The following is a 57,020-nucleotide window of genomic DNA, read 5'->3' as shown; positions in this document are numbered from 1 at the left end:
CCGCACAGCATGCCTATCGTGAGATCGCGCGCCTAACGGGCGGCGCCTATGCGGCGTTCGACGCCACAGCTCCAGGGCGTTTAGCGGAGCTTCTCGCCGCCGCGGCGGCCTACGCGGTAGGGGGTAGACGCGAGTTGGAGCGGCGCGCCGAAGAAGGCGGGGACGCCGCGCGCCTGCTTCTGTCTCAGATCGGTTGAGGATAAACGGATGCCCATTCTGATCGGACTCATCGCCCTGCTCCTGACGATTGTGGCGCTGAACGCCTATACGAAGACGTCGCCGGCGTTATTGGCGGTGATTTTCAAGCGCGGGGGCGGCTTCCTTGCCCTAGCGCTGGGCGCATTGCTCTTGGTGCGGGGACGCCTCGACCTCGGCATGGCGCTCTTGGGCTTTGGCGTTTGGCTCATGGGCCTGGGCGGGGGAGCCCTGCGCGGCTTTCGCAAAGCGGGCGCAGGGGCCGGCGGCATATCGCGGGTTCGATCGGCGATGATCGAAATGGAGCTCGACCACTCCACGGGCGCCATACGGGGCGTGGTTCTGGCCGGTCAGCACGAAGGCGTGCATCTTGATTCGCTGGCGCGGCCTGCGCTCCTCGAACTCTACGGCGTTTGCCGCCGGGACGATCCCGACGGCGCCAGGCTTTTAGAGGCTTATCTGGACCGCCGATTTTCCGGCTGGCGTTCGGCAAGCGATACGCACGCAAACTCGGGGGGTTTTCGTCCGGGAGAGGGCGGCGCGCGTCATGCAGGCGCGATTACGGAAGACGAGGCTTACGAAATTCTCGGCCTCAAGCGCGGCGCGGCGGCGGCGGACATTGCGCGCGCCCACCGTGATCTGATGAAGAAGCTTCATCCAGACCTTGGCGGAACGACTGATCTTGCGGCCCGGGTGAATGAGGCCAAGGACGTCCTGATGCGGCGTCACCAGCACTGACGCGCGTTGCGCGCTGTAGTCGTGGTCCCAAGTCGTTGACATGATCAGTTCTTTGTCGTGAAGCAGGCGAAGCCGGAGCGTTTGAGCGCCTTGCAGGCCGACTGCGCCGTGTCTTCCTCGAGCCCGGCGAAACGCGCGCGATAGAGCGTCTCAGTCCCCCGCTGCACCTTCTCGGTGAAGGCCTTGGCGGTCGCGGGAAAGCCTTGAAGCTGGCTGCGGGCGCGCACGAGCAGCTGATTGGCCTTTTCCTGATCGTCGGTCGCGCCGATCTGAATCATCCAGCCTGGCCGCCCCGGACGCGCGGCGTCCGCCTTTGCGAGCTGTGATTTTGCGGCGCCGCCACGAACGGCTGAAGGCGTCGTGGACACGGGCGTAACTTCGATCTTACGCGCGCCGTTCGTCGTGGAGCCGTCGCGCGCGGCCACTGGCGTAGCGCCCGCGCGGGCCTTGGCGCTCGGTGACGCGCCTTTGCGTTCGGCATCCCTGTCGTCGGCCAATCGCTTCTGGCCGCCGGAAACGAAAGCAGGACGAACCGCTGGCCGCTCAGCGCTCTCCTGCGGCGGAATGGTCGCGGCCGGAATCGGAGCGTTCAGCCGGCGGCCAAATGGTTCGGGCTGCCCGACAGGCTCTTCCTGAGGCTCGGCATAAGCCAGGCGCTCCGCGGCGATCTGTTGGGCGCGCTCGGCGGCGCGCTGCGTGCGCTCATACGCCAACTGCTCCTGCGCCAACTGCTCCTGCGCCTTGGCGGCATGCGGATCTTCGCTCACCGCCGCCGCGGTTCGTACGGAAGAGCCGCCGTCGATGTTTTCCTCGATCAGCCCCGCCATGATGCGATCCCGCGTGTAGGCGGTCTTACCGCCCATCACCACCGCGACAATGTGATGCCCGCGACGGCGCACCGAAGTCAGTAGATTGAAGCCGGACGCGCGCGTGTAGCCGGTCTTGATGCCGTCCATGCCTTCGACCTGGCCGAGGAGATGATTGTGGTTTCGGTGCAGGGCGCCGTTGTAGGCGAAGCTCGGCGTCGAGAAATAACGATAATAGTGCGGGAAGCGCTCCTGGATGGCGCGTCCTAGCAGCGCGAGATCATAGGCGGTCGTCACCTGATTTGGATCGGGGAGCCCCGACGCGTTCTCATAATTGGTGTTGCGCATCCCCAGCGCATGGGCCTTGCGCGTCATCATCTGCGCGAAACTATGCTCGTCGCCCGCGACGTTCTCGGCGATCGCGCAGGCGATGTCATTGGCGGATTTGGTGACGACCGCCTTGATCGCATTGTCGACGCTGATCGTCTGGCCAGGACGCAGGCCAAGCTTGGATGGCGCCTGCGCCGCTGCGTGTTGCGAAATCATCAGCGGCGAGTCCAGGCGCAGCCGCCCTTTTTCGAGCTGTTCGAACAGAAGAAAGAGCGTCATCACCTTTGTAACCGAGGCGGGATGGCGCAACTCGTGCTCGGCGCGGGAATACAGCGCGCGGCCGCTGTTGGCGTCGACGACGATGGCCGAAAAGCCGCGATGCTCGCCGATGACAGGATCGATATTGGCGTTTGCGCGCGCCCGAGCGGCCGAATTGCGGTCGTCAGAAGCGCTGCGGTGATGGAGATAATGTCTGCCGCGCGCCTCCGCAGAGACCGACATTGTGATGAGGATTGTGATCGTGGCAAAGCTTACCGCGAGGGAGTGGGGCCGCGGCAGGCGGTCCGACATACTCGATCTCAGCATAAACGCGCCCCTTCACTTCACTGTTGTTCGCGCAACCGCCCAGCCGCGCCAAAAGTGACGATTTGGCAGACTAAGCGCTTGCAGTTACCCGCGGGTTAAGCGCTAGCCTCGTGCAACGCTTATTGCGCCGCAACATTTTTGTTGACTTTATTTTGTGCAATGCATATAAATAAGTCGTGAGCGGGCGCATAGCGCCGCATAGGGCGCCTTTGCGCCAAAATCATGAGGACGAACCCATGGCAGCTAATTTCGACAGCGTTCAGAAGCTCGGCAAAGAGCAGTTTGAAGCCGTGTCCGCCGCCGCGGCTGCGGTGACCAAGGGCTGGCAGAGCATCGCCGCCGAGACCACCGATTACTCCAAGAAATCCTTCGAAAAGAGCCGCGTTCTGGCGGAAAAGCTGATTACGGTGAAGAAGATCGACGAAGCGTTTCAGCTTCAGACCGATTTCGCCAAGAGCGCCTACGAGGATTTCCTCGCCGAAGCGACCAAGCTCGGCGAGCTCTACGCCTCGATCGCCAAGGAAGCGTTCAAGCCGATCGAATCTGCCGCGAAAGCCTATAGCCCTGCCGAGTAATAGGCGCTAAACAGGTTTGTCCAAAACGCGGCTAGGACACATGAGCCCCGGGGAGGCGGTCGCCTCCGCCGGGCTTTGGACCGAGCGCCGTTCGTGCCGCTTCGTCGAGACCGTGGTCTCTGGCAAGCTCGAACGGCGGTCTTTAGCCTAGGAGTACCAGATGAGTTATGGAAAGCCGGCGGTTTCCGCCGGCGCCTTGTTTGGCGCGATTCTTCTGAGCGCCGCACTGTCTCCCGCGACGGCGCAGGATGTGCGCGTCGGCTGTTCCCTCGTCCAGCAATATGGCGGCGCGGAAGTGAGCGCCATGCTTGAGCAGGTCCGCTCAACCGTTGGCGACAGCGAGGCGAATACGCTTCACGCCAAATATGTCGGCCTCAAGAACGACTGCAGTTCTAATCTGAGCGCGTCTCGTGTGGTTCACCTCTCTCCCGCGATGCACCGGCTCCTCGCCGAAAATGGCGTGAACGTTCACCGCTTCGCCGTTTTGCAGCGATAGTCTGCGCTCTGCCCCAAACGTGAAAACGTTGGGGCGGGCGCCGCTTTTCACGCTATCTGGGGACGGCGGCGCGCGCGGAGTTCCGGGACGCGGCGCGAAACTGTAGACTTCGGCCCGAATTCGTCCGCGTCCTCAAGGCCTGCGACCATGCCTGCCGCCGAAGCCGGCTTTCTGCATCTTCACGTCCATACCGCCTATTCGCTGCGCGAGGGCGCGCTTTCGCTTGGCAAGCTGATTGATCTCGCGGTGCGCGACCTCCAGCCCGCGCTCGCGGTCACCGACACCAATAATCTTTTCGCGGCCCTGGAGTTTTCCGAGAAGGCGGTGAAAGCTGGGCTTCAACCGATCGCGGGCGCACAGCTCCGGGTCGACTTCGGCGACGGCAAGGGCGGCGCAGTTGCGGCGCGAGACGATCGTTTCGCCAACATCGTGCTGCTGGCCAAGACCGAGGCCGGCTATCGCAATTTGATGCGGCTCGCCTCGCGCGCCTTTCTCGATGTCGAGCAGGGCGACGAGCCGCATCTGACGCTCGACGCGCTAGCCGCCGACGCCGAGGAGCTGATCGCGCTGACCGGCGGGCCCGACGGCGCGTTGGACCGCGCCCTGGCGCAGGGCAGGCCGGAGCAGGCGCGCGCGCGCCTCGCAACGCTCGAGCGTCTCTACGGCGACCGGCTCTATATCGAGGTCCAGCGCCACAGTTTGCGTTCTGAACGCGACGTGGAGCCGCAGCTGCTGGACCTAGCCTATCGTCGCGGCTTGCCGCTCGTGGCGACGAATGAGCCCTATTTTGCTCAGCCCGCCGATTTCGAAGCGCATGACGCGTTGCTCTGTATCGCCGAAGGCGCGGTGACCAGCGTCGACGATCGCAGGCGAGTCTCGCCCGAGCACTACTTCAAGACTCGCGCCCAAATCTGCGCGCTTTTCGCCGATCTCCAAGAGGCGACCGCCAACACGCTGGAGATCGCCCGTCGCGTTAGCTTCCGGCCCCAAACGCGCAAGCCGATCATGCCGCGCTTCGTCCAGGAGGCGCGCGATGCGCAGTCTCTCGACGAAATCGAGGCGCAGGAGCTGCGCCGGCAAGCGATCGAGGGGCTGGAGCAGCGCCTCGCCGCGCATGGGCCGGCGCCGGGCCGAACGCGGGAGGAATACGCCGCGCGACTCGATTTCGAACTTTCCGTCATCGAGAAGATGCGCTTCCCGGGCTATTTCCTTATCGTCTCCGACTTCATCAAATTCGCTAAATCCCAGGGAATTCCGGTCGGACCGGGACGCGGCTCCGGCGCGGGTTCGCTCGTCGCCTATGCGCTGACCATCACCGATCTGGATCCGGTTCGCTTCGGACTCTTCTTCGAACGCTTCCTCAACCCTGAGCGCAATTCGATGCCGGACTTCGACATCGACTTCTGCCAGACGCGGCGCGGCGAGGTGATCGACTACGTCAGACGCCGCTATGGCACCGACCGAGTGGCGCAAATCATCACCTTCGGCTCCTTCCTGGCGCGCGGCGTTTTGCGCAGCGTCGGTCGCGTGCTCGAAATGCCGCTCGGACAGGTCGACAAGCTCGCCAAGCTCGTGCCGCAGAATCCGGCGAAGCCCGTCACGCTCGCCGAGGCGCTGGCGAGCGAGCAGAAGTTGCGCGAGGCCGTGGAGGAGGACGAGCGCGTCAGGCGGCTCTTTAAAATCGCCGGCTCGCTCGAAGGGCTTTTTTCCAACGCCTCCACCCACGCCGCCGGCGTCGTCATCGGCGACCGCCCGCTGCACGAGGTGACGCCGCTTTACCGCGATCCAAAGTCCGACATGCCGGCGACCCAGTTCAATATGAAGTGGGTCGAGCCGGCGGGATTGATCAAATTCGACTTTCTCGGTCTGAAGACGCTCACCGTGCTCGCAACGGCGAGCGGTCTGGCGCGCCGCCGCGACCCTGGCTTCGACCTCGCCAAGGTTCCGCTCGATGATCCGGCGACCTATGCGCTGCTCGGCCGCGGCGAGACGGTCGGCATATTCCAGCTGGAAAGCGCCGGCATGCGCAAGGCGCTGGTCGAAATGCACGCGGATCGCTTTGAGGACATCATCGCGCTCGTGGCGCTGTATCGCCCGGGACCGATGGCCAATATCCCCACCTATTGCGCGGTGAAGCTCGGCGATGAGGAGGCGGATTATTACCATCCCAAGATCGAGCCCATTCTGAAGGAGACCTTCGGCGTCATCATCTACCAGGAGCAGGTGATGCAGATCGCGCAGGTGCTCTCCGGCTACACGCTGGGCGAAGCCGATATGCTCCGCCGCGCCATGGGCAAAAAAATCAAGTCTGAGATGGACGCCCAGCGCGAGCGCTTCGTCAAAGGCGCTATCGCGGGCGAGGTAAAGGCGGACCTCGCCAATTTTATTTTCGACCTCTTGGCGAAATTCGCCGATTATGGCTTCAACAAGAGCCATGCGGCGGCCTATGCGCTGATCGCCTATCAGACCGCCTGGTTCAAGACGCATTATCCGGCGGAATTCCTCGCCGCCTCGATGACCTTCGACAAGAGCCAGACCGACAAGCTCGCCGAGTTCCGCGACGAGGCGCGGCGCATGGGCATCGCTGTCGAACCGCCGTCGATCAATGAGTCGGGCGTCGACTTCGACGTCGCGCCGGGCGCCGAAGGCAGGCTCGCGATCCGCTACGCATTTTCGGCCATCAAGGGCGTCGGCGAAGCGCAGGCCGAATCTCTCGTGCGCTCCCGCGGGGCACGCCAATTTGCCAGTCTCGCCGACGTCGCGAGACGGCTGAACCCCCGCGAAGTGAACAAGAAGACGCTGGAGAGCCTTACAGCCTGCGGCGCCTTCGACCAAATCGAGCCCAATCGCGCCAGGGCTTTCGCCGCGATCGAGGCGATGCTCGCCGCGGCGAACAGGCACGCCGAGGACCGCAAGGCCGGACAAAACGCGCTCTTTGGCGAAGCCGAGGCTGCGGACCTCGCGGTTCCAAAGACGCCGCCCTGGCCAGCGGCCGAGACGCTGCGACGCGAATATGAAGCCGCCGGCTTTTTCCTCTCGGGCCATCCGCTCGACGCTTACGCCGGCCTCTTGCCGAAAATCCGCGTGTCGCGCTGGAGCGAATTCGCCGCCTCGGTCAAGCGCGGCGCCACCGCCGGCCGGCTCGCCGCCGTGGTTCTGGACAGGACCGAAAGGCGCACCAAGTCCGGGTCCAAGATGGGGATCTTGCAGCTCTCGGACGTCAGCGGACACTATGAGGCGATCCTCTTCCAGGAGGGCCTGACCCAATATCGCGATCTTCTGGAGAAGGGCGCGGCGGTGCTCGTGACCCTCTCCGCGGCGGTCGAGGGCGAGGACGTCCGGGCGCGCATCGTTGCCGTCGAACCTTTGGCCGCGGCGGCGGCGCGCGCGCAAAAGGGACTGCGCGTCGTCGTCGGCGACGAGGGGCCGCTCGACGGGATCAAGACGCGGCTCGCCGGACGTGGCGACGGCGAGGTGTCGATTCTTCTCAAGCGCGATGCGGGACGGGAGGAAATCGAAATCCGTCTGCCCGGAAGCTATCCGATCACTCCGGAAGTGGCCGGCGCGCTGCGCGCCATTCCGGGCGTTTTGGAGGTCGAATATCTGTAGGAAGCCTCTTAAACTTAAACTATAGCTTTAATAATTAAGTGTTTGATTTAACTAAATTCAGATATATTTGCTATGAAGCAGCTGCGCGATCGAGAAACTCGGCGCCCCGCGTGGGCGCAATCTTTCCAGCAGACGCTGGGAACAAAAGCTCATCGAGATCGTTAATGGGCCGTTAGCTCTAGCCGCCACACCTTTCCTCGCCCCGCCGGGAGGCCCTCATGGACGCGTTGCTCTCCGCCGCAGCCGCGAACGTTGGCGCGCCCAACGCGCAATTCCTCGCCCTTCTGATCATCGGCGGACTTGTCGGCTGGAGCGCGACAAAGCTCTGGCATGTTCTGCACGTCGACGTTCGAGCAGGGGCTTTGCTGCTCTCAGCGGTCACGGGGGCATGGCTGGCGGCCGAACTCGCCGTTCGGGCAGGCGTGGGCCAGCGCTGCGCAGACGCCGTCTTGATCGCCGGCGCGGTCGGCGCGGCGCTGTTCTGCGTCGCGTGCCGGGCGCTGCCTCACGCCAATAGATCTTCCGAGGACATTGCCGTCCGACATTGATATGCCTAGCTTGGTGAGAGAGGAGACTCTCCGCCCTTGACCGTGCTTGATCTCTTGAACGACGACCCCCGGAAAAAGCGGGGGGAGCCGCCGCTGCGTCATCCCGAAAAGGCGAGCCGGCCTGACGCGCCCATTCTGCGCAAGCCGCCGTGGATCCGCGTCAAAGCGCCCGGTTCGAAGGCCTGGGCGGAAACCAGCGGCCTCTTGAAGGACGCCGGACTCGCGACCGTGTGCCAGGAAGCTTCCTGTCCCAACATCGGCGAATGCTGGGAGAAAAAACACGCCACCTTCATGATCATGGGCGAGATCTGCACGCGCGCCTGCGCGTTCTGCAATGTCGCCACCGGCCTGCCGACGCGGCTCGACCCGACCGAGCCGGGCAGGGTCGCCAAAGCCACGCGCGCTCTCGGCCTGTCGCATGTCGTGGTGACGTCCGTCGATCGCGACGATCTCGATGACGGCGGCGCCGGTCATTTCGCCGAGACCATCGCCGCCATTCGGTCGGCGTGTCCCGAAACGACGATCGAAGTGCTCACGCCGGACTTCCTCAGAAAGCCCGGCGCGCTGGAGCGCGTAGTGGCGGCGGGCCCGGATGTCTTCAATCACAATCTCGAGACCGTGCCGTCGCTCTATGTCACCGTGCGGCCGGGCGCGCGCTATTTCCACTCGCTGCGATTGCTTCAGCGCGCCAAGGAGCTGAATCCCTCGCTTTTCACCAAGTCCGGAATCATGGTGGGGCTCGGCGAGAGTCGTATAGAGGTGATGCAGGTGATGGACGACATGCGCTCGGCGGACATCGATTTCATCACCATCGGCCAATATCTGCAGCCCTCCCGCAAGCACCATCCGATCGCGCGCTTCGTGACGCCGGAGGAGTTTGAGTCCTATAAGACGCTCGCCTATGCGAAGGGCTTTCTCTACGTCGCCGCCTCGCCGCTCACCCGCTCGTCGCATCATGCCGGCGAGGATTTCGCGAAATTGCGCGCGGCGCGCTCTCAGCAGGCCTTGGCGAACTCACGCGGGAGATGAGGCCCGGATCTGGAAAGATAACCATTCAGCCTCTCACATGCGGACAGCCGCTCCGACTAACTGAAAGCCCTTCGCCAGTATGCCAAAAATTGTCGCTTCCGGCGGGACCGAGCAGGCTCGGTCCGCCTTCGCCCCAGCCGAACTCGCGATCGTGCGGCGCGCCTATGCGGCTCAGATGCTCGCGGTTGTGGGCGTCGCCAACCCAGCCGTCGAAGCCGCATACGCCGCCGTGCCGCGCGAGCGTTTTCTGGGCGAGCCACCATGGACCATCGCTTCGCCCTTCGGCGGGCTGCGGACGCTGCCTCGTCCAGATCCGGCGCTCCTTTACCAGGACGTGCTTTTCGCGCTGGATCCCGCGCGCGGAGTCAATAATGGCAGCCCCTCGTTGCACGCCAAGCTCCTCGACACCTTGGCTCCGCGAGAAGGCGCGCGCATCGCACATATCGGCGCGGGGACGGGCTATTACACTGCGATACTCGCTGAACTCGTCGGTCCCTCCGGTCATATCGTCGCTGTTGAATTCGATCCCGTCCTCGCCGGCAAGACGGCGGACTTTCTTGCCGATCGCTCAAATGTCTCTGTGGTCGTGGGCGATGGGGCGGAGTGGCCGCAAGACTCCGCTGATGGCGTTTATGTGAATTTCGCTGTCGCCCGTCCGGCTGACCGCTGGATTGAATGTCTTGCGCCTGGGGGCCGGCTGGTCTTTCCCCTGGGTGTAATTGGAGAGAAACGCCGTCTGCTCGGCGGACGTCACAGCGATCGCGGCGCGGCGTTCTGCGTCCAACGCTTTCCTGAAGGTTATGGAGCGAATTTTTTGGGACCGGCTTCTTTCGTATATGCCGAAGGCCCGCTCGGCGCTGTGGACGCCAAGGAGAGCGCGCGCCTTCGTCAAAACTTGGAGGACGGAGCCCCAAAAGCAGTACGTAGCCTCATTTGGAAAAAGTCGGCCGAAGAGAAAAATTGCTGGCACGTTGGTAACGGATGGGCGCTCAGTTTTGATGAGATCACCGCTTGACCTCCGAGCCAAGTCGGCGAGCAGTGCCCCGCGGTATTTTGAATCATCATTTGGCAAACTTAGGAATCTGATCTTATCAAAAAGACCTAAGGCGCAAAGGATCAGGCCTTCTTCGCATTGGCGAAGAAGGCCGAGAACATACTTACGCGCCAAGCGCCGTCGAAATCTCCGCCAGCGTCGCGCGTTCGGCGTCGCTGACTTTCACGCCGCCAAAGCCCAGAAAACCGCCCTCGACGCCCGCTTCCGCCACCAGATTGGCGATATGGTTGAGCCAGTCCTTGAACGCCTTCGACTCATTGGGCGCCTTTGAATCGAGGATGGCGGCGGTGCGGCGCAACTCGACGAGCGCCCGATCTTTGAACTCGTCCACCTTGGCGCCGTCAACCACGCCCTTCACCCCTTCGCGGGCCGCGGCGCGTCCGTCGGGCGTGAGCAGGTCGTCGACAACCGCCTTGATCAGCGCGTCGGCGTTCGGATCGGATTTTGCCGTGGCCAAAGCCTTGGCGCTCGCGAAACCCTCCTGCAAGGTGCCGATAAAGCCGCTCGGATCGCCCGCGCTAACGGCGAATCCCGCGAGCAGCGGCGATTCAAGCAGTTTTTTCCATTCTTCAGCTGTGAAATCGGATTTGTTCGCCATTATTCCCTCCGTGGAATATCTCAGGAGCCAGCGAGAACTCGTCGATAGAACTGCATCATGACGCAAATGTTCCAGCCGCGTGAAGGCGGCGTCTTTTGCCGCTCTCGTCAATGAACTAGAAGCTTTGGCGCATGAAGAGTTTTCGCAACCGTCGTTACGTGCCGCACAGCGCAGGAGAAATGTTTGCGCTGGTGCGCGACGTTGAATCCTATCCGCAATTCGTGCCCCTCTGCGAGGCGGTTCGCATCCGCCGACGATCGGAGATCTCGCCTGGGGTCGAGGTGTCGCTGATCGAGATGCAGGTCGGCTTCAAAGCGATCTGCGAGCGCTATGTGAGCCGCGTGTGCTGCGACTCCAGCAAACTGGACATCCGAGTCGAATGCGCCGAGGGGCCGTTTCGAAAACTCGACAATCGCTGGACGTTCCGCGACGAGCCGGCGGCGAGCGGCGGCGCGCCCCGGTCGATGGTCGAGTTCTTCATCGCCTATGAATTCAAGAGCCCGGCGCTTGGCTTTGTGATGGGCGCGATGTTTGATCGCGCGTTCCACAAATATGCGGACGCCTTCGCCGCACGCGCCGACGAGGTTTACGGCCGCCGCTGAGCCGCATCGACGGCGTCCATCATCATATCCAGCGCTTGCATGACGGCGGCGGCGCGGATCTCGGCGCGTGACAGGGGTCCATAGCGCCGCTCGACATGGTCGACGCCGCCGTCGCGCCGGGCGCAGGCGAAATGAACCAGCCCCACAGGCTTGTCAGGCGAGCCGCCGCCGGGTCCGGCGACGCCCGTCACCGCGACAGCGACATCGGCCAGCGAGTGTTGGATGGCGCCCCGCGCCATGGCGCGCGCCACCTCGGCGCTGACGGCGCCATGCGCTTTGAGCAATGCGTCCGCGACGCCGAGCATGTCGCACTTGGCGGCGTTGGAATAGGTGACGAAGCCGCGGTCAAAGACATCCGAAGCGCCGGCAATGTCGGTCAGCGCCGCGGCGACGAGTCCGCCGGTGCAGGATTCGGCCGTTGCAAGACGCAAGGCTTTGGCGCGGGCTTTGTCGAGAAGCGTGTTAGCCTTTATGTAAGTCGTATGTTCATGCATTACGTATCTCGTAAATCTTGATTACGTATGTCATAAATTCTCATTACGCATCTCATAACTCATGCGTCGGCTTGCCGCGCAGCGCCTTCACGTCGCCGCGCTGCTTCTTACCGTCGAGACGCCTCAGCTTCGAGCCGAGCGTCGGCCGGGTTTTCTTTCGCGGCGGGGGCGGCGGAGCCGCCGCGATGCGGATGAGGTCGATGAGACGCTCGAGCGCATCCGCCCGATTGCGCTCCTGCGTGCGATGGCGCCGCGCTTCGATGAGGATGACGCCGTCCTTCGTCAGACGCCGGCCGGCGAGGCGCGCCAGCCGCGCCTTCACATCATCCGCGAGGCTGGGCGAATTGCGGATGTCGAAGCGCAGCCGCACGGCGGTTTCGACCTTCTGCACATTTTGCCCACCGGGCCCCGACGCGCGCGCGAATTCCTCCACGATTTCCCATTCGTGGAGCGCGATTCTATCGGTCACGCGGATCATGGCGGGCCTCGGCGCTGCAAAGCTGGTTTATAGCAGGTCATGCGAGGCGGTCGTCATTGCGCCCGCAGCGCAGCGGGTCGCAACCGCGACTTGGAGCAGAAGCAGGTTGGGTCAGACTCTCACGGCAGTCGCACCGTCGCGATCGCCAGCGCCGCCATGCCTTCGCCTCTGCCGGTAAAGCCGAGTCTCTCCGTCGTCGTCGCCTTGATCGCGACGCGGCCGATCTCGACGCCCATCGTCGCCGCGAGGCTTTCGCGAATCCGCTCCCGGTGCGGACCGATCTTTGGCGCTTCGCAAATGATCGTGGCGTCGACATTGGCGATCGCGCCGCCGCGCGCGCGTACGAGTTCGCAGGCGCGCGCCAGAAAGATCGACGACGCCGCGCCCTTCCATTGCGGATCGGATGGCGGGAAATGCGCGCCGATATCGCCCTCGGCGATGGCGCCAAGAATGGCGTCGGTGATGGCGTGGGACAAAACATCGGCGTCCGAATGGCCGGCGAGACCATGCGTATGCGGGACCGCGACGCCGCCGAGCCAGACGGAATCGCCGGGCCCAAAGGCGTGGACGTCATAGCCCTGACCCATGCGGATGTCGGGCAGATCGGCGAATGCGGCTTGCTTCAACTGCTCCATGGCGCGGGCGAAGTCCTGTTGCGTCGTGAGTTTGAAATTGGCGGCGTCGCCTTCAAAAATATGCACCTTCACGCCGGCTGCTTCGGCGACCATAGCGTCGTCGGTATAGTCTCGGCCGCCCGCGGCCGCAGCGCGATGGGCGGTCATGATGAGATCGAAGCGAAACGACTGCGGCGTCTGCACGGCGCGGAGCCGCGCGCGGTCGGGCGTCGCGACGACGACGCCGGCGCCGTCGATCTGCTTTATCGTATCGGCGAGCGGCACGCCGGGGGCGGCGGCGCCATGGATCGCGGCCGCCTCGATCGCGCGCGCGATGAGCGCAGCGTCCGCGAAAGGACGCGCGGCGTCATGAATCAGCACGATATCCGGCGCGCCCTCGGCCGCGAGCGCCTCGAGGCCGTTCCGGACGCTTTCCTGCCGGCTCGCGCCGCCGAAAGCTGGCGGAAGAAGCCGCGCCCGATCGGAAGGGCAAAGCTCCGCGACGCTCGCGGCATAATGGTCGAGGTCGTCTTTATGGATGACGACCTTGAGCGCGGCCTGGGGCATGGCCATATGCAGCCCATGCAGCGTTCGGGCGAGCAGCGTCATGCCGGCGATCGGTCGATATTGTTTTGGCGAGCCGCCGCCCGCCCGCGCGCCGCGCCCGCCGGCGACGACTAGGATGGCGATGGAAGGAGTGTGGTGAGCGGCGCCCATGGCCGCTCTCTGTCGGTTTTCGCCAACGCCGTCAAATGCCGACGGGCCGGAGAAATGCTATATTGCAAGTGCGAAGGGAACTGCTTATGATGTGGGCACGATGGCTACTGCCAAAAAACTAGGCGTTGGCTTTGCCCCTTCGCCTCTGAGCATTGGCGGGATCACGCTGACGGGTCGCGCGTTGCTCGCGCCGATGGCCGGCGTGACCGACCCGACCATGCGCCGCATCGCGTCGCGTCTGGGGGCGTCGGCGACGGTGAGCGAGATGGTGACGGCCGCGGGCGTCGCCCGCGGCGATCGCGAGACGGCGATGCGGCTGGAGTGCGCCGGCGTCGGGCCGCGGGTCATTCAGATCGCCGCGCGCGAGCCGGCGGAAATGGCGGCCGCCGCGAAAAGCGCCGAATCCTCTGGAGCTGACTGGATCGACATCAACATGGGCTGTCCTTGCAAGCGTGTCACCGGAGGCCTCGCGGGCGCCGCGCTGATGCGCGATCTCGATCAAGCGGCGCGGCTGATCTCTGCGGCTCGCGAGGCAATATGCGTGCCGCTGAGCGTCAAGATGCGGTTGGGATGGGATGATGCGACCCGAAACGTCGCGGAGCTGGCGCGCCGCGCGGAAGCCGAAGGCGCCGCGATGATCACCGTGCATGGGCGCACGCGGCAGCAGTTTTACGCAGGCCGCGCCGATTGGCGCGCCATCGCGGCGGCGAAAGCGGCCGTGCGAATTCCGGTGGTCGCCAATGGCGACTGCACGGGCGAAGACGACGCCTTGGAAATGCTCGAACATTCGCGCGCCGACGGGGTCATGGTCGGACGGGCGGCCATGGGGCAGCCCTGGATCGTCGGCGATATCGCGCATTTTCTGCAGACCGGCGAGCGGCGCGCGCCGCCGACGCTGGCGCAGCGAGCTGAAATCGCGCGCGAACACCTCGAAGGTCTGCTGGCGTCGATGGGCGCGTCGGCCGGGTTGAGGCACGCGCGCAAACATCTCGCCGCCTATATCGATCGCTTGGTCGATGGCATGGTCGATGGCTCGGCGGGACATGCGGCGGCCGACGCGCGTCACGCGCTGGTCACGACACAGTCGCCTGACGAGGCGGCGCGGCTGATTGAGCTGATTTTTCTGAAGGCGCAGCCTGCAGAGCAGGGGATCGCGGCATGAGCGTTTTCGACCGCCCCCGACGCAACGGCGCGCATTGCGGCAGCTATGAGCCGCTCAAGGTCATCAATGACGCCGGCCGATCGTGCATGCTTGAGGCCTTGCCGAACGCGATCCTGACCGTCGCCCGCGATGGCGTCATCGAGGACGCCAACGCCGCCGCGGAGGCCTTCTTTGAACTCGGCAAGCCTCTACTCATCGGTCAGTCGCTCGATCGGCTGCTGCCGTTCGGATCGCCACTCACCGCGCTCATCGGGCAGGTTCGCGAACGTGGCGCGACAATCAATGAATACAAGGTCGATCTCGGCCGGCCCGGCCAGGAAGCCGACCGACGCGTCGACGTTCATTGCGCGCCGCTGCCCGAGGGCGACGGGCTCGTGCTTGTGATGCTGCAGGAGCGAACAATTGCCGATAAAATAGACAGGCAACTGACGCATCGCGGCGCTGTTCGCTCGGTTTCGGGGCTGGCCTCGATGTTGGCGCATGAAATCAAGAATCCGCTGTCCGGCATTCGCGGCGCCGCACAACTGCTCGAATCGGCGCTCGGCGATCAGGACCGCGCGCTGACGCGGCTGATTTGCGACGAGACTGATCGGATTGTGCGTCTTGTCGATCGGATGGAGGTTTTTTCCGACGCGCGTCCATTGCAGCGCGAGCAGGTGAACATCCATTCGGTGCTGGATCACGTGAAGCGCGTCGCGCAGAGCGGATTCGCCCGCAATGTTCGCTTCGTCGAGAATTACGATCCGTCGCTGCCGCCGGTTTACGCCAACCGCGATCAACTGGTGCAGGCGTTCCTCAATCTCGTGAAGAACGCGGCGGAAGCCGTCGGCGAAGCCGTCGATGGGGAGATCGAACTCTCGACCGCTTTCCGGCCCGGCGTCAGTCTGCGCGCGCTTGGCGAGAAAAGCCCGATCGGCCTGCCGCTCGAATTTTGCGTGCGCGACAATGGCCCCGGCGTTCCGGAGGACATCGCCGCGCATCTCTTTGATCCCTTTGTCACCACCAAGTCGACAGGAACTGGCCTCGGACTTGCACTGGTTGCGAAGATCGTCAACGACCACGGCGGCATCGTGGAGTGCGAGTCCCTCCCGAGGCGCACGACCTTCCGGGTGCTGATGCCAATGTACAGGCCAAAACGGGCCGAGCAACGCGAGGAACGGCGTGCATGACATCTCGCAGAGGCGGGAGAACGAAGTAATGACGCGAGGAGAAATTCTGGTCGCTGACGACGATGCTTCCATACGCACGGTCGTCGCGCAGGCGCTTTCGCGTGCGGGCTATGAAGTGCGCACCACCGGCGCGGCCGCGACCTTGTGGCGATGGGTGCAGTCGGGCGAGGGCGATCTCGTCGTCACCGACGTCGTCATGCCCGACGAGAACGCTTTCGAGCTTTTGCCGCGCATCAAAAAGCTGCGTCCCGAACTCCCGATCATCGTCATGAGCGCGCAAAACACGTTCATGACCGCTATTCGGGCGTCGGAGCGGGGCGCATACGACTATCTGCCCAAACCTTTCGATCTCAAGGAACTCGTCGGCATCGTCGGCCGCGCCATGGCCGAGCCCCGCAAACGGCCCGAAGATGACCGCCACGATGAGATCGAGGGCATGCCGCTCGTCGGCCGCTCCCCAGCGATGCAGGAAATCTATCGTTCGCTCGCGCGACTGATGCAGACCGACCTGACGGTGATGATCAATGGCGAGTCGGGAACCGGCAAGGAGCTCGTCGCCCGCGCCCTGCACGACTATGGAAAGCGCAAGAAGGGCCCCTTCGTCGCCGTCAATATGGCGGCGATCCCGCGCGATCTGATCGAAAGCGAACTCTTCGGCCATGAGAAGGGCGCCTTCACCGGCGCCAATCAGCGATCGGCCGGCCGCTTCGAGCAGGCCGAGGGCGGCACGCTGTTTCTCGACGAGATCGGCGACATGCCGATGGAGGCGCAGACCAGGCTGCTTCGCGTGCTGCAGCAGGGCGAATACACGACCGTGGGCGGGCGCACGCCGATCAAGACCAATGTCCGGATCATCGCCGCCACCAACAAGGATCTGCGGATCCTCATCCAGCAGGGCCTGTTCCGCGAGGATCTTTACTTCCGCCTCAACGTCGTGCCGCTTCGGCTGCCGCCGCTGCGCGAGCGCGCCGAGGACATTCCCGACCTCGTGCATCACTTCTTCAAAGTGGCGGCGAGCGAGGGACTGCCGCAGAAATACATCGATCAGGCCGCGCTCGACCGGATGAAGAAATACCGCTGGCCGGGCAACATCCGCGAACTCGAAAACCTCATCCGCCGGCTCGCCGCGCTGCACCCGCAGGAAGTCATTTCCGACCAGCTCGTCGAGACCGAACTCGAACATGAGATTCGACAGGCTGACCCGGGCGGCGACAAAGGCTCAGCCGCAGCCGCGCCGTCGCAGGAATTGGCTGACGGACAAACGCTGTCGAGCTCCGTCGAGCTTCATCTCGCCAAGCTCTTCCGCGACTATGGGGATCAGTTGCCGCCGCCCGGTCTCTATCACCGGATCATCCGCGAGATCGAAATTCCGCTTGTCTCCGCGGCGCTCGCGGCGACGCGCGGCAATCAGATCAAGGCGGCGGAATTGCTCGGACTGAACCGCAACACGCTGCGCAAAAAAGTGAACGATCTCGACATCCGGCTGATGCGTTCACCGCGATAGCGACTCTTATGGCCGTTCAATTGCAACCGGCGCGGGCGGAGCCTATACAGGCGCCATGGCCCTGACCGGAGACTCGGCTTCTCCGCTAAAGGCGAAAGGCAGATCGCCGTTTCGCAGCTGGTTCGGCCCGATCATCGTGATCGGCGCCGTCGGCTGTGCTTTGGCTACGTTCCTGGTCGTGGCCGAATTCGGCGCGCTATCGCCGACGGACGACCGCTTATTGCCGTTGCTCATCATCAACGGCGTCTTTGTCGCCGTTCTGCTCGCGATGGTGATCGTCAAGGCCTGGGGCCTCTACCGCGTCTGGCGGCGCGGCGAGGCGGCGGCGCGCCTTCACGTGCGCACGGTCGGCTTTTTCTCGGTCATTGCTTTGATCCCGGCGATTCTGCTTGCCGTCGCGGGCTCGCTGACGCTGGAGCGCGTGCTCAATCCCGCCTTCATGTCGAGCGTCAAGGTCTTCGTCCATAACACGGCGGAAGCCGCGGCCGTGTTCCGCGAGAGTCAGTGCCGGGCGCTGCTGCAGGAGGCGCAGCTCACGGCCTCGGACCTCGATCGCGCGAGCATCCTTTACAATTCCGACCGACCCTATTTTCACCAGATATTTCAGTCGCGGGCGTATTTCCTGGGCTTCTCCGTCGCGGCCCTGGTGAAATCCAACGGCGAAATTCTCGACCGCGTCGACGTGGCGCAGAACGCCGCCTCGATCATCATCGCCCCGCCGCAATCCGAGTTCGACGACGCGCGGCGCGGGGAGCCGCTGTGCCTCGTTATCGATGACGGCAAGAGCTTCGTCGCTTTGCGCGCGCTCAACGCCTTTCAGGATACTTTCCTTTACGTCACCCGGCCCATCGACCCGATCGCGGTGGAGTTTCCCAAACAGGCTCAAAGCCTGATCAGCAGCTACGACGCCTTCGACGCCTATCGCGCGGCTGTGCAGCGGGCCTTCGTGCTGATGTACGCCTTCCTGACGACGATCATGCTGCTGTCGTCCATCTGGTTCGGATTGGATTTCGCCGACCGGCTGGTGACGCCGATCCGCGACCTGATCGCCGCAACCGACGAGGTGTCGGCCGGCAATCTCGACGTTCGCGTCAACGTCGACAAACAGCATGGCGAATTGGCGCGCCTCGGCGACGTCTTCAATAATATGACGACCGAACTCAATCTTCAGCAAAACCGGCTGATCGAGGCCAATCGGATCAATGACGAACGTCGCGAATTCACCGAGGCCGTGCTTTCCGGCGTGCCGGTCGCGGTTATGGGCGTGGACTCGGAAAGCGTCGTCACCATCCTCAATCGCTCAGCCGAGGAACTGTCGCTCGCAGACCCGACGGGGCAGGCGACCGTCGGCGCCTCGGTGGCGTCGGTCTTGCCGGAGATCGTCCCCATCCTGAAGGACGCGGCGGAAGTATTTCCGCGCGCCGTTCAAAGCCAGATCATCATCAAGCGCGGCGTCGCCGAGCGCACCTTGAATGTGCGAGTCACTTCGGCGCGCGCCGATGCGGGACAACACAACTACGTGGTGACGCTCGACGACATCACCGACCTGGTGATGGCGCAGCGCACCTCCGCCTGGGCGGACGTCGCGCGGCGCATCGCTCACGAGATTAAGAATCCGCTAACGCCCATTCAGCTTTCGGCCGAAAGGCTGCGCCGCAAATACGGCAAGGTCATCCAGGAGGATCGAGACGTTTTCGACCAATGCACGGATACGATCGTGCGCCAAGTCGACGACATCAAGCGTATGGTCGACGAGTTTTCGTCCTTTGCGCGTATGCCGAAGGCGCGCCCGGCGCGCGACGATCTCAACGAATGCATTCGGCAGGTCGCATTCCTCATGCGCGTCGGCAACGCCGATCTCGACATCGTCGAAGACTTGCCCGAAACGCCCGTCATCGCGCAGTTCGATCGCCGCTTGCTGTCGCAGGCGCTCACCAATATCGTGAAGAACGCCGTCGAAGGCATCGCCGCACGCGAAGAAAAAGACGCTCTGGAAAAGGGACGAGTCGAAATCAAGTTGGATGTGCGCGATCGCATGGCGGAAATCGACGTGATCGATAATGGTAAGGGCTTCCCGGCGATGAACCGGCAGCGCTTGCTCGAGCCTTACATGACGACGCGATCGGACGGCACCGGACTGGGCCTGCCGATTGTCGCCAAGATTGTCGAGGATCACGGAGGCCGGCTGGAGCTGCTGGACGCGCCGTCGGGTCGGGGGGCCTGCGTCAGGCTCATCGTGCCCCTCGCCGCGGAGACGCCCTCGAAAGAGGAGCCGCGCGCGGCGGGCGCACATGCGGAAAAAGCGCCGGCGCATGTAAGTGAGCCGGGACAGAGCGGGGTATGATGGCAAGCGATATTTTGATTGTCGACGATGAAGAGGACATCAGAGAGCTTGTCGCCGGAATTCTGAGCGACGAAGGGCACGGGGTCCGCACGGCCAAAGACTCCGACGAAGCGCTCGCGGCGATCGCGAGCCGGCGTCCGCATCTGGTTTTTCTCGACATCTGGCTGCAAGGGTCTCGGCTCGACGGCCTCCAGGTGCTCGAGCTCGCGCAGAAGCAGCACAAGGGCTTGCCCGTCGTCATGATCTCGGGCCACGGCAATATCGAAACCGCGGTCAGCGCGATCAAGATCGGCGCATACGACTTTATTGAAAAGCCGTTTAAGGCGGATCGGCTGGTGCTCGTCGCCGAACGGGCGCTCGAGGCCTATCAGCTGCGGCGTGAACTTTCCGCGCTGCGCCAACGGGCAGGAGCCTTCGACCGCATCGTCGGCGATTCCCCGGCGGCGCATCAGCTGCAGCAGCTCATTGGCCGCGTCGCCCCTGTGAATTCGCGCGTGCTGATCACCGGCGCCCCTGGGACAGGCAAGGAACTCGCCGCCCGCTGCATCCACGAGGCGTCGAGCCGCGCCGGCGGGCCGTTCGTCGTCATCAATTCGGCCACGATCACGCCGGAGAACATGGAAATCGAGCTGTTCGGCCGCGAAGGCGCCGACGGCGAACGCAAGATCGGCGCGCTCGAGGAGGCGCATGGCGGGACGCTGTTCCTTGACGAAATCGCCGACATGCCGAAGGATTCGCAGGCGAAAATCCTGCGCGTCCTGGTCGATCAGACGTTTCAGCGGGTCGGCGGATCGAACAAGGTCGAGGTCGACGTGCGCATCATCTCGTCCTCGGCGCGCGATCTCGCGTCGGCGATCGAAGAGGGCACGCTGCGCGAGGATCTGTTTCATCGCCTCGCGGTGGTGCCGATCCGGATTCCCTCGCTGGCGGAACGGCGAGAGGATATCCCGGCGCTCATCGACTATTTCATGGAGAATATGTCGCTCGCGTCCGGCATGCCGCGCCGACGGATTTCGGAAGACGCTCTCGCGGTCCTGCAGTTGCACGACTGGCCCGGCAACATCCGCCAGTTGAGAAATAATGTCGAGCGCTTGATGATCCTCACGTCTGGCGATTCCAGCGGAACGATCACGGCCGAAATGCTTCCGGCCGACGTCGGCGAACTCGTTCCGGCGACTCCCGCCGGCGTGCGCGGCGAGAAACTGATGAGCCTGCCACTTAGAGAGGCGCGGGAAGTTTTCGAGCGCGAATACCTTGTCGCTCAGCTCAATCGCTTCTCCGGGAATATCTCCCGAACGGCGGAGTTCATCGGCATGGAGCGCTCGGCCTTACACCGAAAACTGAAGTCGCTGTCGGTAGAGTCATAGAAACATTAACTTACATGAGCTAGTTAAAGCGCTGCGTTATGTTTGCGGCAAGAACTGGCGCGGAGTCAAAGCCGGACGCCTCCCATAAACTGGCGGCGGAAAGCGCTCGACTTGCGCCTTGCGCTTCGCCATTTGAAAGGTTCTAATGACCACGGCGGCGAAAAAAGAAGAACGATCCCCTGGGGGCGGCGTCATTCCGCTCGGCTCAAAAAACAGAACAGGACAGCCGATGTCGTCAGAGCGTTCGCAGAATCTGCAAGATACATTTTTGAATTTCGTCAGGAAGAATAAAGTCCCGCTCACGATCTTCCTCGTCAATGGCGTCAAGCTCCAGGGAATCGTCACCTGGTTCGATAATTTTTGCCTCTTGCTTCGACGAGACGGGCATTCTCAGCTCGTCTACAAGCACGCCATCTCGACGATCATGCCCGGACACCCCATACAAATGTTTGAGCCGGGCGACGACGAGGGCCAGGCCGACAAGCAGCGGTAGGCGATTGAAGGCTGACAGCGGAGCAGATAACGGGACGACGCCAAACGGCGCCGGCGCCCGCGCATTGGTCATTGGACCCTATTTGGCCCAAGGCGCGGCGCTTTCGCGCGACACGGCCGCGCGTCTCATGGAGGCGGTGGGACTCGCCGAGGCGATCGACCTCGATGTCGTTGGTCAAATTCCCATATCGCTGAACGAGGTTCGACCGGCGACGTATCTGGGGAAGGGCAAGGTCGAGGAGATCGGCGAACTCGTCAAGTCGAAGGACGCCGCGCTCGTGAGCATGGACTGCCAGCTCTCGCCCGTGCAGCAGCGCAATCTCGAAAGGGCGTGGGATGCCAAGGTCATCGACAGGACCGGGCTCATTCTCGAAATCTTCGGCGAGCGCGCCCGAACCAAGGAAGGCGCGCTGCAGGTGGAGCTCGCGCATCTGGCCTATCAGAAGTCGCGGCTGGTCCGCTCCTGGACCCACCTTGAACGCCAGCGCGGCGGTTTCGGCTTTCTTGGCGGCCCGGGTGAAACGCAGATCGAGACGGACCGGCGCCTGATCGAGGAGCGGATGCGGCGCATCGAGCACGATCTTGACAAGGTGAAGCGCACGCGCGCGCTGCATCGCAAGACGCGGCGCGACGTCCCCTATCCGGTGGTCGCGCTCGTCGGCTACACGAACGCCGGAAAGTCCACGCTTTTCAACCGTCTGACCAAGGCCGAGGTGCTCGCGCAGGACATGCTGTTCGCGACCCTCGATCCAACGCTGCGCCAGATCAAACTGCCGCATGGCGCGCGCATCCTGCTCTCCGACACGGTGGGATTCATCTCCGATCTGCCCACCATGCTTGTCTCGGCCTTCCGAGCGACGCTCGAAGAAGTGACGCTCGCCGACGTGGTTCTGCATGTGCGCGACGTCGCGCACGAAGATTGGGAAGCGCAGGCGAAGGACGTCGAGGCGATCCTGAGCGAACTCGGTCTGAAAGGCGAAGCCGAAGGGCGGATTTTGGAAGTTTGGAACAAGATCGACGCGCTCGATCCGGAACGGCTTTCGGCGCTTCAGCTCGCCGTGAGCGGGATCGAGCCTCCACGCCGGCCGACGCTCGTATCCGCCTTGACCGGGCAGGGGCTCGATGAGTTGCTGGCAAGGATCGAGTCCACGCTGGCGGCGGGACGCGTTCGTTTTGAAATGGACCTCGACGTCGCCGACGGCGAGGGGCTCGCCTGGCTTCACGCCCATACCGAAGTGCTCGAACGCGAAGCGCTGCCGGAGGGCGGCGTCCATCTCGTCGTGCGTATCGATCCTGAACGTTCCGAGGGCCTCGCGAGGCGCTTTCCGCAGGCCGAAATCATCCGCGAAGCCGGCGCGGGGCGCTAGATCACGCTGCATTTGGGCGGAATCGCCCAAATGCAGATAACGTGAACGATTTCAAAGTTTAGAGCGCGCTCTATGCGAAAAACCGGTTCCCACTTTTTCGCAGCGCGCTCTAACGGACGGCGCGTAATTTTCAGACGTTAGAGAGTCACCAGCGCGGCTTGCGCTCAGCGCCTTTCGCCTCGACCCACAGCGCCTCCATCTCGTCGAGAGACGCTGCTTCAGGCGAACCGCCCATCTCTGCGAGGCGGCGCTCGATATGGTGGAACCGCCGCTCGAATTTCGTATTAGCGCTACGAAGCGCCTGTTCGGGATCGACCTTGGCGTGGCGCGCAAGATTGGCGACGACGAACAGCAGATCGCCGATCTCCTCTTCAAGCGCCGGCGAAGCCTCGGCGCCGGGACGCCCGAGTTCCGCGGCCACTTCCTCGGTTTCCTCGCGAATCTTGCCGAGAACGTGCAGTGCGTCGTCCCAATCGAAGCCGACCTCGGACGCCTTTTGTTGCAGCTTGAGGGCGCGCGTCAGCGCGGGCAGGGCGAGCGGCACGCCGTCAAGCAAACTGGCCGGCGGCGCGCCCTGCTTGCCCGCTTTTTCGCGCGCTTTGATTGCGCTCCACTGGGTGGTCACGCCGTCGGCGTCGAGAGACTGGGCCTCGCCGAAAACATGCGGGTGCCGGCGAATGAGCTTGTCGCAGATCGCGTCGACGACGTCCTTGAAGGCGAAAGCGTCCTGCTCCTGCGCCATTCGGGCATGAAACACGACCTGCAAGAGGAGATCGCCTAACTCGTCTTTGAGGTCGGTAAGATCGCCGCGCTCAATGGCGTCAGCGACTTCATAGGCTTCCTCGATCGTGTAGGGCGCGATCGAGCGGAAATCCTGCTCGAGATCCCAGGGACAACCGCTGCCGGGCGTGCGCAGCGCCGCCATGATTTCGATCAGTCTGGCGACATCGCCGTGCGGTCGTCCGGACATGAGGTTTCCCCAAAATAAAAGCGCCGCGGCCCTCAAGGAGGATCGCGGCGCGCGGATCTAGGAGCGAGGCTCAATCCAGGATGATCGACAGCGCTTCTCTGCCTTTCGCCGTATCGACGACCTGCATCGTGACCGGCTGCCCCTCGGCGAGCCGGTTCACGCCGGATGGACTCAGAATCGAAATATGGACGAACACGTCCTTGCCGCCGTCGTTCGACTGCACGAAGCCGAAGCCCTTTGTCTCGTCGAACCATTTGACCTTGCCGGAGACCGGAACGGCGGTGGACGGATCGGGCGCCTGGCGACGGGGCCGGGGGCTGTCAAAACCGCCCCCTGCGCGCGGCGGCGGCGGCGGCGCCCGCTCAGCGGCGCCAGCCAAGTCTACTTCGAGAATGCGCGCCACTTGCTGGCCCTTCACCGAGCTCGTGACTTGCACCTGCAACTTCGCGCCGGGCGGCAGCGTGTCGTAACCGGCCGCCTGAACGGCGCCGATATGAAGGAAGGCGTCGCCGGTGCCATTGGCAAGCTCTACGAAGCCGAAGCCCTTGTCAGTTTTAAACCACTTCACAATGGCGTCGACTGCTGGCTCATTCGACATCGGAGGCGGCGCATCTGGAAATCCGCCGCCAAAGGGTGATCGCGGCGCACGGCTCGTTCGCTGCGAATCATAGCTATACGGAGCGTCGTCATCAAATCCGCGCTTGCGGGGGCCCCGAAAATCTCTACCTTTGCTCATGTCTACCTGCTCGTCTCCGCCAAAAACGGCAAGACCGCTATGCCAACCTTGTGCGCCCAACCGCTCCAGTCGGCGCGTCTCAAAAAACGCGCCTGCCCGGAAACGACGATGATGTGCCTCTTGAATGCCATATAGTCCCGCGCAGCGAGCCTTTTACCAGAGTTTCGCCCCCGAAGGCCAGAGAATTCCGTGGGGCGATCCAAAAATCCAAACAGTCGCCATAGTTTGACAACTGACGTCCAAATGCTGCGCCGGTAGGAATGTTTGCGTTTGCAGGAGTTTAGATGAGCCGCGCGGTTGGAATTGACGCGCCATGCGCTGCGCCCGCGCCGCATTGTCACCATAAAGCGTCATCCGAGGACGCCGGCGCTGCGTTCCGTCCGATAAGACCTCGGCGCGAAATCTCAGGTTAGCGAGAGGCAAGAGCGGACGGCGCCGGCCGGATCCCGCATCCGCGATTCGCATAATCGATATTATGGAACCTAAATGTATCGCTTTTGGCGATGGCCGCGACGTCAGACTTCGAGCGCCATTCCGTCGAATGCCGGCGTGACATTTTCCGGCAGCGTTGCGGCCAGCGCGTCGTAATCCAAATCGACGTGCAGATCCGTCAGAACGGCGCGCTTCGGTTTGAAACGCGCGATGAAGTCGAGCGCCTGTGCGACCGAGAGATGCGTGCCGTGCCGCTGATGGCGTAGCGCGTCGATGATCCAGAGATCCAGCCCTTCGAGATATTGCGCGCTCTCCGGCGGAATGGCGTGAAGATCCGGCGTGTAGGCCACATCGTCGAAGCGAAAGCCGAGGGCGTCCATGTCGCCATGGTCCAGGCGAAAAGGCGTGGCGACGATCGCGCCGCCGGGCCCGTCGACCGTCTCGGCGCGCCCCAGATGCAGCCGATGTTCGGTCATCAGCGGCGGATAAAAGCTGCCCGCCGGCGTCTTGAAGATGTAGTCGAACTTCGTGGCGAAGGCCCGCGACGTCGGCTCGTCCATATAGGCCGGGATACGCCGTCCGCTCAGAATGACCAAGCCGCGCACATCGTCGACGCCGTGCGTGTGGTCGGCGTGGGGATGGGTATAGAAGACCGCGTCGAGCCGCTTGACGTCGGCGTCGATGAGCTGCTCGCGCAGATCTGGCCCTGTGTCCACGAGCACTTGCGTCGCTGCGTCGGCGGGGCCGCGCGCGACGAGAATCGAGCAGCGCCGGCGCCGATTTTTCGGATTGTCCGGATCGCACTTTCCCCAGCCCTGCCCGACTCGCGGCACGCCGCCGGACGAACCACACCCAAGGATCCTGATTCTCAGGCTCACGCGGCGGCGTCCAGAGGCGGCATTTTGGAAAACAGCCGCAACGCATTTTCGGTTGTGGCGATTGCAAGTTCGGCGGCGCTGATTCCCTTGATCTCGGCGAGCGTGCGCGCGGTGTCGACGACGAAGGCCGGCTCGTTGCGCTTGCCGCGATGGGGCGTGGGCGCAAGGAAGGGCGCGTCGGTTTCGACCAGCATGCGCTCCAGCGGCACGTCGCGGGCGATCTCGCGCAGATATTCGGCGTTCTTGAAGGTCACGACGCCGGAAAAGGAAATATAGAGGCCGAGCTGCAGCGCCGTTTCGGCGAGCGCGCGGCCGCTGGTGAAGCAATGGAGCAGGGCGGGGAAAGCCCCCTTCCCCATTTCGTCTTTAAGAATGGCGGCGCAGTCTTCGTCGGCGTCGCGGGTATGGATGACGAGCGGCAGGCCGGTTTCGCGGGCGGCTTGGACGTGAATGCGGAAGATGCGCTGCGCCACCTCGCGCGGCGCATGATCGTAGTGATAATCGAGTCCGGCTTCGCCCAATCCGACGCATTTTGGATGCCGCGAGAGATTCACCAGCGCCTCGACGGTCGGCTCGGCCTCTTCGTGCGAATGGTGCGGATGCGTCCCCACCGTGCAAAAGACCTCCGGATAGGTTTCAGCAACCGCCTTCACGCGATCGAATCGCGACAGATGCGTCGAGATCGTGATCATTCTGGCGACGCCGCGCGCCTTTGCGCGGGCGATCGTCTCCGCGAGCTCTGGCGCGAAATCGGGAAAGTCGAGGTGACAATGGGTATCGATGAGCATCAGACTCTGTCAGGAAAGAGCAATATGGCATGGCCTGGGGGCGCTCGTCCTCGGCCGCTGCCGGGAGTTTGATGACGCGCTTGGGCCAATGCGGCAATATGGCTCGGGCGGCGGAAAACACAAATATTTAGCCTCGGGCTCCTTCGCGGGTAGGACGCTCGGCGCTATATTTTCTTGGCTATGCAACTCTCTTTTCGCATCGCCGGCATCATTCGACGCCGTCACGGATCAGGCTCGGGCGGGACGTTGCAAGCGCGAGGAGCAAAAACTTGACGCAATCTTCCGCGCCGGACGGCGACGGCCGCCCGCTGGCGACGATCAAGGACGTGACGGACGTTCTCGGCGATATCGACGATGCGACGCTGTCGGCGATCATGGACCTGCGGCCGACGATCGCTGACGTCGAGGAGGCGGCCATGTGGATGTCCGGCGATCAGGACGTCTTCGGCGCGGGCGCGCCGCTCAAGGACGTGGCGGGAGAAATCGTCTCACTTGTCGCTGGCGACGACGAGGAGAATTTTCCGCCGACCATATGAGCGTCGCCGCGCCGCCGCCGAGCAAACTGGCGCCAGCCGTGCGGCTTTTCCTGTGCGGCGATGTGATGATCGGACGGGGCGTCGATCAGATCCTTCCCTCGCCCTGCCCGCCCAAGCTCTATGAGGAATATGTTTCCTCGGCCGAAGACTATGTTCGTTTGGCCGAAGCGGCGGCGGGGCCGATTTCGCGGCCCGTCGATTATTCCTATGTCTGGGGCGTCGCGCTCGCCGAGCTTGAAGCGCACGCGCCCGACGCCCGCATCGTCAATCTCGAAACGAGCGTGACGCGCAGCGAGACGGCCGAACACAAGGCGATCAATTACCGCGTCAGTCCGCAGAACGCGGAATGTCTGCGCGCCGCCGGAGTCGATTGCTGCGCGCTGGCGAACAATCATGTGCTCGATTGGGGACGGCCTGGCCTCTTTCAAACGCTCGACACGCTTGAGCGTCTGGGCGTCGCTTTCGCCGGCGCGGGACGCACGATCGACGAAGCGCAGCGGCCAGCGATCCTGGACATCCCTCGAAAGGGACGGGTCGTCGTCCTGTCCTTCGCCCTGCCCGACAGCGGAACGCCCTTGGAGTGGGCGGCGACGCCGTCGTCGCCCGGCGTCAATCTTCTGCGCGACCTTTCTCACGCAAGCGTTGACGTCGCCTGCGATCTGGCGCGGAGCGCGGCGCAGAGCGGAGATATTCTGGTGAGTTCGATCCACTGGGGCTCGAACTGGGGCTATGGCGTTTCGACGGCCCAAAGACAATTCGCGCATCGGCTGATCGAAGACGCCGGCGCGTCCGTCATCCACGGACATTCGTCACATCACGCGAAGGGATTCGAGGTCCATCGCAACCGCTTGGTTCTTTACGGCTGCGGCGATTTCCTGAACGACTATGAGGGCATCAGCGGCTATGAAAGCTATCGCGGCGATCTGTCGCTGATGTATTTCGCGGACATCGACGCCGCGAGCGGCGATCTCCTGCAACTTCGATTGGTTCCGCTGCATATGCGGCGCTTGCGCCTTGAACGGGCGTCGACCGCCGACGCCGAATGGCTTGCGCAAAAGCTCGATCGCGAAAGCGCGCGTTTCGGCGTTCGCGTCCGGCGCCAACCAGATGGCGCGCTGTCAGCTTCTTGGTCCGGCGGCGAATGAGCCGCGACGCTCGTGACGGGGAGGCCACGACTCCCCATCTGAAATTCGTCGGCACAAAGGCGGAGCTTGATCGATGGCCATCATTCTCAATCACACCATCGTGCCGGCGCGCGACAATGAGGCCGCGGCGCGCTGGTTCGCACGGATTTTCGGTCTGCGTTACGACGGCGCCAAGGGCCATTTCGCGCCGGTGAAGGTCAATAGCGAGCTCACCCTGCTGTTCGACAAGGATGACGCCTTTGGGTCCAGCCATTACGCCTTCCACGTCAGCGAAGATGAGTTCGACGAGATCTTCGGGCGCGTGAAGGACGAAGGCGTCGCCTTTGGCAGCGCGCCGGGTCGATTCACCGACGGCCAGCTCAACGACTGGAACGGCGGCCGCGGCGTCTATTTCAAAAGCCCCGACGGCCATGTGCTCGAGCTGATGACCATGCCCCAGTAGCCCGCGGCACCGTCCTACGCCGCCCTGGCTTCATAGAAAATCGCCTGCATCGGCAGGCGCATGGGGTTCTCGCCGAGTTCTTGCGCCAGCCGCTCGGCCAGCGCTTCGACAAGCGATTCGGGGCGCACGCCGCCGCGCTCGCGGAGCTGTTCGAAGAGCGGACTGCCGAAGACGAATCCTCTCGCAAAAGACGCCGGGTCTGTGACCTCCCCGACGCGCGACCTTACGGAAATGGTGATGTCCGTGAAGCCGGCGTCGATCAGCGATTCTTTGATGGGATCGATCTCGGCGCAGGAAAAAGCAAGAAACTGCGGGGGATCGCCGGGAAAAAATCGTTCGATCACCTCGAGCCCCAGGCGAGGGAAAGGATTGTAGCGTGGCGCATCCCAGACGCTAAAGAGATATCGGCCGCCCGGCCGCAGAGTCCGTCGCGCCTCACGATGCGCGCGGTCCTTATCGGGAAAGAACATCAGTCCGAATTGGCAGACGATCGCGTCGAAGGCGCCGTCGCCAAAAGGCAGGGCCGTCGCGTCGGCCGAACGGAAAATCACTTGCTCGGCGGCGCCAAACTTCGTCTTCGCCACTTCGAGCATCGGCTCATTGAGGTCGGTTGCGGTTAGCTTCGCTTGTGGATCGAGAGAGTCGCGCAGCTTGCGCGTGACGATTCCCGTGCCTGCCGCCATTTCGAGCACGTCAATTGGAGCGCTCGCGGCCGTCCGATCGGCGATATCGGCGGCGTAATCCTCAAAGAGCACCGGGCCGAGGCCGCGGTCGTAAAAAATGGGAATGTCGCCGACGAAGCGCGCTGTTTCGCGGGTCACGGCGACATTCCTTCAACGAGCAGAGACAGGCCCCTGCCGCGCGATCCGCCCCCGCTCGTAAGCTGAAACAGGGGCGGGATCACGGGGCAACTGGCGCTTTACTGCGCAGGCTGGTCAGCCGGCTCCTCGACCGGAGCTGCGGGCTTCGGCTTGGGTTTAGCCTTGGGCTTGGGCTTGGGCTTCGGCTTGACCGGCTGCTCGACCACTGCCTCTGGGGCCGGAGCCGCCTCCGGCATCGCCATGGGCGCGGGTTGAGGCGGCGGCGGCGCTTCGGTCAACGGCGCCGGAGCGGGAGCCGGCTCCGGCGCGCTCTCCATTGGCGCTTCTACGACCGCCGGCTGCTCAGCCGGGGGCGTTTCGGGCGCCGGCGCGGCGGCCGAGGCGTCGGGTTCGGCTGTCGCCTCGGGCTCGGCTGCAGTCGCCGGGGTTTCGCCCGGAGCGGCTTCCTCCGCTGGGGGCGCAGGTTTAAACCGGCCCTCGATCGCGGCTTTCAGATTGGCGACGCCTTCGGTCGGCGCAGCATAGATGCCGAGGCCAAAACCGATCGCGCCGAAGATAACCGCCGTCAGAATAGTTGAAATGCCACGCGCCATTCCATGGTTTCCTCTGTAAGATAAAGAGCCGTCCGAGATACGACACAACGAAGGCGGATGTTGTTGCGCGAACGCTCAATCGAGCGGCGCGAGTTCCTTTACAAGGAGCCCGGGCGTTCATACTTGCACGCCCGCGCTTTGGCCGACAAGCCCGCAAAGACGAAGGTCAATTGCACGCCGCTGCGCCGCCGCCATTTGAAACGGCTGATTATGGTCAGCGCATGGCGAGCACGAGCGGCGGCCCGCGTCAAGGCCGACCGTCGAAGCCGGCGATCGGCTCCCGGCGCCCGCTGCAGCGGGACTAACGCGCCTCCTCCTCCAGAAACCTCGGAAACACCGGCGTCGGCGGCGGCAGCGGCGCGCCCTCCTGCAGGGCGTTCGCCGCGTCGGCGTGCGCGAAGTCCCGCTCGTCCGGACCGACGTCCAGGAGATCGAGAAGCTTGCCGGCGGACTCGGGCATAAACGGCTGCAGGGGAATCGCCAGCCGGCGCAGCGTTTCGGCGGTGACGTAAAGAACGGTCTCCATCCGCGCGGGGTCGCTCTTCTTCTTCGCCCAGGGCTCTTCACCGGCGAAATAGCGATTGGCCTCGGCGACGATGCGGAAAATTTCCGCCAGCGCGTGGTGCGGCGCGTAATCCTCCATGGCGGCGCGGGCTTTCGCCAGGACGTCGGCCGCTTGCGCGAGAATGTCTTTGTCGGCGTCCGTAAGGGCGTGTTTACGTGGTACGGCGCCCATACAATTCTTGGCGATCATCGACAGCGAGCGCTGCGCGAGATTGCCGAGGTCATTGGCGAGATCGGCGTTGATGCGGTTGACGATCGCCTCGTGCGAATAGTTGCCGTCCTGACCGAAGGGGATCTCGCGCAAGAAGAAGTAGCGCAGCTGGTCGACGCCATAGCGCTCGGCCAAATCGATCGGATCGACGACATTGCCAACCGACTTCGACATCTTCTCGCCTTTGGAAAACAGGAAGCCGTGCACGACGACCTGCTTGGGCAAAGGCGCGCCTGCGGACATCAGGAACGCCGGCCAGTAGATGGCGTGAAAGCGGGTGATGTCCTTGCCGATGACATGCGCGTCGGCCGGCCAGAAGCGCGCTTTATTTCCGCCTTCCGTAAGATATCCTGTAGCTGTTACGTAATTCGTAAGTGCGTCGACCCAGACATACATCACATGCTTCGCGGCGGTGTGCGCGCTCGGCGGAATTTCAATGCCCCAGTCGAAGGTCGTGCGCGACACCGAGAGGTCCGTCAGCCCGCGTTTCACAAAGGCGACGATCTCGTTCTTATAGTGTTCGGGCGTGATGAAGCGCGGATGCGCCGCGTAATGGGCGAGCAATTTCTCCGCATAGGCCGACAATTTGAAGAACCAGCTCTCCTCCTCCACCCACTCGACCGGCGTGCCCGTCGGCGCGAATTTCTTGCCGTCCCGCTCGGTGAGCTCGTCCTCGTCGTAATAGGCCTCGTCGCGCACCGAATACCAGCCGGCGTATTTGGACAGATAGAGGTCGCCGTTCGCCTCCATGCGCCGCCACATTTCGAGCACGGTCTGTTTGTGGCGCGCCTGCGTCGTGCGCACGATGTCGTCGGCGCGGGCGTTCAGCGCCTCGCCCATCCGGGCGAATTGCGCGGCGGTGCGGTCGGCGAGCGCCCACGGCGTCAGCCCTTCCTTCTCGGCCGTGCGCTGCATCTTCTGCCCGTGCTCGTCCATGCCGGTGACAAACAGCACGTCATAGCCGTCAAGCCTCTTCCATCGGGCGAAGGCGTCGGTGGCGATGCGCTCATAGGCGTGGCCGATATGCGGCGCGCCATTGGCATAGGGAATGGCCGTCGAGATCATGTAAGGGGGACGTTCAGGCATGGCTCGGGTCTAGCGCGGTTTGGGGGCGCGGGGAAGCGCCCGAAAGTTATTCGAGAAATGGAGCGAGTGCGGATCGCCATTTTTCCTGCTTTTGGGCGAATGTCAGCGTAGCATGCGCGGGACTCGTCGAGGGCAGTCGGCGTGAAGCGATCGCCGCGGCGCAAACTGACAGTCTGGGTAGAACCAGCCGTTGATAGAGGCTGGCCGCTGTAGCGCCATTGAAGCAAATCAGCGCGATATCTGGATGCATCTCGAAAAAGCGCTCAAAATCATTGGCTCGCACAGTCGAGAATTCGATCCGCTGGTCGAGGCTGCCAGGCCGATGGGCGCTTGCGCAGACGTCCCAGAGGGCGACGCCGCGCGTATTCAGGCTCTGCAGACGATCGACGTAACAAGCGCCCGCATCGAAGCCAAACAGGCTGCCCATCAGCGTCCAAAACGCGTTGCGCGGCTGCGCGTAATACTGCTGGCGCTCAAGAGAACGCTGGCCGGGAAGTGAACCAAGAATCAAGAGCTTGCGTCGCGTGTCGCCGCAGGCGGGAAGCCGACTGAAGAGGTCTTCGTGATCTGCGACTCCCCTTCCCGCCTCCGATGCGCTAAATTGATCGCTCGGAGCATGAGTATGAGCGTAACCAAAAACGCGCCGAGGGATCTTGCGAGGCGCTTCGCCGAGAAGCGGAGCGGTCACACAAATGGCTGGCGGCGCGAGACCTTCTCGCTGGAGCGCCTTGAGGCGCGCGCGAAGGCGCGCGAGCTGTTTGAGCGTTTCCCCAAGGCCGCCTATATGACCGAGATCGAGTTCTGGCGCGAGCTGGAGGATGGGCGGATCGAGTTCACGATGCGCCGCCTTCCGAGCGCCGACTAGCGCCAGCCCAAGCCTATTCCGGCCCGACGTCCGGCGTGCGCCAGCCCAGATGCTGGCCGCTGTCGACGGCGATCATCTGCCCCGTCACGCTTTTCGCCCGGCTGAGATAAACGACGGCGTCGACGACGCCGGAGACATCGGCGGCCCGCTGCAGCGGCACGCCGCGGGCTTCCATCTCGAATTCCCGCTCGCCGAGCGCGGCATTAGCAAAGACCGGCCCCGGCCCCACGGCATTGACGCGAATGCGCGGCGCGTAGGCCTGCGCCATGGTGCGCGTCGCCGCCCACAGCGCCGACTTCGACAGCGTGTAGGAGAAGTAGCGTGGCGTTAGACGCAAAACGCGCTGATCGAGGATATTGACGATGGCGCCATCGACGCTTGCCGGCAGCGCCGCCGCAAAGTCGCGCGACAGCAGCAGCGGCGCGCGCAGATTGACCTGCATCTGCCGCTCATAAAACTCGAGCGAAAAGTCCTGCGCCGCGTCGATTTCAAAAATCGAGGCGTTGTTGACGAGGAGCCGCAGCGGTCCGAAGGCTTCGCTGGCCTGCTCAATGAGGCGCTGCGTCGACTCCGCGTCGGCAAGATCGGCGATCGCCGTCGCCGCGCGCCCGCCGCGTCGCCGGATCGCGTGCGCTGCAAGCTCCGCCTCCTCGGCCGAACGCGGAGAGGCGTGCAGCACGAGGGGCCGCCCCCCGCGCGCGAAGCGCTCGGCGATGGCGAGGCCGATGCGACGCGGCGCGCCGGTGACCAGCACGGGGCCGTCTGCGTCGTCGCCGCCCTCGCTCATGCGCCTACCCTATCCTAGAGCGCCCAAATTAGGCTTCGGGATCCTCGCCTTCGCCGACATCGCCGATATGCTCGACGGAAACGACGCGCTCGTCTTCGGCCGTGTCGAAGACAATGACGCCCTGAGCGCCGCGCCCGGCGATGCGGATGCCGTCGACGGAGCAGCGGATCAGCTGGCCGCCGTCCGTCACCAGCATGATTTCGTCGCCATGGCCGACAGGGAAGGAGGCGACGAGCTTGCCGTTTCTGGCGTTCACCGCCATCGCGACGATGCCTTTGCCGCCACGACCTGTCGTACGATATTCGTAAGAGCTCGTACGCTTTCCGTAACCGTTCTCGGACACGGTCAGAATGATCTGCTCGGCCGCCTGCATCTCGTAGAAGCGCGTATCCGACAGCTCCACGGCGATCGCCGCCTCCTCGGCCTCGGTCCCCGCTTCGGGCGACACATCTTCGCCCATGCGCCGGCGCAGCGCGTTGGCGCGTTTCAGATAGGCGGCCCGTTCCTCGCCAGCGGCGTCGAAATGATTGAGGATCGACAGCGAGATCACCCGATCGTCACGCCCCAGCGCGACGCCGCGCACGCCCATCGAGGTGCGGCCCTGGAAGACGCGGACCTCCGGCACGGCGAAGCGGATGCATTGGCCATCGCGCGTGGTCAGCAGCACGTCGTCGCGCTCCGTCGCGGTCGCGACGTCGACGATGGCTTCGCCGTCGTCGAGCTTCATGGCGATAAGGCCATTGCGGCGCACGTCGACGAAATCTGAAAGTTTGTTGCGCCTTACGGTGCCGCTTGTCGTCGCGAAGATAACGTCGAGCGTCGCCCAGCTCGCTTCGTCTTCAGGCAACGGCATGATCGAGGTGATGCGCTCGTTTTGTTCGAGCGGCAGCAGATTGACGAGCGCCTTGCCGCGCGCCTGCGGCGCCGAGAGCGGCAATCTCCAGACCTTTTCCTTATAGGCCTTGCCGAGCGAGGAAAAGAACAGCACCGGCGTATGCGTATTGGCGACAAACAGACGGTGGACGAAATCCTCCTCCTTCGTCTGCATGCCGGAACGGCCTTTGCCGCCGCGCCTTTGCGCGCGATAGGTCGAGAGCGGAACGCGCTTGATATAGCCGGCGTGCGAGACGGTGACGACCATGTCTTCGCGGGCGATCAGGTCCTCATCCTCGACCTCGCCGTCGGCTTCGACGATCTGCGTACGGCGCGGCGTGGCGTGGGCGTCCTTCACCGCCAGCAGTTCGTCCTTGACGATGCCGAACAGGCGTTCGCGCGAGCGCAGAATGTCGAGGTAATCGGCGATCTCGACGGCGAGCTTGTTCAAAGCTTCGGAGATTTCTTCGCGTCCGAGCGCCGTAAGCCGTTGCAGACGCAAATCCAGAATGGCGCGCGCCTGCGCCTCCGAAAGCCGGATGGCGCCATCATCGCTGAGTCTGTGCCGCGGGTCGGCGATCAGCTCGACGAGCGGCGCCATGTCCTTGGCCGGCCAGTCACGCGCCATCAGCGCTTCGCGCGCCGCGGTGGCGTCGGGCGACGTGCGGATGAGACGAATGACCTCGTCGATATTCGCAACGGCAATGGCGAGGCCGACCTGCAGATGGGCGCTGTCGCGCGCCTTGTTGAGGCGGAATTTGGTGCGGCGGGTGACGACCGTCTCGCGGAAATCGACGAAGGCGCGCAGCACGTCATGGAGCGTCATCAGCTCCGGGCGGCCGCCGTTCAACGCGATCATATTGACGGGAAAGCTTGTCTGCAGCGTCGTATGACGCCAAAGCTGGTTGAGAACGACGTCGGCGACAGCGTCGCGCTTCAGTTCGACGACGATGCGCATGCCGTCGCGATCGGATTCATCGCGCAGATCGGCGACGCCTTCGATCTTCTTTTCCCGCACCAGATCGGCGATGCGCTCGATCAGCGTCGCCTTGTTCACCTGATAGGGAATTTCGGTAAAGATGATCGCCTCGCGATCCTTGCGCAGGGTCTCGATCTCTGACTTGGCGCGCATGATGATCGAACCGCGGCCGGTCGCGAAGGCGTTACGAATGCCGCCACGCCCGAGGATGCTCGCCGCGGTCGGAAAGTCCGGTCCCGGCACGATGTCCATCAGCTCGGCGATGGTGATGTCGGGCCGATCGATCATGGCGATGCAGGCGTCGATAACCTCGCCGAGATTATGCGGCGGAATGTTCGTCGCCATGCCGACGGCGATGCCGCCGGCGCCGTTGACCAGCAGATTGGGGAAACGCGCCGGCAGAACCGTCGGCTCGTGCTCCTTGCCGTCGTAATTGGCCTGGAAGTCGACGGTGCCTTCGTCAAGATCTTCGAGCAGCGCGAGCGCTGGCTTTGCGAGCCGGGACTCGGTGTAGCGCATCGCCGCCGGCGGATCGTTGTCGACCGATCCGAAATTGCCCTGCCCGTCGATGAGCGGCAGCCGCATCGAAAAGGGCTGCGCCATACGCACAAGCGCGTCGTAGATCGCCGCGTCGCCGTGCGGATGGTATTTGCCCATCACGTCGCCGACGATGCGCGCCGACTTCACATATGATTTATCTGGCGTGTGGCCGTTCTCGTGCATGGAGAACAGAATGCGCCGATGCACGGGCTTCAGGCCGTCACGCACGTCCGGCAGCGCACGCGACACGATCACGCTCATCGCGTAATCGAGATAGCTGCGCTTCATCTCGTCGGCGATCGAAACCGGCCTTATGTCGGAGCCGGGCTTGTCGGAATCGTTTTTCTTGGAGTCGTCGTCGGCCAAGTGAGCGCCAGTTCAAGGATAGCGTCGAGTTCACATGTCTATAGGCGATTCGAGCGGGCGACGCCAGCACGAGCGCCTTATGAAGATCAATGAATTTCAAATGCTTATTGTCTTGTTAGCAGTCTTTTTCAGTGGAATTGGACGCCTTGCGCCTCCCCGCGGCCGGAATCTGCCTTTTCGGGCCTGCCCGGCGCGCGGCTTCAACCGCTGACTTGGCCCACCGAACCAGCTCGTCGGCGTCCTCGAACGCTTGGTCCGGGAGACTCCAATAGGAGATCGTGATCGGTCGATCCTTGCCTTGGTAGACGAAAGGCCGGGAGCCCGCCTCTTGAAACCGCGCGGCGCTGTGCCGATCGGCCTTCAGGTAGATTTCGCCGCCGGCTTCGATGGCGAAGAAGAAGCCATCGACGTAAACGCCGTGGCCGCCGAACATGCGCTTGACGGACACGGCGGCAAAGGGCGCGAAAAGCTCCTCGATACGCGCGCGGTCCACGGCGGCCTCGACGAGATCAGGAACTCCCCATCTGCGACGCGGCGCCGACCTTTTCCGGGTCGGCCGGCTTCAGCTCGACGCTCTCTCCGCAACCGCAGGCCGAGGTCTGATTGGGGTTTTCGAACACGAAGGTCGAGGCGAACTGCGTCGTTTTCACGTCCATCGTCGTGCCGAGCAGGTAGAGCACCGCCGCGGCGTCGACGATCACGCGACCGCCCTCGATGTCGATGACTTCGTCGCCCCGCTTCGGTTCGGCGATCTCCATCTTGTAGGACATGCCGGCGCAGCCGCCCTTCTCCACCGAGACGCGCAGCCCCTTCCCGTCCGCGCCGGTCGCAAGCAGGCTGCGGACCCGCTCCGCCGCAGCGGGGCTGACGTTCATCACGCTCATCTTCTGCATGGAAGTCATCGCAAAACCATTCCTCTGGAGCGTGTCCCGCTCACCACATGTCGAGCGCGACGCGCGCTTCGTCCGACATGCGGCTTTGATCCCAAGGCGGATCGAACACCATGTTCACCTTCACCTCGCTGACGCCAGGCACAGCGCTCACCGCATTCTTGACCCACACCGGCATTTCGCCGGCGACGGGGCAGCCCGGCGCCGTCAGCGTCATGTCGATCTCCACGAAGCCTTCCTCGGCGATGTCGACCCGGTAAATGAGGCCAAGCTCATAAATGTCGGCGGGAATTTCAGGATCATAGACGGTCTTGAGCGCCTTAACGATGTCGTTCGTCAGCCGTTCATTTTCAATGGCCTGAGACGTCTGGTCCGGCGTCGCGGAGCGTTGGGCTTCGCTCGTATTGGGAGCATCGTTCATGAACACGAAATTCTCCTCAGGCGAAAAGAGAGCGGGCCTTTTCGAGCGCTTCCGCCAGCCGGTCGATCTCCTCGCGCGTGTTGTAGAGCGCGAAGGATGCGCGACAGGTGGAGGTGACGCCCAAACGCGAAAGCAGCGGCATGGCGCAATGCGTCCCGGCGCGCACCGCTATGCCGGAACGATCGATCACCGTAGCGATGTCGTGCGCATGCGCCGCCGCCATGTCGAAGGAAAGGATCGGCCCCTTATCCGGCGCCCGCCCATAAATTCTCAGCCCCTCGATCTGCGACAGTCTCTGGTGCGCATAAGCGGTCAGCCCTGCTTCATACTCGCGGATCGCGTCGCGACCGATACGCTCCATATAGTCGAGCGCCGCGCCGAGCCCCACCGCCTGAGCGATGGGCGGCGTGCCCGCTTCGAAACGGTGCGGCGGGGCGTTATAGGTGACGCCCTCAAGCGTCACCGTTTCGATCATCTCGCCGCCGCCACAGAACGGCGGCAACGCCTCCAGCCATTTACGTTTGCCGTAAAGCGCGCCGATGCCGGTCGGGGCATAAAGTTTGTGGCCGGTCACCACATAAAAGTCGACGTCGAGCGCACGCACATCGACATCGAGATGCACAGCGCCCTGCGAGCCGTCGACGACCAGCGGCACGCCATGTGCGTGAGCAATGCGCGCGACCTCGGCGATCGGGGTCGGCGCGCCGAGCACATTCGACATATGCGTGAGCGCTACGATCTTGGTGCGCTTGGTGAACAGCTTCTCGAACGCTTCGAGGTCGAAGCGGCCGTCGTTATCGACCTCCAGCCATTTCAACACGGCGCCTTTGCGCTCGCGCAGAAAATGCCAGGGAACGATGTTGGAGTGGTGCTCCATCATCGAGAGAATAATCTCGTCGCCTTCGCCGATATGCGCCTGGCCGAACGAGGCCGCGACCAGATTCAAGGCTTCGGTCGCGCCGCGGGTGAAAATGATCTCGTCCGTCGATTCGGCGTTGAGGAAGCGGCGCAGCGTCTCGCGCGCGCCCTCATAGCCTTCGGTTGCGGCATTGGCGAGATAATGCAGTCCGCGATGCACATTGGCGTATTCATGCTCGTAGAACTGCGTCAGCCGATCGATCACGGCGCGCGGCTTTTGTGCGGAGGCGGCGTTGTCGAGATAGGCAAGCGGCTTCCCATAGGGACGTTCGGAAAGAATCGGGAAATCCGCCCGAACCGCTTCGATGTCATAAGCCGTCTGAATGCGCGTAATCTCGTTCATCGGCTGATCCTTCTAGAAAGCCACACGCTGACGCGATCGCTGAGAAACGCCTTCAACTGCTCATCCTCGATTGCGTCCATCGCCTCATTGGCGAAACCCTCGATGAGCAAGGCTTCGGCCTCGCGGCGCGGCAGTCCGCGCGCGGTGAGATAGAACAACTGATCCTTGTCGAGCCTGCCGCAGGTCGCGCCATGGCCGCATTGCACGTCGTCGGCGAAGATTTCGAGCTCCGGCTTGTTGTTCATCGCCGCCTGCTCGGAGAGCAGAAGCGCCTTCGACTGCATGACGCCGTCCGTCTTCTGCGCGCCCGGGCGGACGATGACCTTGCCCTGAAACACGCCGACGCTCTGGTCATCGAGGATATTACGAAAAACTTCCCGGCTTTCGCCGCATGGCTTTGCGTGATCGATGATGAGGGTTGTGTCGGCGTGCAAGCGGCCGCGTCCCAATGTCGCGCCGTTAAAGACCGCTCTCGCTTTCTCGCCGTCGAGGCGCGCGAAGATCTGCCTTCGATTCAACCCTTCGCCCTCGATCAGCGCGAAGGAATTGATCATGGCGCCCGCATCGAGATGCGCGAGCAGCGACGCGACGCGGATCGACTGATCGACGCCGCCCGAGAGATGGGTGACGAGGTCGAGGCGCGCGCCCGGCGCCAAACGAAGCACGAGGGCGCTATTGTCCTGCGCCGGCGCCGACGAAAGCGCTCCAAGAGTTTCGATCACTGTCGCTCGAGCGCCCGCGCCAAGCATGACGAGCGCCCGCGTATAGGTCGACTGCGCGGCTTCCGCGGACGCCAATGTCGCGAGTTCGATCGCGCGGTCGATCGCGGCGCTCGGCGCGATCTGAATGACGACGCCGTCCTGCATCAGCGCCGCATTGAGCGCGAGGATTGGGTCCTGCGCGCCAATATCGGCGCTGGCGAGCGCTGACATGACATGCAGCTCTCCCTGCCCCAGCGCATCACGCAGCGATTGGACGACGACGCCATCGGGAAGCCGCGCGATATCCGAGAGATCGGGCCGGAAAACGCCATCGAGCGTGACGAGCCGTAGAGAATCATGCGCGCGCGGCAGCGACAATGCGGCGCGGGAGGCGGTGGCGAGCGGCGCCGGCCGGCCCATCGCCGTTTTCAGGTCGGTGTAATGCCATGACTCCACGCGCCGGTTCGGCACGCCAGACTCGGAGAATGACGCCCAGCCGGCCGCGCGCAGGCGCGGCGCGCCCTTGTCGCGCATCTCTTCGTAAAAGGAGGAAAGCGTCGCTTCCGCTTCGCTCGCCAGCTTGATCATCGCCTATGCCGCCTCTTGCGCGATGTAATCCTGATAGCCGCGCTCTTCGAGTTCCAGAGCAAGTTCCGGACCGCCCGACCGCATGATGCGTCCCTGCGCCATCACATGCACTGAATCTGGCCTGATATATTCGAGCAGGCGCTGATAATGGGTAATGACGATGAAGGCGCGCTCGGGCGCGCGCAGGGCGTTGACGCCGTCCGCGACGACGCGCAGCGCGTCGATGTCGAGCCCCGAGTCCGTTTCATCAAGGATAGCAAGACGCGGCTGCAGAAGCGCCATCTGCAAGATTTCCATCCGTTTCTTCTCGCCGCCCGAAAAACCGGCGTTGAGCGGCCGGCGCAGCATGTCCGGCGCGATGCCGAGCGACGCCGCGGCCTCCTTGACGCGCTTCATGAATTCCGGCGTCTGCAATTCCGGCGCGCCGCGGGCGCGCCGCTGCGCGTTGAGCGCCGCCTTCAAAAAGGTCATCGTCGCGACGCCGGGAATTTCGACGGGATATTGAAAGGCGAGAAAGACGCCCTTGGCGGCGCGTTCCGCCGGGTCGAGGTCGAGAATGTTCTCACCATTGAGCCGCACGTCGCCCGTCGTCGCCTCATAGCCTTCGCGGCCGGCGATGACGTAGGAGAGAGTCGATTTGCCCGTCCCATTCGGCCCCATGATCGCCGCGACTTCTCCGGCCTTGACGCTGAGCGTCAGGCCCTTGAGGATTTCCCGCTCGCCGACGGAGACGTGCAGATCCTTGATTTCGAGCATCAATTCAGTCCCTCGAGCCGTCGCCTCATATGCACGTAGCGAACCACTTCCACACGGTCCTCGAGCAACTGGTACAGGATGAGATAGGCGCCGCTTATCGCGCTTCTCACGCCTTTCCCAATGTCCGGTCGCTCTCGTCCGATTTGCGGATGTAAGCCCAACAATCTCGTTTTCCTTTCCGGCGCATCCAACGTCCGATCCGCAGCGGTCTCATTCTCTTTTGCGATATAAGACCAGATCTCGATTAGATCCTCTTCAGCGCGCGCCGTTCGAACCACGCGCATAGAGAATTAGCTCTGTGAATGACGACGGCGCGCCTCGGCTTTGATTTCATCGATCGCGCCGAAACGCCCGGAGCCGCTTTCGACTCCTTCGCGCCATAGTCTTCGCAATTCATCCACGCTCATCCGCTCTACAAGTCGCTCCGTGCGCCATTGTGCGACTGCGGCGCGAATGGCGTCATTCTCGGACTCGAACTCGCCGGAATCGACCGCAGCAGCAAGCTCGGACTCCAATTCCTCTGGAAGAGAAATGTGTAACGTACGCATCACCCCACGCTTCCTTCGAGCGAAATCGAGATCAGCTTCTGCGCCTCGACCGCGAACTCCATCGGCAGTTGCTGCAGCACGTCGCGCACGAAGCCGTTGACGATCAGCGCCGTCGCCTCTTCCGCCGAAAGCCCGCGCTGCATGGCGTAGAACAGCTGGTCCTCGGAAATCTTCGACGTGGTCGCTTCATGCTCGAACTGCGCGCTCGGGTTCTTGGACTCGATGTAGGGAACCGTATGCGCGCCGCAGTTATGTCCGATCAGCAGGCTGTCGCACTGCGTGAAATTGCGCGCGCCATCGGCCTTGCGATGCGCGGAAACCTGGCCCCGATAGGTGTTCTGCGAACGTCCGGCCGAGATGCCCTTTGAGATGATGCGGCTCTTGGTGTTCTTGCCGAGATGCAGCATCTTGGTGCCGCTGTCGACCTGCTGATAGCCGTTTGACACCGCGATCGAGTAGAACTCGCCTTGCGAGCCGTCGCCGCGCAGGATGCAGGAGGGATATTTCCAGGTGATCGCCGAGCCCGTCTCGACCTGCGTCCAGGAGATATGCGAATTGCGGCCGCGGCAATCGCCGCGCTTGGTGACGAAATTGTAAATTCCGCCCCTGCCCTCGCTGTCGCCGGGATACCAGTTCTGCACGGTCGAATATTTGATTTCGGCGTCGTCGAGCGCGACGAGCTCCACGACCGCCGCATGAAGCTGGTTTTCGTCGCGCTTGGGCGCCGTGCAGCCTTCGAGGTAGCTCACATAGGAGCCTTCGTCGGCGATGATCAGCGTGCGCTCGAACTGTCCCGTATTCTGCTCATTGATGCGGAAGTAGGTCGAAAGCTCCATGGGGCAGCGCACGCCCTTCGGGACATAGACGAAGGAGCCGTCGGAGAAGACCGCGCTGTTCAGCGTCGCGTAGAAATTGTCGGTCGCCGGCACGACCGAGCCGAGATATTTCCGCACCAGCTCCGGGTGCGTGTGCACCGCCTCGGAAATCGGGCAGAAGATCACGCCGGCTTTGGCCAGTTCCGCCTTGAAGGTCGTCGCGACCGACACGCTGTCGAAAACCGCGTCGACGGCGACGCGGCGGGTCTCGACGCCGGCGAGAATCTCTTGCTCGCGCAGCGGAATGCCAAGCTTCTCATATGTGCGCAGCAGCTCGGGATCGACCTCGTCGAGCGACTTCGGGCCCGGCGTGGATTTCGGGGCCGAGTAATAATAGAGATCCTGAAAATCGATGCGCGGATAGTGTACGCGCGCCCAGCGCGGCTCAGGCATCGTCAGCCAGCGCCGGTAGGCCTCGAGGCGCCAGTCGGTGAGCCACTGCGGCTCGTTCTTTTTGGCCGAGATAAAACGAACGATGTCTTCATTCAGGCCCTTGGGGGCCTTTTCCGATTCGATATCGGTCGAAAACCCGTACTTATAGGCGTCGACGTCGATGGACTCGACGCGCGCAACGGTCTCCTGACGAGCCGCCATCTGTCTTTCTCCTCGTCACGACGGGTTCAAGGCCCGCCGGCCGATCGTTCCGCCTCAGCCTAGCACCTTTTGGCGTCGACTAGGCGGCGGAATGCCGGGACCTGATGCGATCCACGACACGTGCAAGAACCTTTCCAAACTCTTCTACATCCTCTTGCGTCGAAGACCAACCGAAACTGGCCCTCAGCGCCTCCCTTTCAGCCGCGCCCATCGCCGCAAGCACGTGTGATTCCGTCATTTTGCCTGATGAACAGGCTGAGCCTGCTGAAAGCGCGACATTCTCAAGGTCAAGCGCCATCAGCATTATGCGCGGGGCGAGGCCAGGGATTGAGAAAGCGCTGGCGTTTGGCGCGCGCGGCGCCCTTGATCCGTAGAATCGGGCGTCGGGCGCGACTTTCAAGACGCGCCGCTCCAGCGCGTCGCGCAAATCGGCGAGTCGAGACGCCTCTCCCGCCAAATCTGCGGTCGCCGCCGTCAGCGCCGCCGCGAAGCCGGCGATTCCGGGAACATTCTCGGTGCCCGCGCGGCGTCCGAATTCCTGGCCGCCGCCGCGCAGCACCGGCGCCTCCAGATGCAGGCCCTCGTCACGAAAGGCGAGCGCGCCGACGCCCATGGGGCCGCCCAGCTTATGTGAGGAAAAGAACATTACATCCGCGCCGGTCGTCGCGAATGTCGTCTTCAGCCGGCCGACGGATTGCACGGCGTCGCAGACAAGAACGCCGTTCGCCGCGTGGATCAACGCCGCCGCCTCGGCGACCGGCTGGATGACGCCGGTTTCATTGTTGACGGCCTGCAGCGCGAGCATCGCGCGGCCGCCGGAGCGCCGCGCCAGCGCCTCTTCCAGAGCGGCGAGGGAGATGACGCCTTCGCAGGTCAGCGGAAGGCTTTCAACTGCGTCGGGCGGAAAGCGATGGCCTTGCAGGACGCAATGGTGTTCGCCGGCGCCGATCAGCAAGACCTCGACGCGCGCTTCGTCGCCGTCTCGGCGAAGCGCCGGCGTAAGCGCGAGGCTTGCCGCCTCTGTCGCGCCGCTCAAAAAGACGACGCCCCGGCGCTCCGCGCCAATCGCTTGCGCGATCGCGGCGCGCGCGTCTTCGAGCAGCGCCTTGGCCGCCCTGCCCTCGGCATGGACGGAAGAAGGATTGCCGAGCGTCTCCAGCGCGTCGAGCATCGCCGCGCGCGCCTGCGGGCGCAGCGGCGATGTCGCATTGTGGTCGAGATAGACGCGTGCGGACATGCGTGCGGACATGGGCCTCGGTTTCGGTCGCCGCCATTCTAGCAGAGCGCGGCGACGCAGGCGCGTTCTTGTGCCTGCGTCGCTCCTCGCGAAAGCGTTGCGCGCCGCTTACGGCCGCGCCGACTTGGCCAGCCGCGCCAGATTGACGAATTCCGCGCGGTAGCCGAATGGATCGTCGCCCTTGGCGCTCTGCGCCAGCGCGATCACATCGTCATAGCCGTAATCGCCGAGATAGGGCGCGCCTTTCAGCAGCTGAGCGAAGGCCGCGACGGCGATGGAGAAGCGCACGTCCTGCGGCGCCTGCGCCAGGCTTTCCACGCTTTGCTGGTCGGCGATCGGCTGCGTGATGAGCCGTGAGGCCTCCTCCTTCGGCAGCTTGTAGCGCAGCTTGAGGAAGCCGAGTTCGTTTTCCGCACGCGCCTGCGCCGCCGGCGTCTTCTTGCCGTAGCGCAAATCGTCGACCAGCTTCTTCTCTGATCCTACCGGCGTGATCTCGTAAATCGCGGTGACGCGGTGACCGGAGCCGACATCGCCTGCGTCCACCTTGTCGTTGTTGAAATCCTCGCGGCGCAGCGCGCGGGTTTCATAACCGATCAGGCGATATTCGGAGACGCGGGCCGGATTCCACTCCACCTGGATTTTGACGTCCTTGGCGATAGGAAAGAGCGTCGAAGAGGATTCCTCGACGAGCGCTTTGCGCGCTTCATTTAGAGTGTCGACATAGACCGCCGCGCCATTGCCGTTCTGCGCCATCGCCTGCATCAGCGCGTCGTTGTAATTGCCCTGGCCGACGCCGAGTATCGACAGGAAAACGCCCTTCTCGCGCTTTCTTTCGATCAGCCCTTTCAATTCGCTCTGATCGGTGACGCCGACATTGAAATCGCCGTCGGTGGCGAGGATCACGCGATTGACCGCCGATTTGTCAAAATTGCTTTCGGCCAGGCGGTAGGCGTCCTGAATGCCTTGCGCGCCGGCGGTCGAGCCGCCCGCGCCGAGCGCGTCGATCGCCGCCAGAATTTTGGCCTTGTCGGCAATTTTCGTCGGCTCCAGCGCGACGCCGGAGCCCGAAGCGTAGGTGACGACCGCGACCGTGTCTTCAGGCTTCAACTCGTCGACAAGCATCCGCAGCGCGTTCTTGACGAGCGGCAGCCGATCCTGCGGCGACATCGAACCTGAAACGTCGATGAGAAAAACCAGATTGGCGCGCGGGCGCTCGGCGCTTTGCAGCGCATAGCCCTGTATCGCCACATGCACGAGTCGATTGCCGGCGCTCCACGGGCTGGGCGTCACCGTGAGCGTCGGCTTGAACGGCGCCTGCGCGCTTTCGGGCTTCGGATAGTCGTAGGGAAAGTAATTGACGAACTCCTCGACCCGCACCGAATCTTTCGGCGGCAGGCGGCCGGCGTTGAGCGCGCGGCGCGCGAAGGCGTAGGAGGCGGCATCGACGTCAATCGAGAAGGTCGAGACGGGCTCGGTCGCCGCTGACTTGACGGGGTTGATGTCTTTTGACTCGAACCTGTCGCGAAACTCGCTTTCCGGCGCGACATTCGTGTCGATCGGCGGCGACGACCGAGCGCTTTCCGCGCTCATCGCGGCGACGGGTCTCGCGGGCTGAAAAGATCGCGACAGTCGCTGCTCGGCATCCTTTCGGATCGAACCGGCGAGGCGCGGAGGCGGCGCGGCGACGCCATCCGCTCGGCCGCCAAGCGCGCCCGCCGTCTTCGCTCTCTCTTCGCGCGCCGTGGGCGCCGAGGGCGCGGGAGCTGGCGGGACCGCTTCCGGCGCCTCCATGCGCGGCGCTACGGCGACCTCGGCCGGCGGCGAGATGGGGCCGACCGGATTGGATATGCTCCCGCCGCCCGGCGGATAGTTGCGCGAGAGCATGAAGGCGGCGGGCGCGCCGATTATCAGCGCGGCGATCGAGGCCGCGAGCGCGCGATTGAAATGCAACGTCTGACGCATCTTTCTTTTCCCTTCCAATGGAGAGGATGCGTAACTGAGACGTTGCGGCGCGGCCGATCCTTGGGCCTCGGCCGCGCTTTTTTCAAAAGCGGCCATCGCCACCGCGAGCGCTATGCGCTTCGCCTCGCCATCGGGCGGCGGGACGGGCTCTTTAAGGCGCGTGAGATCCGGTTCGATCATCGCGCGGGCTCCAACTGGTTCTTCAAACGCTTGCGCGCCTCATGCAGATGCCACGACACGGTCTTCTCCGAACAACCCATCAGCGCCGCCGCCTCGCCATGCGACAGGTCCTGCGCATAAACGAGCAGCACGGCGTCGCGTTGCTGATCCGGCAGGGCGCGCACCACGCGCCAAAGGTCCTGCCCCATCATCTCATCCTCTGGGGTGTCGCCGTCGGCGCCGTCCACGAGCGCCGACATTCGCGCCGGTTCGAGCGCCACAATTTTGCGCCGCGCCCGGATGTGGTCGACCGCGGTCGTATAAGCGATGCGATAGGCCCAGGTCGTAAAGGCGCAGTCATTGCGAAAGGCGCCCATCGCCGTCGCCATCTTCACCATTGCGTCCTGAGCGACGTCCTGCGCCTCTGCGCGCGCGCCGCACCAGCGCCAGGCGAGCGCATAGACGCGGTCGTAATGGCGCTCGGCCAGCACGGCGAAGGCGGCGGCCTCGCCGGCGGCCGCCCGTCGCGCCAGTTCGCCGTCGGTGTCTTCGCCCGCCAAGTCGTCCCCTCTATTTGATCCCGTCGAGACTATTGACGGCCGTAAGCGCCAATTCCTTGGGTCGGAGCGGCGAAATTTCGCCGTGGCCCGGGAGCTGCCGAATTTCCTTGCATTTTACAGTAGCCCGCGTGGTAGAAGGCGCGCCTGCCCGTTTCGCAAGGGAATCCGAATGCCCGAGGTTATTTTTACCGGTCCGGCCGGCAGGCTCGAGGGCCGGTTCCATCAGTCCGCCACGCGCGGCGCGCCGATCGCGATCATTCTGCATCCGCATCCGCAGTTCGGCGGCACGATGAACAATCAGATCGTTTATCACCTTTACTACGCCTTCGCGGAGCGTGGTTTTTCCGTGCTGCGCTTCAATTTCCGCGGCGTCGGCCGTTCGCAGGGATCCTTCGACCATGGCTCGGGCGAGCTTTCCGACGCGGCGGCCGCGCTCGACTGGGCGCAGGCGGTCAATCCGGAAGCGCGCGCCTGCTGGATCGCGGGCGTCTCTTTCGGCTCCTGGATCGGCATGCAGCTGCTGATGCGCCGTCCTGAGATCGAGGGGTTCATCTCGATCGCGCCGCCGGCAAACCGTTTCGACTTCTCCTTCCTCGCGCCCTGCCCCTCTTCGGGCCTCTTCATTCACGGCGACCAGGACCGCGTCGCGCCGCTCAAGGAAGTGACCGGGCTGATCGAGAAGCTCAAGACGCAAAAGGGCATTCTCATCGAACATGCCGTGGTCGAGGGCGCGAACCATTTCTTCGAAAACAGGATCGAGCCGCTGATCGCGCATGTCGACGCCTATCTCGACAGGCGTCTTGGCAATCCGCCGAGGATCGCCATCCCCGCGCGGGGGGATTGAGGCCGCATTGTCATTCCCGACGCGCGCAACGCGCGATCGGGAATCCCAGAGCAAAGCAAGCATTACTGGATTTGCCGTGGAGTCCCGGTCAGGCCTCCGGCCTGCCGAGAATGACACGCAGCCTATGACCTTTAGGCGGTCGCTCGCGCCAGCACGCCGCCGCACATGGCTTCGGGCGCGCCGGTCGTCGTCGGAAAGGTGATCGGCAGCCCTTCCAGCAGGCGCGCGGCAAGATAGGCGAAGGCCTGCGCCTCCATCGAATCCGCCGACCATCCGACCGCATTGGCCGTCGTCACCTTGCACGGCAGGCGCATGACGAGTTCGCGCACAAGGATCGGATTGCGCGCGCCGCCGCCGCAGACGATCAGCAGTTGCGGCTGAGTCGGCAGATGCGGAAAAAGCCGCAGCACCGAAGACGCCGTAAAGGCGGTCAGCGTCGCGGCGGCGTCCTCGGTCGAGAGCTTGGCGACCGCATCGAGCGCGAAGGCGTTGCGGTCGAGCGATTTCGGCGGCGGCTGATCGAAGAACGGATGCGCCAGCATCTTGAGCAGCGTCGCTTCATTGACGCGGCCGCGCGCCGCCATATGGCCGTGCCGGTCGATCGGCGCGCCGGTGCGCTGAAGCATCAGATCGTCGATGAGCGCATTGCCGGGGCCCGTGTCGCAGGCGATCGGCTCTTCGCCGTCCGCGACATAAGTGACGTTGGCGACGCCGCCGATATTGAGCAGCGCCACCTCGCCCTTCATGCCGCCGGCGAGGACAAGCGCGCGATGGAACACCGGCACGATCGGCGCGCCCTCGCCGCCGGCGGCGATGTCGGCGGCGCGAAAATCATAAGCGACGTCGATGCCGAGGCGCGATGCGAGCGCCGGCCCGTCGCCAATCTGGATCGTGAGTCTTTGCTTGGGACGGTGCAGCACCGTCTGGCCATGAAAGCCGACGATATTGACGCTCGCCGGGTCGATCTCATTGTCCCGCAACAGCGCCTCGACCGCCTCGGCGTGGCGGTCGGTCACCATCCGCTCGGCGAAAGCGAGAACGCCGGGCCGCGCGTCTCGATCTTGCAGCGTCGCGGCTTCGGCGAGCGCATTGCGCAGCAGCGCGCGGTCGGCGTCGCTATAGGGGTAGTGCCCCGTCGGCCCGAAAACGACAGTGGCGTCGCCATCGGTTTCGATCAGCGCGACGTCGACGCCGTCCATGGACGTGCCGGACATGAGACCGATTGAGCGGTAGGTGGGCAAGGCGAATCTCTCGTTGGGAAGCAGGAGAGTATCAGGATTTCACCAACGCCCTACCTCCCCTTGCGGGGAGGTCGCTCGCCGAAGGCGAGCGGGTGGAATACTTTCAATCCGCTACGCTCAAGTGCAATTAGGAACGCTCGTTTGTAGGACGCATCACGGCGTTCCAATCAATCTCATATCCGACGGCTTGAAGTTCCCGGGCAAGGGTCTGCTTCCAACCGCCCCCACTATCGAACTTCTCATAGACAACACCACCGAAATCCGATGGCAGTTCCATATCGCCTTTCTTAAGAGCGCAGACGTTTTCCCGCCCTAACCGACCGATAAAGTATCCAAGTTCTAGCAAAACGTTCTGGCGTGGTCGTGGGCTAGATTGCTCTCCGTTGGCTCCGCCAAAATCGTCGGGCGTCAAGAGCACTACAGCGAAAGGTAATTCGCCATGTGCAACAACCTTTTCGATGACTGTGCGACCGCGATTGGCCTGCTCATGAAGAATGATCGGCTCTATGCCAATGCTTTCCAGAAAGCGAGCAACCGCTTCGCGCGGACCTTCATCACGGCCATGCACGATGAAAACTTTGCGCTCGAAGGGAAGAGGGTTCACGAAAGTCGATTTGGACGCATGGTTTTCGGGCAATTCCTCGAGACGTTCCTTAAGAGCCGTAATCGCTTGCGTTAGCAAGGCAATGGAGCGTGCTTTGGATCGGGCTAGCGATTGCTGAACTGACGTTATTGGTACTGGGAAGGCGTAATTATGGGGACCGTTATCAAAATTTGAAGCACCAGAATAACGTCTATAATCAGCGGTATCGGATCCAAAGGTGCGCGTAAGAGCTTCATCGATCGCGACACCTAGCGCGTCAATTTCCGGGATGTTGTATTGTTCACTAACTTGGGATGGATTGAATTTCTCAACTTCATGGCGCCGACGTTCTAACCGATCAATCCCTTGTCGGATTGAGTCAGCGTTCATTACCGCGGGCAATTGCGTAGAGCGAGATTGAGATGGACGACTAACCATCGACAGCTATCCAAAATGCACCTCAACAAATGTGAATGGGGTATTATCCCTATTTCTTTATGCTTGCCCGTTCAACAAATTACGCACGCCTACCGCCGGCCTTCCCAGCCCCACGCCGCCACCACAACGCCGACCAGCGCCAGCATCGCCCATAGACCCAAACCAAGCGGCGCGATTTCGACGCCGACGAGCGTCGAGGCGCCGGTCTGTCTGATGCCGATCCAGTCAGAGCCGCCATAGCGGTTGGCGTCGCGCAATTCGACGACGCGCGGCATCGAAACGGTGTCGGCTCCGCCGTTCGATAGGCGCCGCGCCGTTCCGCCGGTCGCCTCCATCAGCGGTTGCAGCTTCTCCGTCGTCGAGGCCACTTCGCGAAACTCGCGCGGATTGGGCGGGCCGACGTTCACCAGCGCGGTGAGGCCTTCGCTCTCGAAGCGCCACAGGCCCATTTCCTTGGCGTCGAAACGCGCGCGCCACAGTCCCGGCTCGCCTTGCGCGACGGCGATTTCGTCGCGCGCGCCGGAAGGGGCCGTCGCCATCACCGGCGCCGGTCGCTCCTTCATTGTCTGGCGCTCGACGCTGACCTCGCGGCCATGCGCGGAAGCGCGCAGCGCTTCCTCTTCGAGATCGGGCTCCTTCATCAGCCAATGCGCCAGGCGGCGCGTCAGATCGACATGCGGACCGCCGCCTTCGAAGCCCCGCGCCCAGAGCCAAATCTGGTCAGAGAGCAGCAGCGCCACCCTGCCCTTGCCTTCGTGCGAGAGCACCAGCAGCGGCTTGTCGCGCACGCCGGACATGATCGAGTCGCCCTTCACCACATTGGCGTCGACCTGCCTGAACCATTCGCCCCAATTCGGCGGCTCGGATTTGGCGCCGGCGAGGCCGCGCGTCACCGGATGCTTCTCGCCGTCCTTGCTGACGCGGGCGCGAAACGCCTGTTCAATGAGCGCGCCGTCAGGCCGGGCCGGCAGGATATTTTCGAGCGGCGAATAATAGAGGCCGCGCAGCGTCGCGTAATCCGGGCCGACAGCCGCGAGAAAGGCGCCGCCATTCTCGACGTAATTGGCGATGTTCTCGAAATAGATCGAGGGCAGCGTCGTCTGGCTCGAATAGCGATCGAAGATGATGAGATCGAATTCGTTGATTTTCTTCCCGAAGAGATCGGCGGTCGGAAAGGCGATCAGCGACAATTCGCTCGCCGGCGTGATGTCGAGCTTCTCCGGCGGCCGCAATATGGTGAAATGCACCAGTTCGACATTGGCGTCGGCGCGCAAGAGATTGCGCCAGTTTCGCTCGCCCGGATGCGGCTCGCCCGACACAAGCAACACCTTGAGCCGGTCGCGCACGCCTTCGATCGACAGCACGGCCTTATTGTCGAGCGGCGTCAGCTCGCCGGGCGCGGACGGAATTTCGAGTTCGACGACGTTTTGTCCGCCATGTTCGATGCGCACCGGAATGCTGACGATGTCGCCCGGCACAGGGCTGAACGTCGGCAGCGCTTCGCCGTCGCGACGCACTGAAATCGCTATGCGGGCGCCATCGCCGCCAAGATCGACGACGCGCGCGCGGATGATCTGATCCTTGCCGACGATTCCAAAGCGCGGCGCTTCGACAAGCTCGATGCGGCGGTCGCGCTCGCCCTTATGCCCGGTCACGAGCGCTTGAACGGGCGCCTTGAAGCCGAGCGCTTCGGCCTTGGCGGGAATATCGTGAACGACGCCGTCGGTCAGAAGAATAGCCCCGCCGACGCGCTCCGAGGGAACGTCCTTCAATATTTCGGCGAGCGCGCCGAACAGCTTGGTGCCGTCATTGCCCGAAGCGTCGTTGGCGACTGTGATCGTGCGCGTCTCGACGTCGCCGAATTTTGCAAGCGCCGAGTCGAGCGCGTTGCGCGCCTCCTCCGTTTGCGCATTTCTCGCGCCGAAGTTCTGGCTGTCGCTCTTGTCGACAACCACCGCGACGACGCTCTTTTGCGGATCGCGTTTTTCGCGCACGAGCGACGGGTCGGCGAGCGCGGCAATCAGCAAGGCGAAAGCGAACGCCCGGAGCGGCGCGCCACGCTGGCGCTTGGCCGCCATCAGCGCCAGCGCGCCGGCGCCAAGCACGCCGAGAACGATCAGCGCCGACCAGGGAACAAGCGGCGAAAAGGCGAGCGTGAGGTCGCTCATGCGCGCCCGCCCCGTGCAGCGCCGTCATGCCCGCGCTTGTCGCGGGCATCCACGCCGTGCCGCCTCCACGTGGATGGCCGGGCCAAGCCCGGCCATGACGCGGCTGAATTCGGTTGCGAAATCACGACGCCGCTCACTGGCCCAGCCTTTCCAGCAAGTCGCGCACATGCACCTGATCGGACTTATAGTTCCCGGTCAGCGTATACATCACCAGATTGATGCCGCCGCGGAGCGCGAATTCGCGCTGGCGCGCGCCGCCCGGGGTCAATGGAAACAGCGGCTGGCCGCGTTTGTCATGCGCCCAGGCGCTCGCGAGGTCGTTCGAGGTGATGACGATCGCGGAGACGCTGTCCGTCGCGCGCACCGGACGCGCGGCCTGATCTTTCGGCTCCGGCGGCAGCGCCTCGACCCAGGTCTCGCCATTGGCGTAGCGGCCGACGAATCCGTCGAGCAAGTAGAAGGTCTTGGTGATGACGTGATCGCGCGGCGTCACTTCCAGCGGCGGAATGTCCAAGCCTTTCGTCAGATCGCGCAGCCATTGCGCCTCTGGAGTCGGCGCGCCGCCGACGTGTTGAGACAGAGCGTCGCGCGTGTCGAAGATGATTGTGCCGCCCTGCTTCATATAGGCGGTGACTTTCGCCACCGTCTTCGCGGGCGGCTGCGGCGCGCTCGCGACGATCGGCCAGTAGAGCAAGGGATAAAAGGCGAGTTCATCCTTCGCCGGATCGACGCCGACCGGATCTCCCGGCGAGAAAGATGTGCGCATGTTCAGCGCCTGGGTGAGCGCCTCGAGGCCCAGCCGCGATATTTCGTCGACGTGGGCGTCGCCCGAGATCACATAGGCGAGCCGCGCCGTCAGCGCGGCGTCCTTGTCGCGCTGGGTAGCGGCGGATTTCGGCGCGGACTCGGCGCGCGTTTCGCTGGTCATCGCCGTCAGGCACAGTAGGCCGCACAGCGCCGCGGTCGCGGCGCCGAGGGGCCGCAGCCGCAGCTTCCCGGCGAGCGCCAGCGCGATCAGCGCGTCGGCGATAAAGGCGGCGAGCGCGAAGACGAGCAGCGGCCCGCGCAAATCGAGCTGGCCGCCGGCCCGCAGCATGCTTGCGCTCAGTCCGGCGCCGGCGAAATCGAAAGCGCTGATCTCGTCAGTCGGGCGCAAGGTCTGCACCGCGACGAAAGCCTCCCCCGAGCCATACAGCCCGGGCGGATGTTCGGCGCTTGCAGGCCCGTCAAAGCCGGGCGGAATGCTTTGCGCGAAAAGGCCGGGCGCGCCGAGCGCGCCAAACCCGTCGAGAAGGCGCATCGGCGCGAAAGCCGACGGATCGGCGACCGTACCGGACCGTTCGCTGCTCGAAGGCGCCGACTCTCCAGCCATGGCGCTGATCCGTTTCAGCATCTCAACGAAAAGCCCCGAGATCGGCAGATTCGACCAATTGGCGTCGGCGTTGACGTGAAACAGCACGATCAGCCCCTTGCCGCGCCGTTCCGCCGTCACGAGCGGCGTGCCGTCGGACAGGCGGGCCCAGGTCTTGTCCGCAAGTCCCGGATCAGGCTCGGCGAGCACCTGCCTCTGTACCGTGACGTCCTTTGAAGCCGGTAGGCCGAAGAAGGGGCTCGTGGCGTCAAACTCGGCGAGCGCCTTTGGCTCCTCCCAGGACATGGCCCCCCCGAGCACGCGGCCGTTCCGGCGCAGGCGCACGGGCAGCAGACCATCGTCGGCGTTGGCAAGACGCGGCCCTGCGAAACGAACGAGCGTCCCGCCTTCTTCGACGAAGCGCGACAACGCCTCGAACGTCTCGCCGGGCGCGAGCCCGACATCGGCGAGCCCCATGATATTTGGCTGTTCGGCGAGCAGCGCCTGCACGGGATCCACAACGCCGGGACGCGCCGTGCGGATTTGGGCGAAGGGCGCAAGCGCTTTTTCGAGATAGTAGAGCGGCGAGAGTAACGGCTGCGCCTCATCGGCGGCGCCGCCGATGAGCGCAACGCGCTTCACTTTCGAGCGCGCATCGAGAAGCGCGACGGCGCCGGCGGAATTTTCCCCTTCGATGCGCAGATGACTAACGTCGTTGCGAAGTTCGACCGGCAGTTCGATTTTCGCCCGAACGCGCGGCGCGCCGCCAAAATCCACCGTGGCTCGGCCGACCGTCCGACCTTTCGCGTCGAGCGCGTCGACGACCGCCGACGCGTCGTCGCCGATGCGCAGCACATCGACGCTCAGCGCGGCCGCATCATTTGTCGGCGCGGCGAGCGCACGCGGCGCATGGTCCTCGACGTAAACCTCGACTCCGGCTGCGCCCGACTCTTTCAGCGCGCGCACGAAGCCTGCCGCGTCGCCCTGCGCGACGCCGTCGCTGATCCACACGATGCGCGCCGCTCTATGGGCGTGGGCGAAGGCGGCAGCCTGTTCGCCGATCATCTTGCGATCCGGCAGAAACGGCTTGGGCCGCGCCGAACGCAATTTTTCCATCGCGCGCGGCCCGTCGCCTGGAACCGGCGCCGCAGTCTCGGATGCGAGCGCGACTGCGACCGGACCGCCGGCGCGTGCGACCGCCTCGATGATCGACGCCGCGCCGGCAGCGCGTCGCTCCCATGTCGGCGCCGCCGTCCAGCCGTCGTCGAGGATGACGAGCGTCGGCGCGGAGGACGCGACGACGCCGCTTGGCGCCCAGACCGGTCCCGCCATCGCGAAAATCAACGCGGCGGCGAGCGCTAGCCTTAGCGCCATCAGCCACCAAGGGGTTTTTGCCGGCGTCTCTTCATCAGGCTTGAGCTCGCGCAGGATCTTGGTGGGCGGAAACACGATCTCGCGCGGACGCGGCGGCGTGACCCGCAACAGCCAATAGATCATTGGCAGGCTGATGAGACCAAACAGCGCGAGCGGCGCGGCGAAGGAAAACATCAGCGCCGCTCCTCGAAGCTTGCTCCATCCGCTCCGAGCAATCCCATGGCGAGCGCCAGCGCCGCTTCGGCGGCCGGCCTGTCGGTGCGATGCTGCAGGAAGATGAAGCCGACGCGTTGCGTCGCGCGGCGCACGGCGTCGCGATGCGCTTCGAACCGCCGCGCATAGGCCGCGCGCAGACTGCGTGGGTCGCCTGCGTAGAAGGCGGGGCCGCCGTCGGTGTCGAGAAAAGTGGTTTCGCCGGAGAACGGCAAGGTTTCTTCGCTCGGATCCGTCACCATCAGCACCGCGCCGGAGGCGCCGCCGTCGGCGAAACGCCGCAGGCGTGTGGCCAGCGCGTCCGGATCGATGAGGAAATCGGAGATCAGAATGACGCGGGCGCGGGGGCGGATCGGCGCCTGCGGCGGAAGATCGTCGCGCGTCGCCTCCGTTGCATTGTCAGCCAGAGCGCGCGCCAGCCGGTCGATCACGTCGCGCGCCGAGATCGGCGCGGTCAAGCCCAGCGCCGCCGCCCGCTCGCCGCCGCGAACGAGCACGTCGGCGAGCGCGAGCCCCAGCGTCACGCCACGGGACAGCTTATCGTCGGAGGCGAGAGACGAGCCAAAGGCCATGGAGGGAGAACAATCCATCCAGAGGAAATAGTCGTGCGCGGCCTCCCATTCACGCTCGCGCACATAGAGCTGATCGCCGCGGGCGGAGCGGCGCCAGTCGATGCGATGCGCCGATTCGCCCGATGCAAATGGCCGGTATTGCCAAAACGTCTCGCCGACGCCCGCGCGCTTGCGGCCATGAACGCCATAGGCGAGGCTCGCCGCGATCTCATGCGCGCGCGCCACCAGCCTTGGCATCCGGCTCGCGAGATCGGCCGCCGTAGCGCCATCTGCGGGCTTGCGCTGTGCAGGATCGTAGGCGCGCGTGGCGACGTCAGCAAACATCGTCATCTTTCTCCGTCAGAGGGAAGAGCCGAGCGAAGGCTCGTCACCCGATCCGCGCCACGAGCGTCTGAACCACGTCGGAAACGGTCATCTCGCGGCGCGCGGCGAAATTGAGCGCCATGCGGTGGCGCAACACCGGCGCGGCGAGTTTCGCCACATCGTCGATCGAGGGGGCGAGCCGGCCGGTGACGAGCGCGCGGGCGCGCGTCGCCAGCATCAGCGCCTGCGCGGCGCGCGGTCCCGGACCCCAGGCGACATGCGGCGCGATTTCCGCGTCGCCCTCGTCTGGACGGGCTGAACGAACGAGATCGAGGATCGCGTCGACGACCTTTTCGCCGATCGGAAGCCGGCGCACGAGCCGCTGGGTCGCCATCAGCTCTTCGGCGTCGAGCGCCTGGCTCGCCTCGGCCATCGTCTCGCCGGTCGTTTCCAGCAGGACCCGCCGCTCGCTGGCGCGGTCGGGATAATGCACGTCGATTTGCATCAGGAAGCGGTCGAGCTGCGCCTCGGGCAGCGGATAGGTGCCCTCCTGCTCCAGGGGGTTTTGCGTCGCGAGGACATGGAAGGGCCGCGGCAGGTCGTGGCGCTTTCCGGCGACGCTGACATGATGCTCCTGCATCGCCTGCAGCAGCGCCGACTGCGTGCGCGGCGAGGCGCGATTGATCTCGTCGGCCATTAGCAGCTGGGTGAAGACCGGCCCCCTGATGAAGCGGAATGAACGCGACCGGTCAGCCCCCTCTTCAAGCACTTCAGAGCCGAGAATATCGGCGGGCAGCAGGTCCGGCGTGAACTGCACGCGCTGCTCCGCCAAGCCGAGCACGCGGCCAAGCGTCTCGACAAGCTTGGTCTTGGCAAGGCCAGGCACGCCGACGAGG

Annotated in this window: 54 protein-coding genes (2 of these 54 running past the window's edge); 21 read left to right on the top strand and 33 right to left on the bottom strand. The window is 64.0% G+C overall.

Annotated elements, in window-relative coordinates:
• Both ACR65T_RS03180 and ACR65T_RS03175 read left to right on the top strand, forming a co-directional pair.
• Positions 1-197, top strand: partial view of a VWA domain-containing protein gene (locus ACR65T_RS03180; RefSeq protein WP_434495130.1) — the final stretch only. 511 nt of this gene lie to the left of the window's left edge; the window shows 197 of its 708 coding nt (coding positions 512-708); its start codon lies beyond the left edge, outside the window; it ends in the stop codon at positions 195-197.
• A 10-nt stretch (positions 198-207) separates the two neighbouring features.
• On the top strand, positions 208-933 hold the full coding sequence (locus tag ACR65T_RS03175) for a DnaJ domain-containing protein (protein WP_434495129.1): 726 nt from the start codon (positions 208-210) through the stop codon (positions 931-933).
• Positions 934-977: 44 nt separating this feature from the next.
• Here the strand turns inward: ACR65T_RS03175 and ACR65T_RS03170 are convergent, their stop codons facing one another.
• Positions 978-2,654 (bottom strand): serine hydrolase, encoded by a 1,677-nt coding sequence (locus ACR65T_RS03170; protein WP_434495128.1) that lies wholly within the window; start codon positions 2,652-2,654, stop codon positions 978-980.
• A gap of 236 nt (positions 2,655-2,890) precedes the next feature.
• On the opposite strand from ACR65T_RS03170, the gene ACR65T_RS03165 reads away from it, so the two are divergent.
• From ACR65T_RS03165 to ACR65T_RS03140, 6 genes are all read left to right on the top strand, one after another.
• Complete coding sequence (locus ACR65T_RS03165; protein WP_014889697.1) at positions 2,891-3,229, top strand: phasin family protein; 339 nt, start codon at positions 2,891-2,893, stop codon at positions 3,227-3,229.
• A gap of 160 nt (positions 3,230-3,389) precedes the next feature.
• The gene (locus tag ACR65T_RS03160) at positions 3,390-3,725 is read left to right on the top strand and encodes a hypothetical protein (protein ID WP_434495127.1); all 336 of its coding nucleotides are present in this window, start codon (positions 3,390-3,392) and stop codon (positions 3,723-3,725) included.
• A 147-nt stretch (positions 3,726-3,872) separates the two neighbouring features.
• Positions 3,873-7,334, top strand: coding sequence for a DNA polymerase III subunit alpha (dnaE, locus tag ACR65T_RS03155; RefSeq protein WP_434495126.1), 3,462 nt, complete (start codon positions 3,873-3,875; stop codon positions 7,332-7,334).
• A gap of 218 nt (positions 7,335-7,552) precedes the next feature.
• A complete protein-coding gene (locus ACR65T_RS03150; RefSeq protein ID WP_434495125.1) occupies positions 7,553-7,882 on the top strand; it encodes a hypothetical protein in 330 nt (109 codons plus the stop codon).
• Positions 7,883-7,918: 36 nt separating this feature from the next.
• Positions 7,919-8,911: a lipoyl synthase gene (lipA, locus tag ACR65T_RS03145; RefSeq protein ID WP_434495124.1), complete on the top strand. Its 993-nt coding sequence runs from the start codon at positions 7,919-7,921 to the stop codon at positions 8,909-8,911.
• A 79-nt stretch (positions 8,912-8,990) separates the two neighbouring features.
• Complete coding sequence (locus ACR65T_RS03140) at positions 8,991-9,926, top strand: protein-L-isoaspartate O-methyltransferase family protein (protein ID WP_434495123.1); 936 nt, start codon at positions 8,991-8,993, stop codon at positions 9,924-9,926.
• Between the two features lie 142 nt (positions 9,927-10,068).
• On the opposite strand, the gene ACR65T_RS03135 is transcribed toward ACR65T_RS03140, so the two are convergent.
• Positions 10,069-10,563, bottom strand: coding sequence for a hypothetical protein (locus ACR65T_RS03135; protein WP_434495122.1), 495 nt, complete (start codon positions 10,561-10,563; stop codon positions 10,069-10,071).
• Positions 10,564-10,694: 131 nt separating this feature from the next.
• On the opposite strand from ACR65T_RS03135, the gene ACR65T_RS03130 reads away from it, so the two are divergent.
• Positions 10,695-11,165, top strand: a complete 471-nt coding sequence (locus ACR65T_RS03130; protein WP_434495121.1) for a type II toxin-antitoxin system RatA family toxin — start codon at positions 10,695-10,697, stop codon at positions 11,163-11,165.
• On the opposite strand, the gene ACR65T_RS03125 is transcribed toward ACR65T_RS03130, so the two are convergent.
• The 3 genes from ACR65T_RS03125 to ACR65T_RS03115 all read right to left on the bottom strand — a co-directional run bounded on the left by ACR65T_RS03125 (position 11,150) and on the right by ACR65T_RS03115 (position 13,468).
• Positions 11,150-11,659, bottom strand: a complete 510-nt coding sequence (locus ACR65T_RS03125) for a CinA family protein (RefSeq protein WP_434495120.1) — start codon at positions 11,657-11,659, stop codon at positions 11,150-11,152. The genes ACR65T_RS03130 and ACR65T_RS03125 overlap by 16 nt on opposite strands.
• 52 nt (positions 11,660-11,711) lie before the next feature.
• Complete coding sequence (gene arfB, locus ACR65T_RS03120; RefSeq protein ID WP_434495119.1) at positions 11,712-12,137, bottom strand: alternative ribosome rescue aminoacyl-tRNA hydrolase ArfB; 426 nt, start codon at positions 12,135-12,137, stop codon at positions 11,712-11,714.
• Between the two features lie 119 nt (positions 12,138-12,256).
• Positions 12,257-13,468 carry a bifunctional 2-C-methyl-D-erythritol 4-phosphate cytidylyltransferase/2-C-methyl-D-erythritol 2,4-cyclodiphosphate synthase gene (locus ACR65T_RS03115; RefSeq protein WP_434495118.1) on the bottom strand — a complete coding sequence of 404 codons (1,212 nt, stop codon included), beginning with the start codon at positions 13,466-13,468 and terminating at the stop codon, positions 12,257-12,259.
• Positions 13,469-13,568: 100 nt separating this feature from the next.
• On the opposite strand from ACR65T_RS03115, the gene dusB reads away from it, so the two are divergent.
• The 7 genes from dusB to hflX all read left to right on the top strand — a co-directional run bounded on the left by dusB (position 13,569) and on the right by hflX (position 22,873).
• A complete protein-coding gene (gene dusB, locus ACR65T_RS03110; protein WP_434495117.1) occupies positions 13,569-14,630 on the top strand; it encodes a tRNA dihydrouridine synthase DusB in 1,062 nt (353 codons plus the stop codon).
• Entirely contained in the window at positions 14,627-15,799 is a 1,173-nt protein-coding gene (locus ACR65T_RS03105) for a two-component system sensor histidine kinase NtrB (RefSeq protein WP_434495116.1), read from the top strand. Before dusB ends, ACR65T_RS03105 begins: the two co-directional genes overlap by 4 nt.
• 28 nt (positions 15,800-15,827) lie before the next feature.
• On the top strand, positions 15,828-17,303 hold the full coding sequence (gene ntrC, locus ACR65T_RS03100; RefSeq protein WP_434495115.1) for a nitrogen regulation protein NR(I): 1,476 nt from the start codon (positions 15,828-15,830) through the stop codon (positions 17,301-17,303).
• Positions 17,304-17,358: 55 nt separating this feature from the next.
• On the top strand, positions 17,359-19,647 hold the full coding sequence (locus ACR65T_RS03095) for an ATP-binding protein (RefSeq protein ID WP_434495114.1): 2,289 nt from the start codon (positions 17,359-17,361) through the stop codon (positions 19,645-19,647).
• Complete coding sequence (locus ACR65T_RS03090; RefSeq protein WP_434495177.1) at positions 19,647-21,014, top strand: sigma-54-dependent transcriptional regulator; 1,368 nt, start codon at positions 19,647-19,649, stop codon at positions 21,012-21,014. Before ACR65T_RS03095 ends, ACR65T_RS03090 begins: the two co-directional genes overlap by 1 nt.
• 229 nt (positions 21,015-21,243) lie before the next feature.
• Positions 21,244-21,507 (top strand): RNA chaperone Hfq, encoded by a 264-nt coding sequence (gene hfq, locus ACR65T_RS03085; RefSeq protein WP_026222957.1) that lies wholly within the window; start codon positions 21,244-21,246, stop codon positions 21,505-21,507.
• A 4-nt stretch (positions 21,508-21,511) separates the two neighbouring features.
• On the top strand, positions 21,512-22,873 hold the full coding sequence (gene hflX / locus ACR65T_RS03080; RefSeq protein ID WP_434495113.1) for a GTPase HflX: 1,362 nt from the start codon (positions 21,512-21,514) through the stop codon (positions 22,871-22,873).
• Between the two features lie 145 nt (positions 22,874-23,018).
• Here hflX and mazG read toward each other — a convergent pair whose 3' ends face one another.
• The 4 genes from mazG to ACR65T_RS03060 form a co-directional block, all read right to left on the bottom strand.
• Positions 23,019-23,843 carry a nucleoside triphosphate pyrophosphohydrolase gene (mazG, locus tag ACR65T_RS03075; protein ID WP_434495112.1) on the bottom strand — a complete coding sequence of 275 codons (825 nt, stop codon included), beginning with the start codon at positions 23,841-23,843 and terminating at the stop codon, positions 23,019-23,021.
• Between the two features lie 70 nt (positions 23,844-23,913).
• Positions 23,914-24,579, bottom strand: coding sequence for a cold-shock protein (locus tag ACR65T_RS03070; protein ID WP_175094588.1), 666 nt, complete (start codon positions 24,577-24,579; stop codon positions 23,914-23,916).
• Between the two features lie 515 nt (positions 24,580-25,094).
• Complete coding sequence (locus ACR65T_RS03065) at positions 25,095-25,889, bottom strand: MBL fold metallo-hydrolase (protein ID WP_434495111.1); 795 nt, start codon at positions 25,887-25,889, stop codon at positions 25,095-25,097.
• Positions 25,886-26,677, bottom strand: a complete 792-nt coding sequence (locus tag ACR65T_RS03060; RefSeq protein ID WP_434495110.1) for a TatD family hydrolase — start codon at positions 26,675-26,677, stop codon at positions 25,886-25,888. The genes ACR65T_RS03065 and ACR65T_RS03060 overlap by 4 nt, the downstream gene beginning before the upstream one ends.
• Before the next feature lie 269 nt (positions 26,678-26,946).
• On the opposite strand from ACR65T_RS03060, the gene ACR65T_RS03055 reads away from it, so the two are divergent.
• The 3 genes from ACR65T_RS03055 to ACR65T_RS03045 all read left to right on the top strand — a co-directional run bounded on the left by ACR65T_RS03055 (position 26,947) and on the right by ACR65T_RS03045 (position 28,800).
• Complete coding sequence (locus ACR65T_RS03055) at positions 26,947-27,213, top strand: hypothetical protein (protein WP_123176085.1); 267 nt, start codon at positions 26,947-26,949, stop codon at positions 27,211-27,213.
• On the top strand, positions 27,210-28,358 hold the full coding sequence (locus tag ACR65T_RS03050; protein WP_434495109.1) for a CapA family protein: 1,149 nt from the start codon (positions 27,210-27,212) through the stop codon (positions 28,356-28,358). Before ACR65T_RS03055 ends, ACR65T_RS03050 begins: the two co-directional genes overlap by 4 nt.
• Positions 28,359-28,431: 73 nt before the next feature.
• Complete coding sequence (locus ACR65T_RS03045) at positions 28,432-28,800, top strand: VOC family protein (protein ID WP_434495108.1); 369 nt, start codon at positions 28,432-28,434, stop codon at positions 28,798-28,800.
• Between the two features lie 14 nt (positions 28,801-28,814).
• Here the strand turns inward: ACR65T_RS03045 and ACR65T_RS03040 are convergent, their stop codons facing one another.
• The 4 genes from ACR65T_RS03040 to ACR65T_RS03025 form a co-directional block, all read right to left on the bottom strand.
• Positions 28,815-29,621, bottom strand: coding sequence for a class I SAM-dependent methyltransferase (locus ACR65T_RS03040; protein WP_434495107.1), 807 nt, complete (start codon positions 29,619-29,621; stop codon positions 28,815-28,817).
• A gap of 98 nt (positions 29,622-29,719) precedes the next feature.
• Positions 29,720-30,214: a hypothetical protein gene (locus ACR65T_RS03035; protein ID WP_434495106.1), complete on the bottom strand. Its 495-nt coding sequence runs from the start codon at positions 30,212-30,214 to the stop codon at positions 29,720-29,722.
• A 301-nt stretch (positions 30,215-30,515) separates the two neighbouring features.
• Positions 30,516-32,075, bottom strand: coding sequence for a methionine--tRNA ligase (gene metG / locus ACR65T_RS03030; protein WP_434495105.1), 1,560 nt, complete (start codon positions 32,073-32,075; stop codon positions 30,516-30,518).
• Between the two features lie 46 nt (positions 32,076-32,121).
• Positions 32,122-32,586 carry a DNA-deoxyinosine glycosylase gene (locus ACR65T_RS03025; protein ID WP_434495104.1) on the bottom strand — a complete coding sequence of 155 codons (465 nt, stop codon included), beginning with the start codon at positions 32,584-32,586 and terminating at the stop codon, positions 32,122-32,124.
• A gap of 111 nt (positions 32,587-32,697) precedes the next feature.
• Between ACR65T_RS03025 and ACR65T_RS03020 the strand changes: the two genes are divergently transcribed.
• Positions 32,698-32,940, top strand: a complete 243-nt coding sequence (locus tag ACR65T_RS03020; RefSeq protein ID WP_434495103.1) for a hypothetical protein — start codon at positions 32,698-32,700, stop codon at positions 32,938-32,940.
• Positions 32,941-32,953: 13 nt separating this feature from the next.
• Here the strand turns inward: ACR65T_RS03020 and ACR65T_RS03015 are convergent, their stop codons facing one another.
• The 14 genes from ACR65T_RS03015 to ACR65T_RS02950 form a co-directional block, all read right to left on the bottom strand.
• Positions 32,954-33,727, bottom strand: coding sequence for an SDR family oxidoreductase (locus ACR65T_RS03015; RefSeq protein ID WP_434495102.1), 774 nt, complete (start codon positions 33,725-33,727; stop codon positions 32,954-32,956).
• A 28-nt stretch (positions 33,728-33,755) separates the two neighbouring features.
• Positions 33,756-36,485, bottom strand: a complete 2,730-nt coding sequence (gene gyrA / locus ACR65T_RS03010; protein ID WP_434495101.1) for a DNA gyrase subunit A — start codon at positions 36,483-36,485, stop codon at positions 33,756-33,758.
• A 115-nt stretch (positions 36,486-36,600) separates the two neighbouring features.
• Entirely contained in the window at positions 36,601-36,978 is a 378-nt protein-coding gene (locus ACR65T_RS03005) for a TfoX/Sxy family protein (RefSeq protein WP_434495100.1), read from the bottom strand.
• Positions 36,979-36,994: 16 nt separating this feature from the next.
• Positions 36,995-37,378, bottom strand: coding sequence for a HesB/IscA family protein (locus tag ACR65T_RS03000; RefSeq protein ID WP_434495099.1), 384 nt, complete (start codon positions 37,376-37,378; stop codon positions 36,995-36,997).
• A 40-nt stretch (positions 37,379-37,418) separates the two neighbouring features.
• Positions 37,419-37,796 (bottom strand): SUF system Fe-S cluster assembly protein, encoded by a 378-nt coding sequence (locus ACR65T_RS02995; protein ID WP_434495098.1) that lies wholly within the window; start codon positions 37,794-37,796, stop codon positions 37,419-37,421.
• Between the two features lie 16 nt (positions 37,797-37,812).
• Positions 37,813-39,057: a cysteine desulfurase gene (locus tag ACR65T_RS02990; protein ID WP_434495097.1), complete on the bottom strand. Its 1,245-nt coding sequence runs from the start codon at positions 39,055-39,057 to the stop codon at positions 37,813-37,815.
• Complete coding sequence (gene sufD / locus ACR65T_RS02985) at positions 39,054-40,346, bottom strand: Fe-S cluster assembly protein SufD (protein WP_434495096.1); 1,293 nt, start codon at positions 40,344-40,346, stop codon at positions 39,054-39,056. Before sufD ends, ACR65T_RS02990 begins: the two co-directional genes overlap by 4 nt.
• 3 nt (positions 40,347-40,349) lie before the next feature.
• On the bottom strand, positions 40,350-41,102 hold the full coding sequence (gene sufC / locus ACR65T_RS02980; protein WP_434495095.1) for a Fe-S cluster assembly ATPase SufC: 753 nt from the start codon (positions 41,100-41,102) through the stop codon (positions 40,350-40,352).
• Positions 41,102-41,386 (bottom strand): type II toxin-antitoxin system RelE/ParE family toxin, encoded by a 285-nt coding sequence (locus ACR65T_RS02975; RefSeq protein ID WP_434495094.1) that lies wholly within the window; start codon positions 41,384-41,386, stop codon positions 41,102-41,104. Before ACR65T_RS02975 ends, sufC begins: the two co-directional genes overlap by 1 nt.
• 6 nt (positions 41,387-41,392) lie before the next feature.
• The gene (locus ACR65T_RS02970) at positions 41,393-41,650 is read right to left on the bottom strand and encodes a ribbon-helix-helix domain-containing protein (RefSeq protein WP_424373711.1); all 258 of its coding nucleotides are present in this window, start codon (positions 41,648-41,650) and stop codon (positions 41,393-41,395) included.
• A complete protein-coding gene (sufB, locus tag ACR65T_RS02965) occupies positions 41,650-43,119 on the bottom strand; it encodes a Fe-S cluster assembly protein SufB (protein WP_434495093.1) in 1,470 nt (489 codons plus the stop codon). Before sufB ends, ACR65T_RS02970 begins: the two co-directional genes overlap by 1 nt.
• A 79-nt stretch (positions 43,120-43,198) precedes the next feature.
• The gene (locus ACR65T_RS02960; protein ID WP_434495092.1) at positions 43,199-44,368 is read right to left on the bottom strand and encodes a cysteine desulfurase family protein; all 1,170 of its coding nucleotides are present in this window, start codon (positions 44,366-44,368) and stop codon (positions 43,199-43,201) included.
• A 96-nt stretch (positions 44,369-44,464) separates the two neighbouring features.
• On the bottom strand, positions 44,465-46,498 hold the full coding sequence (locus tag ACR65T_RS02955) for a YfbK domain-containing protein (protein ID WP_434495091.1): 2,034 nt from the start codon (positions 46,496-46,498) through the stop codon (positions 44,465-44,467).
• A complete protein-coding gene (locus tag ACR65T_RS02950) occupies positions 46,495-47,037 on the bottom strand; it encodes an RNA polymerase sigma factor (protein ID WP_434495090.1) in 543 nt (180 codons plus the stop codon). The genes ACR65T_RS02955 and ACR65T_RS02950 overlap by 4 nt, the downstream gene beginning before the upstream one ends.
• Positions 47,038-47,206: 169 nt before the next feature.
• On the opposite strand from ACR65T_RS02950, the gene ACR65T_RS02945 reads away from it, so the two are divergent.
• A complete protein-coding gene (locus ACR65T_RS02945) occupies positions 47,207-47,881 on the top strand; it encodes an alpha/beta hydrolase (RefSeq protein WP_175094564.1) in 675 nt (224 codons plus the stop codon).
• Positions 47,882-48,012: 131 nt separating this feature from the next.
• On the opposite strand, the gene ACR65T_RS02940 is transcribed toward ACR65T_RS02945, so the two are convergent.
• The 6 genes from ACR65T_RS02940 to ACR65T_RS02915 all read right to left on the bottom strand — a co-directional run.
• A complete protein-coding gene (locus tag ACR65T_RS02940) occupies positions 48,013-49,122 on the bottom strand; it encodes an anhydro-N-acetylmuramic acid kinase (protein ID WP_434495089.1) in 1,110 nt (369 codons plus the stop codon).
• Positions 49,123-49,249: 127 nt separating this feature from the next.
• Positions 49,250-50,095 carry a TIR domain-containing protein gene (locus ACR65T_RS02935; protein WP_434495088.1) on the bottom strand — a complete coding sequence of 282 codons (846 nt, stop codon included), beginning with the start codon at positions 50,093-50,095 and terminating at the stop codon, positions 49,250-49,252.
• 137 nt (positions 50,096-50,232) lie between these two features.
• On the bottom strand, positions 50,233-52,311 hold the full coding sequence (locus ACR65T_RS02930; RefSeq protein WP_434495087.1) for a hypothetical protein: 2,079 nt from the start codon (positions 52,309-52,311) through the stop codon (positions 50,233-50,235).
• 133 nt (positions 52,312-52,444) lie between these two features.
• Positions 52,445-55,210, bottom strand: coding sequence for a DUF4159 domain-containing protein (locus ACR65T_RS02925; protein ID WP_434495086.1), 2,766 nt, complete (start codon positions 55,208-55,210; stop codon positions 52,445-52,447).
• The gene (locus tag ACR65T_RS02920) at positions 55,210-56,145 is read right to left on the bottom strand and encodes a DUF58 domain-containing protein (RefSeq protein WP_434495176.1); all 936 of its coding nucleotides are present in this window, start codon (positions 56,143-56,145) and stop codon (positions 55,210-55,212) included. Before ACR65T_RS02920 ends, ACR65T_RS02925 begins: the two co-directional genes overlap by 1 nt.
• 43 nt (positions 56,146-56,188) lie before the next feature.
• Positions 56,189-57,020, bottom strand: the 3' portion of a protein-coding gene (locus tag ACR65T_RS02915; protein WP_124738253.1) for an AAA family ATPase. It continues 173 nt past the right edge of the window; the window shows 832 of its 1,005 coding nt (coding positions 174-1,005); its start codon lies off the right edge, out of view; it ends in the stop codon at positions 56,189-56,191.

Origin of the sequence: Methylocystis sp., from assembly GCF_051061285.1 — a bacterium.
Classification (GTDB): Bacteria; Pseudomonadota; Alphaproteobacteria; order Rhizobiales; family Beijerinckiaceae; genus Methylocystis.
Note: the sequence above shows the minus strand (reverse complement) of the source record. Positions and strands in the feature narration are given on the sequence as shown.

Coding starts and splice junctions, on each gene's coding strand:
- ACR65T_RS03015 (WP_434495102.1), bottom strand. CDS start 33,727: ATGAGCGAGGGCGGCGACGACGCAGACGGCCCCGTGCTGGTCACCGGC.
- sufD (WP_434495096.1), bottom strand. CDS start 40,346: ATGATCAAGCTGGCGAGCGAAGCGGAAGCGACGCTTTCCTCCTTTTAC.
- ntrC (WP_434495115.1), top strand. CDS start 15,828: ATGACGCGAGGAGAAATTCTGGTCGCTGACGACGATGCTTCCATACGC.
- ACR65T_RS02945 (WP_175094564.1), top strand. CDS start 47,207: ATGCCCGAGGTTATTTTTACCGGTCCGGCCGGCAGGCTCGAGGGCCGG.
- ACR65T_RS03035 (WP_434495106.1), bottom strand. CDS start 30,214: ATGGCGCGTGGCATTTCAACTATTCTGACGGCGGTTATCTTCGGCGCG.
- ACR65T_RS03170 (WP_434495128.1), bottom strand. CDS start 2,654: ATGCTGAGATCGAGTATGTCGGACCGCCTGCCGCGGCCCCACTCCCTC.
- ACR65T_RS03060 (WP_434495110.1), bottom strand. CDS start 26,677: ATGCTCATCGATACCCATTGTCACCTCGACTTTCCCGATTTCGCGCCA.
- ACR65T_RS03165 (WP_014889697.1), top strand. CDS start 2,891: ATGGCAGCTAATTTCGACAGCGTTCAGAAGCTCGGCAAAGAGCAGTTT.
- ACR65T_RS02960 (WP_434495092.1), bottom strand. CDS start 44,368: ATGTCCGCACGCATGTCCGCACGCGTCTATCTCGACCACAATGCGACA.
- ACR65T_RS03090 (WP_434495177.1), top strand. CDS start 19,647: ATGGCAAGCGATATTTTGATTGTCGACGATGAAGAGGACATCAGAGAG.
- ACR65T_RS03050 (WP_434495109.1), top strand. CDS start 27,210: ATGAGCGTCGCCGCGCCGCCGCCGAGCAAACTGGCGCCAGCCGTGCGG.
- ACR65T_RS03130 (WP_434495121.1), top strand. CDS start 10,695: ATGAAGAGTTTTCGCAACCGTCGTTACGTGCCGCACAGCGCAGGAGAA.
- sufC (WP_434495095.1), bottom strand. CDS start 41,102: ATGCTCGAAATCAAGGATCTGCACGTCTCCGTCGGCGAGCGGGAAATC.
- ACR65T_RS02975 (WP_434495094.1), bottom strand. CDS start 41,386: ATGCGCGTGGTTCGAACGGCGCGCGCTGAAGAGGATCTAATCGAGATC.
- ACR65T_RS03020 (WP_434495103.1), top strand. CDS start 32,698: ATGAGCGTAACCAAAAACGCGCCGAGGGATCTTGCGAGGCGCTTCGCC.
- ACR65T_RS02920 (WP_434495176.1), bottom strand. CDS start 56,145: ATGTTTGCTGACGTCGCCACGCGCGCCTACGATCCTGCACAGCGCAAG.
- ACR65T_RS03095 (WP_434495114.1), top strand. CDS start 17,359: ATGGCCCTGACCGGAGACTCGGCTTCTCCGCTAAAGGCGAAAGGCAGA.
- ACR65T_RS03000 (WP_434495099.1), bottom strand. CDS start 37,378: ATGCAGAAGATGAGCGTGATGAACGTCAGCCCCGCTGCGGCGGAGCGG.
- ACR65T_RS03115 (WP_434495118.1), bottom strand. CDS start 13,468: ATGGGCGCCGCTCACCACACTCCTTCCATCGCCATCCTAGTCGTCGCC.
- dnaE (WP_434495126.1), top strand. CDS start 3,873: ATGCCTGCCGCCGAAGCCGGCTTTCTGCATCTTCACGTCCATACCGCC.
- ACR65T_RS02935 (WP_434495088.1), bottom strand. CDS start 50,095: ATGAACGCTGACTCAATCCGACAAGGGATTGATCGGTTAGAACGTCGG.
- ACR65T_RS03140 (WP_434495123.1), top strand. CDS start 8,991: ATGCCAAAAATTGTCGCTTCCGGCGGGACCGAGCAGGCTCGGTCCGCC.
- arfB (WP_434495119.1), bottom strand. CDS start 12,137: ATGATCCGCGTGACCGATAGAATCGCGCTCCACGAATGGGAAATCGTG.
- ACR65T_RS02990 (WP_434495097.1), bottom strand. CDS start 39,057: ATGAACGAGATTACGCGCATTCAGACGGCTTATGACATCGAAGCGGTT.
- ACR65T_RS03160 (WP_434495127.1), top strand. CDS start 3,390: ATGAGTTATGGAAAGCCGGCGGTTTCCGCCGGCGCCTTGTTTGGCGCG.
- ACR65T_RS03070 (WP_175094588.1), bottom strand. CDS start 24,579: ATGAGCAAAGGTAGAGATTTTCGGGGCCCCCGCAAGCGCGGATTTGAT.
- hfq (WP_026222957.1), top strand. CDS start 21,244: ATGTCGTCAGAGCGTTCGCAGAATCTGCAAGATACATTTTTGAATTTC.
- ACR65T_RS03135 (WP_434495122.1), bottom strand. CDS start 10,563: ATGGCGAACAAATCCGATTTCACAGCTGAAGAATGGAAAAAACTGCTT.
- ACR65T_RS02995 (WP_434495098.1), bottom strand. CDS start 37,796: ATGAACGATGCTCCCAATACGAGCGAAGCCCAACGCTCCGCGACGCCG.
- ACR65T_RS03150 (WP_434495125.1), top strand. CDS start 7,553: ATGGACGCGTTGCTCTCCGCCGCAGCCGCGAACGTTGGCGCGCCCAAC.
- ACR65T_RS03125 (WP_434495120.1), bottom strand. CDS start 11,659: ATGCATGAACATACGACTTACATAAAGGCTAACACGCTTCTCGACAAA.
- ACR65T_RS02925 (WP_434495086.1), bottom strand. CDS start 55,210: ATGTTTTCCTTCGCCGCGCCGCTCGCGCTGTTTGGTCTCATCAGCCTG.
- ACR65T_RS03175 (WP_434495129.1), top strand. CDS start 208: ATGCCCATTCTGATCGGACTCATCGCCCTGCTCCTGACGATTGTGGCG.
- ACR65T_RS02955 (WP_434495091.1), bottom strand. CDS start 46,498: ATGATCGAACCGGATCTCACGCGCCTTAAAGAGCCCGTCCCGCCGCCC.
- ACR65T_RS02930 (WP_434495087.1), bottom strand. CDS start 52,311: ATGAGCGACCTCACGCTCGCCTTTTCGCCGCTTGTTCCCTGGTCGGCG.
- ACR65T_RS03105 (WP_434495116.1), top strand. CDS start 14,627: ATGAGCGTTTTCGACCGCCCCCGACGCAACGGCGCGCATTGCGGCAGC.
- metG (WP_434495105.1), bottom strand. CDS start 32,075: ATGCCTGAACGTCCCCCTTACATGATCTCGACGGCCATTCCCTATGCC.
- ACR65T_RS02970 (WP_424373711.1), bottom strand. CDS start 41,650: ATGCGTACGTTACACATTTCTCTTCCAGAGGAATTGGAGTCCGAGCTT.
- dusB (WP_434495117.1), top strand. CDS start 13,569: ATGGCTACTGCCAAAAAACTAGGCGTTGGCTTTGCCCCTTCGCCTCTG.
- sufB (WP_434495093.1), bottom strand. CDS start 43,119: ATGGCGGCTCGTCAGGAGACCGTTGCGCGCGTCGAGTCCATCGACGTC.
- mazG (WP_434495112.1), bottom strand. CDS start 23,843: ATGTCCGGACGACCGCACGGCGATGTCGCCAGACTGATCGAAATCATG.
- ACR65T_RS03045 (WP_434495108.1), top strand. CDS start 28,432: ATGGCCATCATTCTCAATCACACCATCGTGCCGGCGCGCGACAATGAG.